The organism is Streptomyces sp. NPDC043870, assembly GCF_056435785.1.
Window position 1 is genome coordinate 111,097 of record NZ_JBWKDT010000002.1, and the last position, 55,910, is coordinate 167,006.

57 protein-coding genes and 4 tRNA genes (1 of these 61 running past the window's edge) are annotated in these 55,910 nt (G+C 69.0%); 46 read left to right on the top strand and 15 right to left on the bottom strand.

The genetic code is table 11. From position 1 onward, the window contains the following. The 3 genes from AC0699_RS02885 to AC0699_RS02895 all read right to left on the bottom strand — a co-directional run. Positions 1-550: the 5' portion of an alpha-ketoglutarate-dependent dioxygenase AlkB family protein gene (locus AC0699_RS02885; RefSeq protein WP_478654875.1), read on the bottom strand. 140 nt of this gene lie to the left of the window's left edge; the window shows 550 of its 690 coding nt (coding positions 1-550); its start codon is at positions 548-550; its stop codon lies beyond the left edge, outside the window. A gap of 29 nt (positions 551-579) precedes the next feature. Next, complete coding sequence (locus tag AC0699_RS02890; protein WP_478654877.1) at positions 580-1,086, bottom strand: methylated-DNA--[protein]-cysteine S-methyltransferase; 507 nt, start codon at positions 1,084-1,086, stop codon at positions 580-582. A 159-nt stretch (positions 1,087-1,245) separates the two neighbouring features. Next, positions 1,246-1,734, bottom strand: coding sequence for a YajQ family cyclic di-GMP-binding protein (locus tag AC0699_RS02895; RefSeq protein WP_453668270.1), 489 nt, complete (start codon positions 1,732-1,734; stop codon positions 1,246-1,248). Positions 1,735-1,927: 193 nt separating this feature from the next. Here AC0699_RS02895 and AC0699_RS02900 point away from each other — a divergent pair. The 5 genes from AC0699_RS02900 (at position 1,928) to AC0699_RS02920 (ending at position 5,363) form a co-directional block, all read left to right on the top strand. Then, a tRNA-Tyr gene (locus AC0699_RS02900) sits at positions 1,928-2,009 on the top strand. A 613-nt stretch (positions 2,010-2,622) separates the two neighbouring features. Further along, entirely contained in the window at positions 2,623-2,877 is a 255-nt protein-coding gene (locus tag AC0699_RS02905) for a hypothetical protein (protein ID WP_478654881.1), read from the top strand. 673 nt (positions 2,878-3,550) lie between these two features. Further along, positions 3,551-3,790, top strand: coding sequence for a hypothetical protein (locus AC0699_RS02910; protein ID WP_478654883.1), 240 nt, complete (start codon positions 3,551-3,553; stop codon positions 3,788-3,790). A 136-nt stretch (positions 3,791-3,926) separates the two neighbouring features. Then, positions 3,927-4,457 carry a hypothetical protein gene (locus AC0699_RS02915; RefSeq protein WP_478654885.1) on the top strand — a complete coding sequence of 177 codons (531 nt, stop codon included), beginning with the start codon at positions 3,927-3,929 and terminating at the stop codon, positions 4,455-4,457. 294 nt (positions 4,458-4,751) lie between these two features. Further along, entirely contained in the window at positions 4,752-5,363 is a 612-nt protein-coding gene (locus AC0699_RS02920; RefSeq protein WP_478654887.1) for a hypothetical protein, read from the top strand. A 169-nt stretch (positions 5,364-5,532) separates the two neighbouring features. On the opposite strand, the gene AC0699_RS02925 is transcribed toward AC0699_RS02920, so the two are convergent. The 6 genes from AC0699_RS02925 to AC0699_RS02950 form a co-directional block, all read right to left on the bottom strand. Further along, a complete protein-coding gene (locus AC0699_RS02925) occupies positions 5,533-5,961 on the bottom strand; it encodes a YybH family protein (protein WP_478654889.1) in 429 nt (142 codons plus the stop codon). Between the two features lie 107 nt (positions 5,962-6,068). Beyond that, a complete protein-coding gene (locus AC0699_RS02930; RefSeq protein WP_478654891.1) occupies positions 6,069-6,605 on the bottom strand; it encodes a hypothetical protein in 537 nt (178 codons plus the stop codon). A gap of 90 nt (positions 6,606-6,695) precedes the next feature. After that, positions 6,696-7,601 carry a transglycosylase SLT domain-containing protein gene (locus AC0699_RS02935; RefSeq protein WP_478654894.1) on the bottom strand — a complete coding sequence of 302 codons (906 nt, stop codon included), beginning with the start codon at positions 7,599-7,601 and terminating at the stop codon, positions 6,696-6,698. A gap of 318 nt (positions 7,602-7,919) precedes the next feature. After that, positions 7,920-8,420: a GyrI-like domain-containing protein gene (locus AC0699_RS02940; protein ID WP_478654897.1), complete on the bottom strand. Its 501-nt coding sequence runs from the start codon at positions 8,418-8,420 to the stop codon at positions 7,920-7,922. 146 nt (positions 8,421-8,566) lie between these two features. Beyond that, positions 8,567-9,223, bottom strand: coding sequence for an SDR family oxidoreductase (locus AC0699_RS02945; RefSeq protein ID WP_478654900.1), 657 nt, complete (start codon positions 9,221-9,223; stop codon positions 8,567-8,569). Between the two features lie 339 nt (positions 9,224-9,562). Next, on the bottom strand, positions 9,563-10,810 hold the full coding sequence (locus tag AC0699_RS02950; RefSeq protein ID WP_478654902.1) for an amidohydrolase family protein: 1,248 nt from the start codon (positions 10,808-10,810) through the stop codon (positions 9,563-9,565). A gap of 323 nt (positions 10,811-11,133) precedes the next feature. Here AC0699_RS02950 and AC0699_RS02955 point away from each other — a divergent pair. The 8 genes from AC0699_RS02955 to AC0699_RS02990 all read left to right on the top strand — a co-directional run bounded on the left by AC0699_RS02955 (position 11,134) and on the right by AC0699_RS02990 (position 16,171). Next, a tRNA-Thr gene (locus tag AC0699_RS02955) sits at positions 11,134-11,206 on the top strand. A gap of 47 nt (positions 11,207-11,253) precedes the next feature. Continuing rightward, positions 11,254-11,326 (top strand) — tRNA-Met (locus AC0699_RS02960). An 86-nt stretch (positions 11,327-11,412) separates the two neighbouring features. After that, positions 11,413-11,577, top strand: a complete 165-nt coding sequence (gene rpmG / locus AC0699_RS02965; RefSeq protein ID WP_003948671.1) for a 50S ribosomal protein L33 — start codon at positions 11,413-11,415, stop codon at positions 11,575-11,577. Between the two features lie 134 nt (positions 11,578-11,711). Then, positions 11,712-12,164 (top strand): FAS1-like dehydratase domain-containing protein, encoded by a 453-nt coding sequence (locus AC0699_RS02970; RefSeq protein WP_453662608.1) that lies wholly within the window; start codon positions 11,712-11,714, stop codon positions 12,162-12,164. A gap of 5 nt (positions 12,165-12,169) precedes the next feature. Further along, positions 12,170-12,598, top strand: coding sequence for a MaoC family dehydratase (locus AC0699_RS02975; RefSeq protein ID WP_478654905.1), 429 nt, complete (start codon positions 12,170-12,172; stop codon positions 12,596-12,598). 188 nt (positions 12,599-12,786) lie between these two features. Then, positions 12,787-13,353, top strand: a complete 567-nt coding sequence (locus AC0699_RS02980; RefSeq protein WP_478654908.1) for a TetR/AcrR family transcriptional regulator — start codon at positions 12,787-12,789, stop codon at positions 13,351-13,353. Positions 13,354-13,435: 82 nt separating this feature from the next. After that, positions 13,436-14,989: an MFS transporter gene (locus AC0699_RS02985; protein WP_478654910.1), complete on the top strand. Its 1,554-nt coding sequence runs from the start codon at positions 13,436-13,438 to the stop codon at positions 14,987-14,989. A 126-nt stretch (positions 14,990-15,115) separates the two neighbouring features. Beyond that, the gene (locus AC0699_RS02990) at positions 15,116-16,171 is read left to right on the top strand and encodes a UDP-N-acetylmuramate dehydrogenase (protein WP_478654912.1); all 1,056 of its coding nucleotides are present in this window, start codon (positions 15,116-15,118) and stop codon (positions 16,169-16,171) included. A 62-nt stretch (positions 16,172-16,233) separates the two neighbouring features. Here the strand turns inward: AC0699_RS02990 and AC0699_RS02995 are convergent, their stop codons facing one another. Then, entirely contained in the window at positions 16,234-16,869 is a 636-nt protein-coding gene (locus AC0699_RS02995; protein WP_478654915.1) for an NAD(P)-dependent oxidoreductase, read from the bottom strand. 184 nt (positions 16,870-17,053) lie between these two features. Here AC0699_RS02995 and AC0699_RS03000 point away from each other — a divergent pair, with 184 nt between their 5' ends. Both AC0699_RS03000 and AC0699_RS03005 read left to right on the top strand, forming a co-directional pair. Further along, complete coding sequence (locus tag AC0699_RS03000) at positions 17,054-17,665, top strand: TetR/AcrR family transcriptional regulator (RefSeq protein WP_478654918.1); 612 nt, start codon at positions 17,054-17,056, stop codon at positions 17,663-17,665. Positions 17,666-17,708: 43 nt separating this feature from the next. Continuing rightward, the gene (locus AC0699_RS03005) at positions 17,709-18,428 is read left to right on the top strand and encodes a hypothetical protein (RefSeq protein WP_478654920.1); all 720 of its coding nucleotides are present in this window, start codon (positions 17,709-17,711) and stop codon (positions 18,426-18,428) included. Here AC0699_RS03005 and AC0699_RS03010 read toward each other — a convergent pair. Both AC0699_RS03010 and AC0699_RS03015 read right to left on the bottom strand, forming a co-directional pair. Next, a complete protein-coding gene (locus AC0699_RS03010) occupies positions 18,373-19,434 on the bottom strand; it encodes an adenosine deaminase (RefSeq protein WP_478654923.1) in 1,062 nt (353 codons plus the stop codon). The two genes, AC0699_RS03005 and AC0699_RS03010, sit on opposite strands and share 56 nt — an antisense overlap. Before the next feature lie 167 nt (positions 19,435-19,601). Further along, positions 19,602-20,828: a pyridoxal phosphate-dependent aminotransferase gene (locus tag AC0699_RS03015; protein WP_478654924.1), complete on the bottom strand. Its 1,227-nt coding sequence runs from the start codon at positions 20,826-20,828 to the stop codon at positions 19,602-19,604. 258 nt (positions 20,829-21,086) lie between these two features. Here AC0699_RS03015 and AC0699_RS03020 point away from each other — a divergent pair. The 14 genes from AC0699_RS03020 (at position 21,087) to tuf (ending at position 39,200) form a co-directional block, all read left to right on the top strand. Then, a tRNA-Trp gene (locus AC0699_RS03020) sits at positions 21,087-21,159 on the top strand. Positions 21,160-21,262: 103 nt separating this feature from the next. Further along, positions 21,263-21,550 (top strand): preprotein translocase subunit SecE, encoded by a 288-nt coding sequence (gene secE, locus AC0699_RS03025; protein ID WP_453662591.1) that lies wholly within the window; start codon positions 21,263-21,265, stop codon positions 21,548-21,550. A gap of 74 nt (positions 21,551-21,624) precedes the next feature. Then, complete coding sequence (nusG, locus tag AC0699_RS03030) at positions 21,625-22,551, top strand: transcription termination/antitermination protein NusG (RefSeq protein ID WP_478654927.1); 927 nt, start codon at positions 21,625-21,627, stop codon at positions 22,549-22,551. A gap of 171 nt (positions 22,552-22,722) precedes the next feature. After that, positions 22,723-23,157, top strand: coding sequence for a 50S ribosomal protein L11 (gene rplK, locus AC0699_RS03035; protein ID WP_003956479.1), 435 nt, complete (start codon positions 22,723-22,725; stop codon positions 23,155-23,157). Positions 23,158-23,237: 80 nt separating this feature from the next. Next, on the top strand, positions 23,238-23,960 hold the full coding sequence (rplA, locus tag AC0699_RS03040) for a 50S ribosomal protein L1 (RefSeq protein ID WP_469769369.1): 723 nt from the start codon (positions 23,238-23,240) through the stop codon (positions 23,958-23,960). A 151-nt stretch (positions 23,961-24,111) separates the two neighbouring features. Beyond that, a complete protein-coding gene (locus tag AC0699_RS03045; RefSeq protein ID WP_478654931.1) occupies positions 24,112-25,056 on the top strand; it encodes an SCO4651 family lipoprotein in 945 nt (314 codons plus the stop codon). A 278-nt stretch (positions 25,057-25,334) separates the two neighbouring features. Continuing rightward, positions 25,335-25,865: a 50S ribosomal protein L10 gene (gene rplJ, locus AC0699_RS03050; protein ID WP_383046051.1), complete on the top strand. Its 531-nt coding sequence runs from the start codon at positions 25,335-25,337 to the stop codon at positions 25,863-25,865. A 116-nt stretch (positions 25,866-25,981) separates the two neighbouring features. Beyond that, positions 25,982-26,365, top strand: a complete 384-nt coding sequence (gene rplL, locus AC0699_RS03055) for a 50S ribosomal protein L7/L12 (RefSeq protein WP_478654934.1) — start codon at positions 25,982-25,984, stop codon at positions 26,363-26,365. A gap of 550 nt (positions 26,366-26,915) precedes the next feature. Next, positions 26,916-30,401 carry a DNA-directed RNA polymerase subunit beta gene (rpoB, locus tag AC0699_RS03060; RefSeq protein WP_478654936.1) on the top strand — a complete coding sequence of 1,162 codons (3,486 nt, stop codon included), beginning with the start codon at positions 26,916-26,918 and terminating at the stop codon, positions 30,399-30,401. A 128-nt stretch (positions 30,402-30,529) separates the two neighbouring features. Further along, a complete protein-coding gene (locus AC0699_RS03065; protein ID WP_478654937.1) occupies positions 30,530-34,435 on the top strand; it encodes a DNA-directed RNA polymerase subunit beta' in 3,906 nt (1,301 codons plus the stop codon). A gap of 407 nt (positions 34,436-34,842) precedes the next feature. Next, a complete protein-coding gene (rpsL, locus tag AC0699_RS03070) occupies positions 34,843-35,214 on the top strand; it encodes a 30S ribosomal protein S12 (RefSeq protein ID WP_003948652.1) in 372 nt (123 codons plus the stop codon). A gap of 2 nt (positions 35,215-35,216) precedes the next feature. Continuing rightward, a complete protein-coding gene (gene rpsG, locus AC0699_RS03075) occupies positions 35,217-35,687 on the top strand; it encodes a 30S ribosomal protein S7 (RefSeq protein WP_006347241.1) in 471 nt (156 codons plus the stop codon). Positions 35,688-35,726: 39 nt separating this feature from the next. Then, the gene (fusA, locus tag AC0699_RS03080) at positions 35,727-37,853 is read left to right on the top strand and encodes an elongation factor G (RefSeq protein WP_469769375.1); all 2,127 of its coding nucleotides are present in this window, start codon (positions 35,727-35,729) and stop codon (positions 37,851-37,853) included. Between the two features lie 153 nt (positions 37,854-38,006). Beyond that, positions 38,007-39,200: an elongation factor Tu gene (gene tuf / locus AC0699_RS03085; RefSeq protein ID WP_469769376.1), complete on the top strand. Its 1,194-nt coding sequence runs from the start codon at positions 38,007-38,009 to the stop codon at positions 39,198-39,200. A 165-nt stretch (positions 39,201-39,365) separates the two neighbouring features. On the opposite strand, the gene AC0699_RS03090 is transcribed toward tuf, so the two are convergent. The 3 genes from AC0699_RS03090 to AC0699_RS03100 all read right to left on the bottom strand — a co-directional run bounded on the left by AC0699_RS03090 (position 39,366) and on the right by AC0699_RS03100 (position 46,254). Next, on the bottom strand, positions 39,366-41,510 hold the full coding sequence (locus AC0699_RS03090) for a PIG-L family deacetylase (RefSeq protein WP_478655484.1): 2,145 nt from the start codon (positions 41,508-41,510) through the stop codon (positions 39,366-39,368). A 271-nt stretch (positions 41,511-41,781) separates the two neighbouring features. Then, positions 41,782-44,589, bottom strand: coding sequence for a poly(A) polymerase (locus AC0699_RS03095; protein ID WP_478654941.1), 2,808 nt, complete (start codon positions 44,587-44,589; stop codon positions 41,782-41,784). Next, positions 44,590-46,254: an RNA ligase family protein gene (locus AC0699_RS03100; RefSeq protein ID WP_478654943.1), complete on the bottom strand. Its 1,665-nt coding sequence runs from the start codon at positions 46,252-46,254 to the stop codon at positions 44,590-44,592. A 318-nt stretch (positions 46,255-46,572) separates the two neighbouring features. Here AC0699_RS03100 and AC0699_RS03105 point away from each other — a divergent pair, with 318 nt between their 5' ends. From AC0699_RS03105 to AC0699_RS03185, 17 genes are all read left to right on the top strand, one after another. Then, positions 46,573-46,983, top strand: coding sequence for a hypothetical protein (locus tag AC0699_RS03105; protein WP_478654946.1), 411 nt, complete (start codon positions 46,573-46,575; stop codon positions 46,981-46,983). Positions 46,984-47,231: 248 nt separating this feature from the next. Further along, positions 47,232-48,401 carry a hypothetical protein gene (locus AC0699_RS03110; RefSeq protein ID WP_478654948.1) on the top strand — a complete coding sequence of 390 codons (1,170 nt, stop codon included), beginning with the start codon at positions 47,232-47,234 and terminating at the stop codon, positions 48,399-48,401. 513 nt (positions 48,402-48,914) lie between these two features. Continuing rightward, positions 48,915-49,223: a 30S ribosomal protein S10 gene (gene rpsJ / locus AC0699_RS03115; RefSeq protein WP_003948644.1), complete on the top strand. Its 309-nt coding sequence runs from the start codon at positions 48,915-48,917 to the stop codon at positions 49,221-49,223. Positions 49,224-49,236: 13 nt separating this feature from the next. Next, the gene (rplC, locus tag AC0699_RS03120) at positions 49,237-49,881 is read left to right on the top strand and encodes a 50S ribosomal protein L3 (RefSeq protein WP_450723883.1); all 645 of its coding nucleotides are present in this window, start codon (positions 49,237-49,239) and stop codon (positions 49,879-49,881) included. An 8-nt stretch (positions 49,882-49,889) separates the two neighbouring features. Next, positions 49,890-50,540 (top strand): 50S ribosomal protein L4, encoded by a 651-nt coding sequence (gene rplD, locus AC0699_RS03125; protein ID WP_478654952.1) that lies wholly within the window; start codon positions 49,890-49,892, stop codon positions 50,538-50,540. Next, entirely contained in the window at positions 50,540-50,854 is a 315-nt protein-coding gene (gene rplW / locus AC0699_RS03130) for a 50S ribosomal protein L23 (protein ID WP_478654954.1), read from the top strand. The genes rplD and rplW overlap by 1 nt, the downstream gene beginning before the upstream one ends. A gap of 38 nt (positions 50,855-50,892) precedes the next feature. Further along, complete coding sequence (rplB, locus tag AC0699_RS03135; RefSeq protein WP_384935305.1) at positions 50,893-51,729, top strand: 50S ribosomal protein L2; 837 nt, start codon at positions 50,893-50,895, stop codon at positions 51,727-51,729. Positions 51,730-51,741: 12 nt separating this feature from the next. Next, a complete protein-coding gene (gene rpsS, locus AC0699_RS03140) occupies positions 51,742-52,023 on the top strand; it encodes a 30S ribosomal protein S19 (RefSeq protein ID WP_166628878.1) in 282 nt (93 codons plus the stop codon). A 42-nt stretch (positions 52,024-52,065) separates the two neighbouring features. After that, positions 52,066-52,413 (top strand): 50S ribosomal protein L22, encoded by a 348-nt coding sequence (gene rplV / locus AC0699_RS03145; RefSeq protein ID WP_009327087.1) that lies wholly within the window; start codon positions 52,066-52,068, stop codon positions 52,411-52,413. Next, on the top strand, positions 52,413-53,246 hold the full coding sequence (rpsC, locus tag AC0699_RS03150) for a 30S ribosomal protein S3 (protein WP_478654960.1): 834 nt from the start codon (positions 52,413-52,415) through the stop codon (positions 53,244-53,246). The genes rplV and rpsC overlap by 1 nt, the downstream gene beginning before the upstream one ends. Before the next feature lie 5 nt (positions 53,247-53,251). Continuing rightward, positions 53,252-53,671 carry a 50S ribosomal protein L16 gene (gene rplP / locus AC0699_RS03155; RefSeq protein ID WP_005313579.1) on the top strand — a complete coding sequence of 140 codons (420 nt, stop codon included), beginning with the start codon at positions 53,252-53,254 and terminating at the stop codon, positions 53,669-53,671. Next, positions 53,671-53,895 (top strand): 50S ribosomal protein L29, encoded by a 225-nt coding sequence (rpmC, locus tag AC0699_RS03160; protein ID WP_017949657.1) that lies wholly within the window; start codon positions 53,671-53,673, stop codon positions 53,893-53,895. The genes rplP and rpmC overlap by 1 nt, the downstream gene beginning before the upstream one ends. Continuing rightward, the gene (rpsQ, locus tag AC0699_RS03165) at positions 53,895-54,179 is read left to right on the top strand and encodes a 30S ribosomal protein S17 (protein ID WP_093656384.1); all 285 of its coding nucleotides are present in this window, start codon (positions 53,895-53,897) and stop codon (positions 54,177-54,179) included. The genes rpmC and rpsQ overlap by 1 nt, the downstream gene beginning before the upstream one ends. Positions 54,180-54,315: 136 nt before the next feature. After that, entirely contained in the window at positions 54,316-54,684 is a 369-nt protein-coding gene (gene rplN / locus AC0699_RS03170) for a 50S ribosomal protein L14 (RefSeq protein WP_003956455.1), read from the top strand. A 2-nt stretch (positions 54,685-54,686) separates the two neighbouring features. Continuing rightward, a complete protein-coding gene (gene rplX, locus AC0699_RS03175) occupies positions 54,687-55,010 on the top strand; it encodes a 50S ribosomal protein L24 (protein ID WP_105868304.1) in 324 nt (107 codons plus the stop codon). Beyond that, on the top strand, positions 55,010-55,567 hold the full coding sequence (gene rplE, locus AC0699_RS03180) for a 50S ribosomal protein L5 (RefSeq protein ID WP_153486744.1): 558 nt from the start codon (positions 55,010-55,012) through the stop codon (positions 55,565-55,567). Before rplX ends, rplE begins: the two co-directional genes overlap by 1 nt. Positions 55,568-55,572: 5 nt before the next feature. Beyond that, a complete protein-coding gene (locus AC0699_RS03185; protein WP_003956452.1) occupies positions 55,573-55,758 on the top strand; it encodes a type Z 30S ribosomal protein S14 in 186 nt (61 codons plus the stop codon). Positions 55,759-55,910 lie beyond the last annotated feature (152 nt).

Below are 55,910 nucleotides of genomic sequence, written 5' to 3' on the forward strand. Positions count from 1 at the left end.
CGGACGCCAGCTCCACATCCGTGTAGGGCTGCCCTCGGTTCTCGGTGTTGCCGAAGCGGAAGACGCAGGTGTCGCCGATGCTCAGCGACACCACGGGGGCACCGGACCGCTCGTCCTTGTCCTGGTGCATGCCCATCTTCGCGTCGCCGTCATAGAAGTTGATCAGCGCGGTGTCCGGCGTGTACGCGTCCAACGTGTACGTGTCGGGTGTGTACGTGTCCGGTGCGCTCGCCTCGCCCGCCTCGACGGCTCCGGGGGCCGCCACGTCCCGGTACGCCTCGACCAGCGCTTCCCGCCCCAACTCCACCAGCCAGTCGGGAAATTCGGCGACCACCGCGCCGTTCACATCGTCCGCCGTGCGCGTGTACCGGTACGGCTGCCAGTGCCAGCCCACGCACACCGTCTGCACGGACATCACGCCGCCGCGCGGCAGCCTGGTGTGCCGGATCGGCACCGGCCCCCGCGCCCAGTCGCGGCACGCCCCGACCAGCTTCCGCTGCCGCGCGGGCGGCAGCCACCCGGGCACGTGCACCGCCCCGGGCGCGATCATGGCCCGCTCCCTGGGGAAGAGCCCGGCGGTCACGACACCAGCGCGCCTTCCAGCCCGAGCAGCCGCTCCTTGCTCTCCAGCCCGCCCGCGTAGCCGCGCAGCGCGCCATCGGCACCGATCACCCGGTGGCACGGCCGTACGACCAGCAGCGGGTTGCGCCCGATCGCGGTCCCCACGGCCCGTACGCCGGCCCCTGCGGAGCCGACCCGCTCGGCGATCTGCCTGTACGTCACCGTCTCTCCGTACGGAATCTCCTCCAGCGCCCGCCAGACGCGCCGCTGGAAGTCCGTGCCGTAGCCCTGCGCGTACTCGATCGCGAAGTGCGTCAGCTCACCGGCGAAGTACGCCCGGAGCTGCCCGGCGATCTCCTCGAACGCCTCCGGGTCGTGCCGCCAGGTGCCCTGGACCTCGGCCGCGCCCTTCTGCCCGGGCAACGACAGCGAGACGAGTGCGGTACCGCCCACGGCGGTCGCCGACTCCTCGCCGACCAGCAGCAGCTCACCCAGCGGACTGTCGACCGTCGCGTACACCGTCATGGCTCCGTCCTCTCCTCGTACGGTCCTGCGGCTACGAGTCTGCGTCGGCAGCCCCGCTCCGGCTGGCGGTATTCGGACATCGCGCCCGGAACGCGAGGCGGGGGCGGAGCGACCAGGCCGCCACCGCCCCCGAGCGCCCGGGAACCGCCGGTGCGGCGATCAGCGGTAGTTAACGAACTGCAGCGCGAAGTCGAAGTCCTTGCCCTTCAGCAGCGCGATCACGGTCTGCAGGTCGTCCCTGCTCTTCGAGCTGACCCGCAGCTCGTCGCCCTGCACCTGTGCCTTGATGCCCTTCGGGCCCTCGTCGCGGATGACCTTGGCGACCTTCTTGGCGTTCTCCTGGGAGATGCCCTCCTCGATCGAGGCGAAGATCTTGTACTCCTTGCCGGAGAGCTGCGGCTCCCCCGCGTCCAGCGACTTCAGCGAGATACCACGCTTGATCAGCTTGGACTGGAAGATGTCGAGGATCGCCTTGACCCGCTCCTCACCGCTCGCCTGCATCAGGATCTTGTCGCCGGACCACTCGATCGTGGCGCCTGTGCCCTTGAAGTCGTAGCGCTGCGAGATCTCCTTGGCGGCCTGGTTGAGGGCGTTGTCGACCTCCTGCCGCTCGACCTTCGAGACGATGTCGAAACTGGAGTCGGCCATGTCCTGTGGCTCCTTGTATCGGGTGCGTAGAGGTACGGCCGGGCTGCCCGGACCGCCACCGCAAAGCCTAGCCACCTGCACCCGCCCCGAGTGCTGATCAATCCGGTGGCGAAGCACCCCTGGGCATCAGGTATCGTTTACGTCGTTGCCACGGAGCACCGCCGAAAAGCGGCCCTCCAGCGCGACATCCCATGGCGGTGTGCCCGAGTGGCCAATGGGAGCGGACTGTAAATCCGTCGGCTTAGCCTACCCAGGTTCGAATCCTGGCGCCGCCACGCGATGTGAGACCCCCGTTGACCTGCGGAAAGCAGGACGGCGGGGGTCTTCTCGTTGTTCCGGCCTCGCTCCTTAAAGCGGGTGTCAGACCCACCTGGCCCGGCTCTAACGGGCTGGCCCCCTCCGCAGCGGGCCGGTGCTGCGGGACTACAGCTGGCCGGCCGACGCAGGAGGACGATCGTAGGGCAGCGTCGATGGGGTGCCGAGGCATCTGCTTCGGCAAGGCGTTGAGCGGTGATTCGCCGCGGCCTCCAGCCAGCGGGGCTCTTGGGCCCTGTCGTGCCTCGTCTCTTGGCCATGCGGTCGATCGTTCCCATGAAGCCTTGTCCATCCAGCTCATGCCCAGGGCGCCCGGATGGAGGACTGGCGGAAAGTGGCTGGTCAGGCAGCGCGGAGACCTGCATGATTGCCGCATGACCAACGTACGAAAGGCCCATGCCGCGTAGGGCTCCATCGCAGGTCAGATTGGACCTGCCACGTGTCCCACGGCCGTGGGACAGCAGCGCGGTGATACCCGGGCTCTCCGCCCGGGCGCGGGCGGAGATTGCCCGGATCGAGCGGCGCCGGTACTGGTCCGGTGATGCGCACCGAGCTTGGGTGCGATGGCGGGCCATGGCGTACAAACCCGGGCCGTGGGTGATGTACGCCGCGCCGGAAGACGACGGCTGCGAGTGCTGTGATCCCTTCACCGGCGCCGACGTCCGCGCGTTCCTGGAAGAGCTGTGTTCCGGCCTCTCCAGGAGTTCGGCACGTGAGCTGCGCATGCTGCTCAAGCCGCCCGATGAGCGCTTCCTCGCCCGCACGCTTAACGACCCGTTCGCCTCGCCTAGGGACCCATGGTGGAGACGCCGGCTCGAAACCCCGTGACCGAGTCGGAAGGGCGGCCGCCAGAGCAAGATCTGGGCCGGCTGCGTGCCGCAGGCGCGCGACGGGCCGTCTTCACAGACGTATCCGCAGGTGAGAGGTCGGATCCGATGGTGCGGCGCTTGGCGGACTGTAAATCCGTAGCTTTGCCTACCCAGGTTCGAATCCTGGCGCTGCCACGCGATGAGAACGGGCCCTGATCTGCGGAAACACGGATCAGGGGCCGTTGTCGTACGGGCCGCTCCAGGGGCCTCTGTCTGGCTCTGTCTCACCCGGTCACGTTCTCTGCCGGCTTCTGTGTACGGGGCGTGGACGGGGTTGTCGGGCTCACTTACGCCGATGGAGCTGGCGCGGTTTACGGCTGGGACGGAGGTGCGCGGCGCTCTCTGAGCCGCGCGGAGATCTTGGCGTTCGCGGCCTCGTCTCCACCCTTCAGGAACTTCGCGTAGACCCGGAAGAGGACAGCGACGCTGTGCCCGGCGCGCTCGGCTACGAGCTGTGGCTCGATGCCCGCCCCTTCAAGACGCGGGACTGCGCTTTATCCGTCGTGTCTCACCTGATTCAGCCTTCGACGGCACACGATCAACGTTGGCCGGCGCAGGGCATCGCCGCTTTCACCCCACCGGGTGACGTGTTCGGCATGCGCAGAAATTCGAACACGTGCTCTAATCGGGCCATGGCTCGAAACGGCTTCCCCGATGACCTGGTACAGATCCAGCGCGACTGGCTCCGCACGTACGAGGCGCTGGCTCGCTGTTCTCCCGCGGCCGGCGCGACGGCGCTGCGGCGCCGGCTGATCGTGGAGTCGTGCCGGATCGCCAGACACCCGTTCTGGACCGAGGCGGGCCGCTCGCCGGCCATGTGGGGGGAGCTGCGGCGCGCTGCCCGTGCGGACGACTGGCGGGATGCCGCATGAAGGAGAGGGTTCGCATCGAGCTCGCAGGGAAAACGGCGGCTGCCGGCAGGCCCGTGCCGTTCACCGCACCACCGACGGGGCGAAGATGAGTACCAGTACTCATGATCCCCCAGCACCTGGCAGGGAGCATCGGATCGTGCCCACCCGGAAACGTACCGTCGCCGCCGTAGCAGCAGCTGCCGTCCTCACCCTGGCCGGCTGCGGGAAGAGCGCGGACGACCTGTTCTCCAACCTCAACGGCACCGACTCATCCAGCTCGCACGACACCAGGTCCCCCGGCCCGGCCTCGCCCCGGCCCGACGCACCGCCGAACTACGCCGACAACAACCGGGTCCGGCAGCCCGGCGAGATGAGCCCGCAGGACGAGAAGCCGGCCAGGCAGATGGCCACCGAGGTCGAGCGGGCCCTCGACGAACTGCGCCGACGCGGCAGGATCGGTCCTGTGGAGGTACGGCCCGTACTCGCACGGCTCGCCGCTCCCGCCCGCCTCTCCGTGAAAGAGCTGCCGGCCGGCAGCGGGACGGACAAGGCCGAAGGCAGCACGTACGGCATCTGGATCGGCGAGACCGCCTGCGTCACTGGAGGCGTCAGCGAGGACCGCGTGTGGTCCCAGGCCAACGGCCACTATCCCGAGACCGGTTGCATGCCCCCGGCGTCCACTCACTGAGGCCTGATGGGTCGGCGGTAGGAAGAAGGCGCGGACGGCCTGGCTCTTGCCGCTGCCGCAGCGGCATTCCTCATGCGCTGGTCAGCGGGCCGGGTGAGGCGGAACGGTGACCTTGAGAACCTTCGTGGTACCAGCGCCACTGATGCGCAGGCCGGCGTTGCGGTGCCGGGACGGTGCGTCTCCGGCACGAGGCCACACGGGCCGCGAGGTCAGGTGCGGGAGCCCCGTGTACTCACCGGCGTCTGAGTAAGGGAGCGGTGCCGGCCGGCGGGATCCGCTTGCTGGGATGGGCCCATGACGACGACGCCCTCTCCCGCCACGCACTCCCCGGACCCCGCGCCACTCCGCCGGCGCCGCACCGGGGCACTCATCGTGGGCGGTGCGGCGATGGTGCTCCTCGTCGCGGCACTCGTTCTGGGCTGCGCGTGGCTGGCCGGCGGCCGGGTGATGTCGGAAGCGGAGTTCCGCGAGCACCTGAGGCTCACGCAGGAGGCCGGCGAGGACGCGGTCCGGCGGCTTGGGATGGACCCCGCGTCGGTCGTGGACCGGCACGAGATGGCCAACGCCTCCTGCAAGGACGACCTTGGTCGCGACTCCGAGGGCGTCACCCGTGACCAGCCGACCGTCGCCTGGGCGCCCGACTTCGCGAGCCGCGCCTCGTACGAGGCAGCGGTCGACACGCTCCGCGAGGAATGGTCCGCGCAGGGCCTGACGGTGGAGGACATCCCCGCCCCCGGACAGGCCGAGCCGGGAGCCGGCCTGCCGGGGGTCCGGGCGTCGGACGACCACGGCATCGAGCTGTCGCTGCGGCCCGACCGGTACTCGGGGGAGCCGACGCTGGTCGCCGACGGGGGATGTGTACGGCACCTGGGGGCCCTGGTCCGGTGGGAGCAGAGCTCCCTGTAGCGGGAAGACGGATCGGACAGCCTCAAGCACAGGTCTCGCTTCGAGAAGGTCCTGCGCCAGGTCGCGCCCTGCACGCCGGTACCGATGCCGGTACCGCTCGGCGCGACCTTGGACAGTGAAGCGTCGCGAGTCCAGCAAGATCCACCGGACAGGCCCTAGGTGTTCTGTCCTAGGCGGTCGTGGTGGCACCGGCGTCACCCGTGGTCGGGTAAGGGAACGAGTGGTGCTCGTGTGCGATGACCCAACGGCCGTGTTCCTTGCGAAGGCCCACGGTGAGCCGAAGGCGGTTCGCAGGGTTGTCGGCGAGCTCCTGGGGCGTTCCGCAGCGCAGCAGGGAGTGGGCGTAGGCGACGCTGTCCCCGGCGATGACGTCGAGGGACACGATCTCGAACGAGGAGCCCTGTGCCTGCCACTCGAAGAAGGGGGGCCACGTTTCGCGGTAGGCGTCGATGCCGCGGACGCCCTCGTAGGGCGGTGGCACGTCGAACATGACGATGTCGTCCGAGTGGTCCGCCAGGACACCGTTCATGTCGCCCTTGTGCACGGCCGCGGCCCACTGCTCGATCAGAGTCCGGATCTGCTCTTCATCGGTGTTCATGGCTCAGCTCGCTCTCGGTCGTTCTCGGTCGGCGACGCCGCTCCCCGGCGGGGCGCGGGCACGCGATCCATGTACCTACTCGAGAAGACTGCGCCACGCGGGGAAACTCATCGCGGTGGAGCCACCTGCCCGTGGTCACCGCATCCACCACACACGGCGTTGTAGCCGGCCGAGCGCATGTTGAAGCCGTTGACGCGGTTCCGATCGACCAGCGCGCCCTTCGCGGTCTGTACGACGATGCCGTCGCCGCCCACGTCGTCGTCCACACCGTCGACGACGTAGCGGTGGCCGACGCCGAAGTCAGTGAGCCTGACGAGCAGGCCCGCGCGGCGGTCGGTGGTCGTCGGCGCGCCGGTGTTGGAGATGTCGGGGTTGCGTCCCCTTGCCGTACGCGTCGACGGAGATCGGCTCCGCGGCCCTGCCGGAGCGGGTGGGGCAGCAGGACGTAGTACGTCGTGCCGGGCCTCTCGTTCGCGGTGGCCGCCGCCGGGAGGAGGCCGGTCAGGGTGGCCGCTGCTGCGAGCGCGGTCGCGGCTGCCCTTGTGCGCGTGGCGCGCATCACGCGAGTCGTGTGCGGCGTGCGTATCGCGCGAGTGGTGTGTGTCGCGCGCGTCGGTGGAAGCCGTGCGCCGGAACGCAGCCATGGCCCCGAAGCGGGGCCATGGGCGTACATACCTGGTGCTGGGACCCGGCGACGCGGATCGCGCCGCCGCAGTCTTGCGGATCCTGCTTGATCAGTAGGGCCCATTCACATTGTCGATGGACCCGTAACGCTTGGCCGCGTAATTGCACGCCGCCACAATATTCGCGATCGGGTCATAAATGTCCCACGAGGTACCGTCCACGTGGTATGTCCGAAATGTCGGGTCGATGACCTGCATGAGTCCCTTGGACGGGATTCCGGCCGCCGCATTCGAGTCCCAGAGGTTGATGGCGAAGGGGTCGCCGCTCGACTCGCGCATCAGGTTCCGGCGGATCCCGTCGTAGCTGCCGGGAATTCCCTTGGCGTCCATCACCAGCAGTGCGTGCTTGATCCAGCCGTCAAGTCGCTGTGCGCTTGCTGGAGTTGCGGAGGCCGGGGTCGGGAGAACCGCGGCGCTCGCTCCGAGCAGAACCGTGGCGGTGGCGAGGCCGCCCGCGAGGTATCTGACGATCTTGGACGTTGCTCGCTTGGGGAGAACGGAAAGCCGCATGGCGCCTCTTTCGCGTGAATCTGCGGATGGTGATTGATCCCATGCAAGGCGGTTCATCGAGGAATGGGGATTTCCGCCGGGGTTTTCAGCATCCGAGCGAAAGGGGTGGACGGCAAGGGGCAATTCTGTGATTGCCGCCACAAGGGTTGAATTGATCGGAAAGCGGGACCAGGCCGGGCTCCATGGCCGAACCCGGCCCGACCCGTCACCTGAGTCCAAAAAGTCAGAAGTTTCTTGATTTGTAGAACTTTCATGGACTGTGCCGTACAGGCCGCAGGCTGCCACCTGCTGCTGAAGCCGCGGCTGACCGCTGACCGCTGTGACCTCGGCTTCGGTCGCTACTACGGTCGGCGCGGCTGACCCGGCGGCGACTGCAGCGGCGACGGTGACGGCGACGACGGCGACGACGGAAAGCGCCACCCCGCCGTGCTCGTGCGACACGAGCATGTCCGAATCCGGCAGTAGTCGTGTACAGAACAGTCGCGTACAGAACAATGGCGCGGGCGCGTTGCCGGATGCCGCCGCCACGGTTGCCGATATTTCTCCCGCAGTCCGACGACGCCAGCAGGCGCGAACGAATCGTCAACGCTGCGACAATGACGGACAGTCAGGATTCTCGGCCTCGCAACCCGAGCTCCAGCGAACTCGGTTATCAGCGGAATTGGCGGCAACGGCGACATCGGAAGCAATGGCGGCAAGCGGCAGAAATGGCGACAGCGGCGCTGCATTGCTATCGGGCGTCGCGCACTTCCCGGTCCGCCGGGATCAGTCGGCCAGGCGGAAAGCCAGTTCCATCTCCCACTTGGCCGGATCCGGCTCGACGCGCGGGTCCGTGAGGTACGACTCGATACGGCAGCCCCAGCGTTCCACGCCGTTCGCCTCTGTGATCAGGTCCCATTCCAGGCCCTCCGCCACTGCCCATTCCCGCAGTCGCGCAATGGCACCGAACAGGCCCTCGGGGTGGCCGACATGCGTCAGGGTGGCGTACCCGCCTGCAGGCAGGGTGCCGACCACCATGTCGCCCTCGGGCTCGGGCGGGGAGATGACCGGGACGCCCGCCTCGACCACCGATTCGCCGTCCATGTCGATGGCGTAGAAGCGGAAGAACGGGGCCCCGGCAGGAGCGGTGCCGTGCGAGGCCAGCCAGCCGACGATCTCGGGGAGGCGGTCCGCGATGACGTCGAACGCGTCCATCCTGACGGACCTCCTGACACCCACGTAGGTCTGCTCGGGACGTTGTACGACGGTGGGTCGGTGCTGCTCCATGGGTTCCCTCATGACATCAAGGGCCGTGCCGGCGGCCGGAATTCATCGAAATTCATCGGTCACAAGCGCCGGTGCGTTCACCGGTGTGCGTGCCGTGCGCGTGCTGGTGTGCGTGTCGACGGGCGCACCGGCCGCACACGCTCACGTCAATTGCCCGCGATGTCCTTCACCGCGACCGAGACCGGCACGGCGCCGCTGATCAGTTCCAGCGTGAGCCCGGCCGTCGCGGGGGTCTCGATGAGCTCCGCGATGACCGCGGCCACGTCGTCCCGGGGCACCGGCCCGCGTCCGGTGTCGGCCTCCAGGCGGACCAGCCCGGTCCCGGCGTCGTTCGTCAGCATCCCCGGGCGCAGGACCGTCCAGTCGAGACCGCTCTTGCCTCGTACGTGTGCGTCGGCCGCGCCCTTGGCCCGCAGGTACGCGTCGAAGACGTCGTCGCCCGGGTGCTCGGGGTCGGCGCCCATCGACGAGATGACGATGTACCGCCGTACGCGCGCCCGTTCGGCCGCGTCCGCGAAGAGCACCGCCGCGCCGCGGTCCACCGTGTCCTTGCGCGCGCTGCCGCTGCCGGGGCCCGCACCCGCGGCGAACACCGCGGCGTCCGCGCCCTGCAGCACCGCCGCGACCTGCTCCACCGAGGCCGACTCCAGGTCGAGCAGCGCCGGCTCCGCGCCCGCCGCCCGCAGGTCGTCACCCTGCTCCGGCTTGCGGATGATGCCCACCGGCTCGTGTCCGCCCGCCGCGAGCAGCCGCTCAAGGCGCAGCGCGATCTGACCATGTCCTCCAGCGATGACAATGCGCATGCTCACGACCGTACGCCGGTCGACCGCGCCCCGCGCGCGGCGCACGCGCCCAGGGCCCGGTATCCAGCCGTCCCGTCGCCCGGGTTACGACGCTCCCGTCCAGGCGCCCGCTCCAGGGCGCCCACCCCCGGGCGGCGCTCACCCACACACGATCCCGAGCCCCGCCCCGTGCACCGGCGCCCAGGAACCGGGGCCCGACCGCCCCGCCCCCGCCCCGGAGCCCCGCATGCCGCTACGTCCCTACCTGCGCACGTGCGCCGCGACGCGTGCAGCCCCGCCCACGCCCGCTCCCGCCCGCTTCCTGACGCCACGGTCGGAAATCCTCACGGCCGGGGATCCTCACGGCCCGGGATCCGGCCGCCCCTGGCGCGGCAGTTCGAGGGCGACGGCCGCCGCCGAGTCGCAGTACTCGCGCACCGCGCTGGTGCGGGCCACCACGCGCCCCCTGTGGACGACGATCCTGCTGTAAGCGAGCGACAGCACGCCCGCGAGCTGATCGCCGCGCACCGCCAGCAACTCGGCCGGGAAGCCCGCCTCCACCCGCACCTCGGGCAGCCCCATCGCCTCCCGCGCCGTCGCGCTCACCGCGTCGTACGCCTCCGGGGCGCGCAGCCCGCCCTGGGAGGCCAGCAGGAAGGCCGCCTCCAGCGGGTCGCCGCGCCCCACCGGGTTCGCCACGTCACGCATCGCCCCACTGCCCGCCGCGACCCGCACCCCGGCCGCACGCAGCAGCCGTACCGGCGCGACGCCGCGCAGCTCGGTGCCCGCGCAGCCGCCCTGCGGCAGGCAGACCACCGTCACGCCGGCCGCCGCCAGCTGGTCCGCCGTCCGGGAGGCGAGCTCGGCCGGCAGCCGGGCCAGGCCCGCGCACGGGCCGACCGACACGCCGGGCCGCAGCCCGCCCGCCATGGCGGCCAGCCGCGCGAGCCGCGCCGGGTCGTCGCCGTCCGTGTGCAGATCGACAGGGCAGCCGTGTTCTGCGGCGACCTCGAGCACCGCCTCCGTGTACCCCGTCGGATCCGGGTCGAGGTCCGGGCTGCCGCCGATCACGCCCGCGCCCATCTTCACCGCGTCCCGCAGCATCGCGAGCCCGTCCGCGCCGGCCACTCCGGTGAGCAGCCGGGGCACCGCGACGGCGGTCAGCTCGGCGAGCCCGCGCAGCGACCGGCGCGCCTGCAGCACCGCCTCCAGCGGACCCAGCCCCTGCACATCACCGATCCGTACGTGCGAGCGCAGCGCGGTCGCCCCGTGCCCGAGCTGCAGCAGGGCGGCTTCGGTGGCGCGCCGCTGGACGTCCTCCGTGGCGTACGACACGGGCTCCTCGGCCGTGAGCGCGGTGAGCGCGGTGTCGCCGTGGGCGTGCGGCTCGGCGGGGGCGGGGAGCAGCAGATAGCCGTTCAGGTCCACGCGCGCGGAGTGCACCTTGGGCGTCGCGCTGAGGCTGCCTGCGGTGCCGACGGCCTCGATACGTCCACCGCTCAGCCGTACGTCGACCGTGCGGCCGTCGGTGAGGCGGGCGCCGCACAGGAGCAGCGCGGCGGTGTCTGCGGTGGTGCCGTCGGCCGGCTGTGCCTGACTGTCGGGCATAGCGCTCCTGGTGGGCGGGGTCCTGCGGAATCGGCGGGAACGAACGGGCGGTGGCGGGCGGCCTGCGGACGATCAAGATCACCCGGCGTGGGTCGAGCCTAGGGGCGGCCCGACCGCGCATCGAGAAGGAGCGCAATAGTCGTACCGGTGTGACCACGAGTGGCGTACGGGACGGGCGTGACAGTGCTCCCCACGGAGCCCCGCACGGAGCCCCGCACGGAGCCCGGCACCGAGCCCCGCACGTACGCCCCTGAAGGTGGCCAGCGTGGCCCGTAAACGGATTTGGGCGATCGGCGGCCGACCGTGTAATGTCTTCATCGCTCGCCCCAATAGCTCAGTCGGCAGAGCGTCTCCATGGTAAGGAGAAGGTCTACGGTTCGATTCCGTATTGGGGCTCTGATGTTGGGTGATCCTCGCCTTCGGGCGAGGGGATCCGGCATCGCAGCGGTGTAGCTCAGTCGGTAGAGCAAGCGGCTCATAATCGCTGTGTCACCGGTTCAAGTCCGGTCACCGCTACACACAGTAGCCGATTGTGGGGTCGGTCCTTCGATCGGCTACTCTTTTCTGCGTTCATCCGTCCCATCCGTCCAAGGAGCACTCACGTGGCTGCCACCGACGTCCGCCCGAAGATCACGCTGGCCTGCGTGGAGTGCAAGGAGCGGAACTACATCACCAAGAAGAACCGGCGCAACAACCCGGACCGTCTTGAGATGAAGAAGCACTGCCCGCGCTGCAACGCGCACACCGCGCACCGCGAGACGCGCTGAATCAGGCTCGAATGCGAGGCCGTCCCCACCAGGGGGCGGCCTCGTGTCGTTTGTTCCGGTGGTCCGGCAAGACATCCGGTTCCGGCAGGAGACCCGGCCGGTTCCCGGCAAGAGATCCAGGAGGTAGCGCGTCCATGGCGCTCGACCAGTCCTTTGTGGGGCGGACCTATCCGCCCACCGCGCCGTACGAGGTCGGCCGGGAAAAGATCCGGGAGTTCGCCGAGGCGGTGGGTGACACGAATCCCGCGTACACCGACCCCGATGCCGCCAAGCAGCTCGGCCACTCCGATGTGATCGCCCCGCCCACTTTTGTGTTCGCGATCACTTTCAAGGCCGCGGGAGAGGTCATCGCGGATCCGCAACTGGGCCTGGACTACAGCCGCGTGGTGCACGGCGACCAGAAGTTCGCGTACAGCCGCCCGGTGCGGGCGGGGGACCGGCTCACGGTCACCTCGACCATCGAGGCGATCAAGTCCCTCGCGGGCAACGACATCCTGGACGTCCGCGGTGAGGTGCACGACGAGGCCGGTGAGCACGTCGTGACCGCGTGGACCAAGCTCGTGGCGCGCGGCGCCGAGGAGGCCTGATCGTGATGGCGGCGAAGATCGCATACGCGGACGTCGAGGTCGGCACCGAACTGCCCGCCCAGAGCTTTCCGGTGACCCGGGCGACGCTGGTGCAGTACGCGGGCGCCTCCGGGGACTTCAACCCGATCCACTGGAACGAGAAGTTCGCCAAGGAGGTCGGGCTGCCGGACGTCATCGCGCACGGCATGTTCACCATGGCCGAGGCGGCCCGGGTGGTCACGGACTGGGTGGGCGACCCGGGAGCGGTCGTCGAGTACGGCGTGCGCTTCACCAGGCCCGTGGTCGTACCCAATGACGACGAGGGCGCGGTCATCGAGGTCAGCGGCAAGGTTGCGGCGAAGCTGGACGACAACAAGGTGCGCGTCGACCTGACGGCGATGTCGGCCGGCCAGAAGGTGCTGGGCATGTCGAGGGCGGTCGTACGGCTCGCCTGACAGGCGGCCCTGCGCCAGGCGTGGCTTACATGTAAGGCGGGGCTCGCATGCAAGGGGACGGGGAACCAAGGGGACGGGTGAGGGGTGCTGCTCCTGGAGCGGCGCCCCTTACGACGGGGGCCTGCTCCAGAAGCAGCGGGCTGGCCTCGCCCTTGCCAAGTTAGTGATTGAGTACTAACTTATCTCCCATGGTTCGAATGAGTGCGGAGGAGCGGCGCGAGAGCGTCATCCGTGCGGCGATCTCCGAGTTCGCGCGCGGCGGCTACAGCGGCACGTCCACCGAGGCGATCGCCAAGCGGGTGGGTGTGTCGCAGCCGTATCTCTTCCGGCTGTTCCCGGGGAAGAAGGCCATCTTCCTGGCCGCCTCGGAGCGCTGCCTGGTGCAGACGCGTCAGGTCCTGCAGGAGGCGAGCGAGGGGCTGGAGGGCGAGGAGGCTCTGCACGCCATGGCCGGCGCGTACACCCGGATCATCGCCGAGCACCCCGAGCGGCTGCTCATGCAGATGCAGACCTACGTCGCCGTGGCCGCCGCCGAGGAGGCCGGTGACCATGAATTCGGTGAAGCGGTTCGCGCCGGCTGGATGCGGTTGTGGGAAGCCGTCCATCTGCCGCTCGGCGCGGACGTCAGCGAGACCACGTCGTTTCTCGCGTACGGGATGCTGATCAACACGCTGGTCGCCATGGGCTTTCCGGCCGATCACCGGGTCTGGGAGGGCTTCTACGTCTCGGCCAGGCGTCCTGGTCCTCAGGGGTAGGCACTCGCGCGATGCGCGGGGTTGCCCCTTTTCATGGCCATGAAAGTTAGTCATCAATAACTAATCATGTAGGGGGAGAGCAATGCATCAGCAAGACGCAGGCCAGCAAGACGCAGGCCAGCGAGACGCCCGCCGTGGCTCCGCCGCCTGGGCTCTCGTCATCACCAGCGTCGCCGGTTTCATGGCGGCCCTCGACAACCTCGTCGTCACCACCGCTCTGCCCTCCATCCGCGCCGATCTCGGCGGTGCGCTGGAGGACCTGGAGTGGACGGTGAACGCCTACACGCTGACGTTCGCCGTGCTGCTCATGTTCGGAGCGGCGCTCGGGGACCGGTTCGGGCGCCGCCGGCTCTTCATCGGCGGGCTGGTGGTCTTCACCGCCGCGTCCGCGGCGGCAGCGCTCTCGCCCGGCATCGAGGAACTGATCGCCGCGCGGGCGGTGCAGGGCGCCGGGGCCGCGGTCATGATGCCGCTGACCCTCACCCTGCTGACGGCGGCCGTGCCCGTCGCCCGTCGCGGTGCCGCACTCGGCATCTTCAGCGCGGTCACCGGCCTGGCCGTGGCCAGCGGCCCGCTCATCGGAGGCAGCCTCACCGAGCATCTGTCCTGGCAGTGGATCTTCTGGCTGAACGTCCCGGTCGGGCTGGCCCTGCTGCCGCTCGCCCGGCTGCGCCTGACGGAGTCGTACGGGCCCGGCGCGCGCCTCGACGTCACCGGAACGGTCCTGGTCAGCGTGGGTCTCTTCGGGATCGTGTACGCCCTCGTCAGCGCGCCGTCGTACGGCTGGACCAGCGCTCGGGTGCTGACCGGACTGATCGCGGGCGGGGTGCTGGTCGCGGCGTTCGTCCGGCACGGCATCAAGGGAAAGCGGCCGATGCTGCCGATGCGGCTCTTCCGGGACCGCGGCTTCTTCGGGATCAACATCGCGAGCATGCTGATGTTCCTGGGGATGTTCGGCTCGATATTCCTGCTCAGCCAGTTCCTGCAGACGGTCGTCGGGTACTCGCCGACCGAGGCGGGCCTGCGGATGCTGCCCTGGACCGGCATGCCGATGCTCGTCGCGCCCATCGCGGGCTACCTCTCCGACCGCATCGGCGGACGGCCCGTCGTCGTCACCGGGCTGGCCCTCCAGGCGCTGGGGCTCGGACTCTTCGCGCTGGTGATCGCGCCGGACGTCTCGTACGCGGCCCAGCTGCCGTCGCTGATCGTGAGCGGCATCGGTATGTCGCTGTACTTCGCGCCCGCCGCCAGTCTCGTCATGTCGAGCGTCCGCCCGGCGGAACAGGGCATCGCCTCCGGCGCGAACCACGCGCTGAGGGAGGTCGGCGGGGCGCTCGGTGTGGCGGTCCTCGCCTCCGTCTTCGCGGCCCAGGGCGGCTACGAGTCACCGGACGCCTTCGTGGACGGCACGGTTCCGGCGCTGTGGATCGGTGCGGGGGCGGTGGGCCTCGGTGCGCTCGTGGCCCTGCTCATTCCCGGGCGGCGGGGGGCGGCCGCCGGGGCCCGCGACAAGGCTCACGAGCCGGCGCACGACGAGGCACACGAGTCGGCCCACGACAAGGCACACGGCAAGGCACACGAGCCGACGCGCGACAAGGTGCCCGCCCCGGCCGGAACGGCCCCGGCGAACACGTGACGGCGTGAGCGCGGGCACACCGTCGGTGAGTCCGGGCGCACCTCGTCCGTGAGTCCGGGCACACCTCCTCCGGGGACACCCCGGCCCCGCCAGGGCCGGGGTGAGCCGGACCGTACCCTTGTCCCCGTGCAGGAACTCCTTGACGCCCCCCTCGCCCCGCTGACCACGTTCCGCCTGGGCGGACCGGCCACGCGCCTCGTCACCGCCACCACGGACGAGGAGGTGATCGCCGTCGTCCGCGAGGCCGATGCCGCGGGGACGCCGCTGCTGGTCATCGGGGGCGGCAGCAACCTGGTGATCGGGGACAAGGGGTTCGACGGCACGGCCCTGTGCATCGCCACCACCGGTTTCGAGCTGGACGGTACGACGCTCGAACTGGCCGCGGGCGAGGTCTGGGACCAGGCCGTCGCCCGGACCGTCGAGGCGGGACTGGCCGGGCTCGAATGCCTCTCGGGGATCCCCGGCTCGGCCGGGGCCACGCCGATCCAGAACGTCGGGGCGTACGGCCAGGAGGTCTCCTCGACGATCACCGAGGTCGTGGCGTTCGACCGCCGCAGCGGTGAGACGGTCACCATCCCGAACACGGAGTGCGGCTTCTCGTACCGCCACAGCCGCTTCAAGGCGCACCCCGAGCGCTATGTCGTGCTGCGCGTGCGGTTCGAGCTGGAGGACGCGGGGGGCCTGTCCGCGCCGATCAAGTACCCGGAGACCGCCCGCAGCCTCGGCGTCGGGGCCGGGGACCGGGTCCCGGCGGCGGCCGCGCGCGAGGCGGTCCTGAAGCTGCGCGCGGGCAAGGGCATGGTTCTGGACCCCGAGGACCACGACACCTGGTCGGCCGGGTCGTTCTTCACGAACCCGATCCTGAGCGCCGCCGAGTACGAGGCCTTCCTCGGCCGGGTAAGCGCCCGGCTCGGCGACGGGGCCACCCCGCCCGCGTACCCCGCGGGCGACGGTCACACCAAGACCTCCGCCGCCTGGCTCATCGACAAGGCCGGCTTCACCAAGGGGTACGGCGACGGCCCGGCCCGTATCTCCACCAAGCACACCCTCGCCCTCACCAACCGGGGCGAGGCCACCACCGAGGACCTCCTCGCGCTCGCCCGCGAGGTCGTCGCCGGGGTCCGCGACGCCTTCGGAGTCACCCTCGTCAATGAGCCGGTGACGGTCGGCGTCAGCCTCTGAGCGCTCAGGAGCCGCCGACGCGCTCGACGGGACCCGAGTCGCTCGGTGCCGCTCGGTGTCGCTCAGTAGGCCACCGCCACCGCCTGCTTCACCGTGGCGGGGTCGTCCGCCATCGCGAGCATCGCGTGGGCCACGTCCGCCCGCGAGATCTTGCCGCCGCCGCGCAGGTTCGTGCCGATCGCCGTGCGGTAGTGCCCGGTCAGCGGTGTGTCGGTCAGGCGCGGCGGGCGCACCGACGTCCAGTCCGTCGCGCTGGCGCGCATATCGGCCTCCATGATCCGCAGGTCGTCGTAGTGCTTGCGCAGCACACGCGACACGAGCGGCGTCCCGATGTACCGCAGGAAGAACGTCTCGTCCTCCGGTGCGGGCCCGAGCGGCGCCGCGCTCACCGCCAGGAAGCGCCGCGTCCCCTCCGCCTCCATGGCCTGGAGGACCAGGCGCGTGAGGCGGGAGGCGACACCCACCTGCTTGGTACTGCGCGGGCCGAGGCCCGAGAAGACCACGTCCCGGCCCGCGACCGCCTGCCGCAGCGCCTCCGGGTCGTCGAAGCGGGGCGTGCGGATCTCCAGCCCCTCGCCCGTGACCGGAAGCCGGGCCGGGTCGCGGACCACCGCTGTGACCTGGTGGCCTGCTGCCAGGGCCTGCCGGACGATCTCCTGGCCGATGCCCCCGCTGGCGCCGAAAACCGTGAGCTGCATGACGAGCCTCCCGAGATGGTGGGTGAGTGTTTACTCACCACTACTAGGGTGAGTAAACACTCACCCGCTCGTCAAGCCCCGCTCGTCAAGCCCCGCACGTCTGGTCAAGCCCCGCAGGTCAAGCCCGGCGCCTTGAGCCCGCTTGTCCAAGCCCCCCGCTCGTCACGCCCCGCAAGGAGCACCAATGGAGAAGCCCACCCGCGAGCGCATCCTCGACGCCGCCCACGAACTGATGCTCAGCGTCGGCCTGGCCCGCGCCACCACCAAGGCCATCGCCGCGTCCGCGGGCTGCTCCGAGGCCGCGCTCTACAAATACTTCGCGAGCAAGGAAGAACTGTTCGTGAGCGTGCTCCGGGAACGGCTGCCGCAGCTCGCCCCGCTGCTGCGCCGGCTCGTCACCGACCCGGGGGAGCGAACCGTCGAGGAGAACCTCACCGAGATCGCCCGCCAGGCCACCCTCTTCTACGCCCAGAGCTTCCCGATCGGAGCGTCCCTCTACGCCGAGACCAAACTGAAGGCCCGCCACGACGACGCCATGCGGGAGATGGGCACCGGACCCCACCTGCCCATCGAGAGTCTCGACGCCTATCTGCGGGCCGAGCGGGACGCGGGCCGTATCGACCCCGGCGCGGACACCTTCGCCGGGGCTTCGCTGCTGCTCGGCGCCTGCGCGCAGCGGGCCTTCGCCTACGACGCGAGCGCCGGCAAGCAGCCCCCGCAGTCCGTCGACGAGTTCGCCGCGGCCCTCGCCCGGACACTGCTGCGCGGAATTTCCGTTGAGGCGGAGCCGCGCTGAGCGTCATCCTGGGGACCATGTCCGCCAACCTGTCCGACCTCGTATGCGGCTGAGGCTCCACGAGTTCAGGCCGCGCACCGGCCCGCACACGTACCGGATCGTGCAGCCCCGCCATCCCCTCCGGCACACGACGCTGAACGACCCCCTGCACGACAGATGGGGGTATCTGCTCGGCGACCACGACGGGCTGTCCCGGCTCGCGGGACTGTTCGCCTTCGCCGCGTTCTCACGCCACACGGTGGTGCACGTGCCGCTGCGCGAGAGCCTGCCGAGGACGTTCTCCCCGGGTGTTCCGGTCGACATCGTCCTCGTCCACCACTCACTCGGCCTGCGGCCCTCCCGCTGGCCCGGGCTCCGCGCCGGACTACGCCACGGCACACCGCTGACGGTCCGGACGGACGAGCGTCGCACCGCGGTCCACGCCGCCGCCTGGCGGAAGGAATGGGAGGACCACAACTGGCGCAGCTCCCAGTGGCTGCGCCCGGCCGTCCACGCACGCACCCTGTTCCTCTTCGGCAGCCGCGACGTCTTCGCCGAGGCCGCCACCTGCTTCGAGGAGGCGGCGGGCAACGCTCCCCTTCCGAAGCATGCGGCGAAGGGCCTCGACGTGCTGGGGTCCTCCCTCAGTCCGCTGTTCGAGCCCGACCACCGCTGGGACCGGCCGGAACTGGACATCGGCTTCCAGGCGTATCCGCCCTACCGCCACTTCAGGCCGCCGGGCCGGCCAGCCAGTCGTCGATCCCGGACAGCAGCTTCCGCCTGATGTCCTCCGGCGCCGCGGAGCCGCGCACGGACTGGCGGGCCAGCTCCGCCAGCTCGGCGTCCGTGAAGCCGTGATGGCGCCGCGCGATCTCGTACTGGGCCGCCAGCCGGGAGCCGAACAGCAGCGGGTCGTCCGCGCCCAGCGCCAGGGGTACGCCGGCGTCCCACAGCGTCCGCAGCGGGACGTCCTCGGGTTTCTCGTACACCCCCAGCGCCACGTTCGACGCCGGGCACACCTCGCACGTCACTCCGCGCTCGGCCAGCTTGCGCAGCAGCCGGGGATCCTCGGCCGCCCGTACGCCGTGGCCGATCCGCGAGGCGTGCAGATCGTCCAGGCAGTCCCTCACGGACGAGGGGCCGGTCAGCTCGCCGCCGTGCGGGGCCGCCAGCAGCCCGCCCTCCCGGGCGATGGCGAACGCCCGGTCGAAGTCGCGTGCCATGCCGCGCCGCTCGTCGTTCGAGAGCCCGAAGCCGACCACGCCCCGGTCCGCGTGGCGCACCGCGAGCCGGGCCAGGGTGCGGGCGTCCAGGGGGTGCTTCATCCGGTTGGCGGCGACCACGACCCGCATCCCGAGGCCGGTCTCGCGCGCCGCGCCGTCCACGGCGTCGAGGATGACCTCGAGCGCGGGGATCAGCCCACCCAGCATCGGCGCGTACGACGTCGGGTCGACCTGGATCTCCAGCCAGCCGGAACCGTCCTTGACGTCTTCCTGGGCCGCCTCCCGGACCAGCCGCTGGATGTCCTCGGGCGCCCGCAGGCAGGAGCGCGCGATGTCGTAGAGCCGCTGGAAGCGGAACCAGCCGCGCTCGTCCGTCGCCCGGAGCTTCGGCGGTTCGCCGCCGGTCAGCGCGTCGGGGAGGTGCACGCCGTACTTGTCGGCGAGTTCGAGGAGGGTGGCGGGCCGCATCGACCCGGTGAAGTGCAGGTGCAGATGGGCCTTGGGCAGCAGCGTGAGATCTCGGGCGTCTGGGGGGTTCGGGGGGTGTCCCCCTGAAAGGTGGGGCATTGCAGGATCTTGCCGCACGCCCCGCCCGCACGGCACCCCCTTTCCCCGATCGGGTCCTTGCCCGAACGAAGAAACGGGCTCCCGGCCGAAGCCGGAAGCCCGTCAGTGAGCGGAACTGGCGGCACTGGCGGAACCAGCGGCCAGCGGAACCAGCGGAAACCGGAACCTCAGTCCCGGGCCTCCGAGAGCAGCTTCTGGATCCGCGAGACACCCTCGACCAGGTCCTCGTCGCCCAGCGCGTACGACAGCCGCAGATAGCCCGGCGTACCGAACGCCTCGCCCGGCACGACCGCGACCTCGGCCTCGTCCAGGATCAGCGCCGCCAGCTCGACCGAGGTCTGCGGGCGCTTGCCGCGGATCTCCTTGCCGAGCACGCCCTTCACCGAGGGGTACGCGTAGAACGCGCCCTCGGGTGTCGGGCAGACCACACCGTCGATCTCGCTCAGCATGCGCACGATCGTCTGCCGGCGGCGGTCGAAGGCCTCACGCATCTTCGCGACCGCGTCCAGGTTCCCGGAGACGGCGGCCAGCGCCGCGACCTGCGCCACGTTCGACACGTTCGACGTGGCGTGCGACTGCAGGTTGGTCGCGGCCTTCACGACGTCCTTCGGGCCGACGATCCAGCCCACCCGCCAGCCGGTCATCGCGTACGTCTTCGCCACACCGTTCACCACGATGCACTTGTCGCGCAGCTCGGGCACGAGGGCCGGCAGCGAGGTGAACTTCGCGTCGCCGTAGACGAGGTGCTCGTAGATCTCGTCCGTCAGCACCCACAGGCCGTGCTCGAGTGCCCAGCGGCCGATCGCCTCGGCGTCCGCCTCGCTGTAGACCGCGCCGGTGGGGTTGGACGGGGAGACGAAGAGGACCACCTTGGTCTTCTCGGTGCGCGCCGCCTCCAGCTGCTCCACCGACACCCGGTAGCCGGTGGTCTCGTCGGCGACGACCTCCACCGGGACGCCGCCGGCGAGGCGGATCGACTCGGGGTACGTCGTCCAGTACGGGGCCGGGACGATGACCTCGTCACCCGGGTCCAGGATCGCCGCGAAGGCCTCGTAGATCGCCTGCTTGCCGCCGTTGGTCACCAGGACCTCGGCCGGGTCGACCTCGTAGCCGGAGTCGCGCAGCGTCTTCTCGGCGATGGCCTTCTTCAGCTCGGGGAGGCCGCCGGCCGGCGTGTAGCGGTGGTACTTGGGGTTCTTGCAGGCCTCGATCGCGGCCTCGACGATGTAGTCCGGAGTCGGGAAGTCGGGCTCGCCGGCGCCGAAACCGATCACCGGACGCCCGGCGGCCTTGAGGGCCTTGGCCTTGGCGTCGACGGCGAGGGTCGCGGACTCGGAGATCGCGCCGATTCGGGCGGAGACCCGGCGCTCGGTGGGTGGAATAGCAGCGCTCATGCGGCCATCGTCCCAGACCCCGCACGGCCCGGGCACACAGGTTTCGAAGAGCGGACGGGGTGCTCACGGGACGTTGACCCGGCGCGTACGCGACGCCCGGCACGAACGCGAAAGAGCGCGAACGAACGCGAAAGAACGCGGACAGGAACCGCCTCGGAGCTATCTGTTCGACGCACGGCCTCTGACCACGTACACTCACTCGTCGTTGGCCCTCACCGACCACCTCTACTGATGCGGTAGGTTTGGGGGGAACCACAAAGGGTCGTAGCTCAATTGGTAGAGCACTGGTCTCCAAAACCAGCGGTTGGGGGTTCAAGTCCCTCCGGCCCTGCTACACACACCGCCAGGATGTGTGCGCATGTACGTACATCAATGCACAGCCGTGCGGCTCGACCGGGCGCGGCACGGCCACGACCCGGAATCAGGTGAGAGACGTGACGGACGCCGTGGGCTCCATCGACATGCCTGATGCCGAGGACGAAGCGCCGGAGAACCGGAAGAAGACCCGGAAGGGTGGCAAGCGCGGAAAGAAGGGCCCCCTGGGTCGTCTCGCGCTGTTCTACCGCCAGATCGTCGCCGAGCTGCGCAAGGTCGTCTGGCCCACTCGCAGCCAGCTGACGACGTACACCACCGTGGTGATTGTCTTCGTTGTCATCATGATCGGCCTCGTGACCGTGATTGACTATGGCTTCCAGGAAGCAGTCAAGTACGTCTTCGGCTGATCCCGCGGAGGGCGCCTCATCGGCGCCCCTTTCGCATGTTCCACCCCATCTGTATCCAGGAAGAAGCAGCCACCGTGTCTGACCCGAACCTGAACGACGCCGTTGAGCCGCGCGTAGATGCAGCGGAGTCCACCGAGGACCAGCTCGACATCGTTGAGGCGGCGGACGCTGTGGACCCAGACCAGGCGGAAGCTGAGGACGCCGAGGCGGGCGTGCCGGCCGAGGAAGCCGCGATCCACGTCGAGGACGAGAGCGTCGTCGAGGACGAGGACGCCGTCCAGGACGAGGACGTGACCGCCGAGGACGAGTCCGAGGCGGCCGCTGAGTTCACCGAGGAGAGCGAAGAGGCCGAGGAGGCTCCGGCCGCGGAGCCCGAGGCCCCTGCCGACCCGATCGCCGCGCTCCGCGACGAGCTGCGCGGTCTGCCCGGCGAGTGGTACGTGATCCACACCTACGCGGGCTACGAGAAGCGCGTGAAGGCCAACCTGGAGCAGCGCGCCGTCTCGCTGAACGTCGAGGACTTCATCTACCAGGCCGAGGTGCCCGAGGAAGAGATCGTCCAGATCAAGAACGGTGAGCGCAAGAACGTCCGGCAGAACAAGCTGCCCGGCTATGTGCTCGTCCGGATGGATCTGACGAACGAGTCCTGGGGCGTCGTCCGCAACACCCCGGGTGTCACCGGCTTCGTCGGCAACGCCTACGACCCGTACCCGCTGACCCTGGACGAGATCGTCAAGATGCTCGCCCCGGAGGCGGAGGAGAAGGCCGCCCGCGAGGCCGCCGAGGCCGAGGGCAAGCCGGCTCCGGCCCGCAAGGTCGAGGTCCAGGTGCTGGACTTCGAGGTCGGCGACTCGGTCACCGTCACCGACGGTCCGTTCGCCACCCTGCAGGCCACGATCAACGAGATCAACGCCGACTCGAAGAAGGTCAAGGGCCTCGTCGAGATCTTCGGCCGCGAGACCCCGGTCGAGCTGAGCTTCGACCAGATCCAGAAGAACTAACCGGCAGACAGGTTTCCGATCAGGTCAGAACGGCCCTCATGGCCGTTCTGACCTGCTCGGTTTTTGGCCGCGCAGCCATACCCGTTATCGTTGTGCGGTATGCCTCCATCCGGATGATCGGGTGGAAGCCACGCAGTTTCAGCAAACTCTCACTAGGACCCGGAGAGAGCAATGCCTCCCAAGAAGAAGAAGGTCACGGGGCTTATCAAGCTCCAGATCCAGGCCGGCGCCGCCAACCCGGCTCCGCCGGTCGGCCCCGCGCTGGGCCAGCACGGCGTCAACATCATGGAGTTCTGCAAGGCCTACAACGCCGCGACCGAGTCGCAGCGTGGCATGGTCGTGCCGGTGGAGATCACGGTCTACGAGGACCGTTCCTTCACCTTCGTCACCAAGACTCCGCCGGCCGCCAAGCTGATCCTCAAGGCCGCGGGTGTGGACAAGGGCTCCGGCGAGCCGCACAAGACCAAGGTCGCCAAGCTGACGCGCGACCAGGTCCGTGACATCGCCACCACCAAGATGCCCGACCTGAACGCCAACGACCTGGACGCCGCCGAGAAGATCATCGCCGGCACCGCCCGTTCCATGGGCATCACGGTCGAGGGCTGACAGTCCCCGTCTGACCTCTCAGTGGCAGGGCCAGCGCCGGCCCGGACCACGACTCCACACCTGAACCAACAGGAGAAGAAGTGAAGCGCAGCAAGGCTCTCCGCGGCGCGGACGCCAAGATCGACCGGGAGCGCACCTACGCCCCGCTTGAGGCCGTCCGTCTCGCCAAGGACACCGCCACCACCAAGTTCGACGGCACCGTCGAGGTCGCCTTCCGCCTGGGCGTTGACCCGCGCAAGGCCGACCAGATGGTCCGTGGCACCGTGAACCTTCCGCACGGCACCGGCAAGACCGCCCGGGTCCTGGTCTTCGCGACCGGTGACCGTGCTGCGGCCGCGGAAGCCGCGGGCGCCGACATCGTCGGCTCCGACGAACTGATCGACGAGGTTTCGAAGGGCCGTCTGGACTTCGACGCCGTCGTCGCCACCCCGGACCTCATGGGCAAGGTCGGCCGCCTCGGCCGCGTGCTCGGTCCCCGTGGTCTGATGCCGAACCCCAAGACCGGCACCGTGACCATGGACGTCGCCAAGGCTGTCAACGACATCAAGGGCGGCAAGATCGAGTTCCGCGTCGACAAGCACTCGAACCTGCACTTCATCATCGGCAAGGTCTCCTTCGACGAGACGAAGCTGGTCGAGAACTACGCCGCGGCGCTGGAGGAGATCCTCCGTCTCAAGCCGTCCGCCGCGAAGGGCCGCTACATCAAGAAGGCGACCCTGACCACCACCATGGGCCCCGGCATCCCGCTGGACTCCAACCGCACCCGCAACCTCCTCGTCGAGGAGGACCCGGCCGCTGTCTGACCGGGTTGAGCTGTCTGACGGCTCGCGTCCTGTGAACCGGCCCCCGCACCTCTCCTGAGGCGCGGGGGCCGGTTTTTTCGTACGACAGTGTCAGAGACCTGGGTTACCGTTCAGTTGACGTCGCAGACGAAAGACCAAGGGGTGGGGATTCATGAGCATGTCCGCATGGAAGCGCGCGGGCGTCTCTCTGACGGCGGTCGCCGTCATCACGGGGGTCGCGGGGTGCCAGGACGGTGACGGGGGGAAGAAGGCCGCGGCGCCGGGGAAGACCGCGCCTCAGTCCCAGGGCTCGGTGACCGAGGTCCTCCAGGCCGCGTACAAGAAGACGGCGGCGGCGAAGTCCGCGAAGGTCCGTATGACCATGTCCATGCCCGCGGGGATGGACGGCGGCGGCACCATGGAGATGACCGGTGTCCAGGGGTGGAACCCCACGGTGATGGACTTCACCATGAAGGGCTCCATGCTCAAGGCCGGCGACCCCGACGCCCCCGAGCAGATGCGCATGGTGTGGCTGGACAACGTCATGTACATGGACATGGGTGCGAAGAACGCCGCCCAGATGGACGGCAAGCGCTGGATGAAGATGGACCTCAAGGCAGCCGCGGAGGCCAGCGGCGACAAGGCCCTGCAGCAGCAGATGACCGGCAGCCTGGAGAACATGAACCAGGACCCGGCCCAGCAGCTCGCCCTGCTGCTCGGCTCGCCGAGCGTGAAGCACGTGGGTGCCGAGAAGGTCGACGGTGTCCTGACGCAGCACTACAAGGGCACGCTGACCTTCGAGGAGATGGTCAAGGCCAACAAGTCCCTCGATGTGCTCTCCGAGAAGGAGCGCAAGGACCTCGTCGCCAACGTCAAGAAGGCGGGCATCAAGGGGTACGACACCGAGGTCTGGGTCAACGAGGACAACTACCCGGTGAAGATGGTCGTCGGCATGAAGATGCCCCAGGGCACCGTGCACATGACCGCCAACTACTCGGACTACGGCGCCAAGGCCGCCGTCCAGGCGCCGCCGGCCAAGGACACCCTGGACCTCTTCAAGATGCTGAAGGACCTGGAGAACGCCGGGACGGACGGCGGCACCGGCTCCGGCGCCTGATCGCCCCGACGGACCGATTTGCTTGACGCGGGCCCGTTCCCGTAACCTTCCACAGAAGCCAAAGACCGCTGGTCGTTGCTGTGCCCGCAAGGGTGCGGTGGCCGAAGGATCCGCTAGCTGCGGACGACCCGCGCAGGTGACTGTGGATGAGCTCCCGGATGCCGCTCTTCAAAGAGCACAGCCGGTCGAGCTACGCCCCGTGCGCCTGCGCCGGGGCGTTTCGTTTTGTTCAGCCCCTTCTGAGCGGTCCTCATCACCCGGAAGGAGGCCGACGCTCTATGGCAAGGCCCGACAAGGCTGCCGCGGTAGCCGAGCTCGCGGACCAGTTCCGCAGCTCGAACGCCGCTGTGCTGACCGAGTACCGGGGTCTCACCGTGGCGCAGCTCAAGACGCTGCGTCGTTCGCTCGGTGAGAACGCCCAGTACGCCGTGGTGAAGAACACGCTGACCAAGATTGCGGCCAACGAGGCCGGGATCACTTCGCTCGACGACCAGTTCACTGGTCCGACGGCGGTTGCCTTCATCACCGGTGACCCGGTGGAGTCGGCGAAGGGTCTTCGTGACTTCGCCAAGGACAACCCCAACCTGATCATCAAGGGCGGTGTCCTTGATGGCAAGGCGCTGTCCGCCGATGAGATCAAGAAGCTTGCGGACCTCGAGTCCCGCGAGGTTCTGCTCGCCAAGCTGGCGGGCGCCATGAAGGGCAAGCAGTCCCAGACTGCCGCGCTCTTCCAGGCGCTTCCCTCGAAGTTCGTCCGCACCGCGGAGGCGCTTCGTGCCAAGCAGGCCGAGCAGGGCGGTGCCGAGTAATTCGGCTCGCGCATTGACCGTCGCCGCATAAGCGCGCGCCGGTCGCAGCGGGCCAAACGTACGCCCGCCGACATGTACATCCGGCACCAGCCGAATTAGTGGAAGGATCGCCCATCATGGCGAAGCTCAGCCAGGAAGACCTGCTCGCGCAGTTCGAGGAGATGACCCTCATCGAGCTCTCCGAGTTCGTGAAGGCCTTCGAGGAGAAGTTCGACGTCACCGCTGCCGCCCCGGTCGCCGTTGCCGGCGCTGCTGTTCCGGGTGCCCCGGCCGAGGCCGTCGAGGAGAAGGACGAGTTCGACGTCATCCTCACCGGCGCCGGCGAGAAGAAGATCCAGGTCATCAAGGTCGTGCGTGAGCTGACCTCCCTGGGTCTGAAGGAGGCCAAGGACCTCGTCGACGGCACCCCGAAGCCGGTCCTCGAGAAGGTCGCCAAGGACGCTGCGGAGAAGGCCGCCGAGGCCCTCAAGGGCGCCGGCGCCTCCGTCGAGGTCAAGTGACCTCACGGAGTCTCCTGACTCCCGCGCTGTAACGCGCACGCACTGAAGGACGATCACCCATGCGGGTGGTCGTCCTTCGGCGTTCCCGGGGCACCCCGGTGGCTGTCTTGCACTGACCGCTGCGGAGAGTAAGGTGATCTTCGCCGTGCGCCAGGTGACGATCTCCACCGAGTGGGGGGCCTTGACGAACCGCACGCAGCGCGCAATTCTCAGGACGCGTCGTCACAACGGTCCAAACTCGAGGCATGGATCGACGACCGAACGGGCAGTATCGGTGTGCGCCTCCAGCGCACGGCATACCGCGGAGTTGAGAACAACGAGGGTCTCGGAAAACCCGCCCTGGACATCAGTGGGCCAAGTGGCTACACTGACCCTTTGCGCTGCCTGTTAGCTGCCCCCTGCCCGTCACCAGGGGCATACCCTCGCACGAGCATCGTTGACCGAATAGCCCTGACCTGGCCATTTGACCAAATCAGGAGCCGTCTGTCTCCGTGCCCGGCTGGGGACCGGTACGCGCGTAGTGAGTCCGAGCCCTCGGAAGGACCCCCTCTTGGCCGCCTCGCGCAACGCCTCGACCGCGAATACGAACAACGGCGCAAGCACCGCCCCGCTGCGCATCTCCTTTGCAAAGATCAAGGAGCCCCTCGAGGTTCCGAACCTCCTCGCGCTGCAGACCGAGAGCTTTGACTGGCTGCTCGGCAATGCCGCCTGGAAGGCTCGTGTCGAGGCGGCTCTGGAGTCCGGACAGGACGTCCCCACCAAGTCCGGTCTGGAGGAGATCTTCGAGGAGATCTCTCCGATCGAGGACTTCTCCGGGTCGATGTCGCTGACCTTCCGCGACCACCGCTTCGAGCCCCCGAAGAACTCGATCGACGAGTGCAAGGAGCGCGACTTCACGTACGCCGCGCCGCTCTTCGTCACGGCCGAGTTCACCAACAACGAGACCGGTGAGATCAAGTCCCAGACGGTCTTCATGGGCGACTTCCCGCTCATGACGAACAAGGGCACCTTCGTCATCAACGGCACCGAGCGTGTCGTGGTGTCGCAGCTGGTCCGCTCGCCGGGTGTCTACTTCGACTCCTCCATCGACAAGACGTCCGACAAGGACATCTTCTCCGCCAAGATCATCCCGTCCCGGGGTGCCTGGCTGGAGATGGAGATCGACAAGCGCGACATGGTCGGTGTCCGCATCGACCGCAAGCGCAAGCAGTCCGTCACCGTCCTCCTGAAGGCGCTCGGCTGGACCACCGAGCAGATCCTCGAGGAGTTCGGCGAGTACGAGTCGATGCGCGCCACCCTGGAGAAGGACCACACCCAGGGCCAGGACGACGCGCTGCTCGACATCTACCGCAAGCTGCGCCCGGGCGAGCCCCCGACGCGCGAGGCCGCGCAGACCCTTCTTGAGAACCTGTACTTCAACCCGAAGCGCTACGACCTCGCCAAGGTCGGCCGCTACAAGGTCAACAAGAAGCTCGGCGCGGACGAGCCGCTGGACGCCGGCGTGCTCACCACCGACGACGTCATCGCGACCATCAAGTACCTGGTCAAGCTGCACGCCGGTGAGGTCGAGACGGTCGGCGAGAACGGCACGCAGATCGTCGTCGAGACCGACGACATCGACCACTTCGGCAACCGTCGTCTGCGCAACGTCGGCGAGCTCATCCAGAACCAGGTCCGCACGGGTCTGGCTCGTATGGAGCGCGTCGTGCGCGAGCGCATGACCACCCAGGACGTCGAGGCGATCACGCCGCAGACCCTGATCAACATCCGGCCGGTCGTCGCCTCCATCAAGGAGTTCTTCGGCACCAGCCAGCTGTCCCAGTTCATGGACCAGAACAACCCGCTGTCGGGCCTGACCCACAAGCGCCGTCTGTCGGCGCTGGGCCCCGGCGGTCTGTCCCGTGAGCGGGCGGGCTTCGAGGTCCGAGACGTGCACCCGTCCCACTACGGACGCATGTGCCCGATCGAGACCCCCGAAGGCCCGAACATCGGTCTGATCGGTTCGCTCGCCTCGTACGGCCGCGTCAACGCGTTCGGCTTCGTCGAGACGCCGTACCGCAAGGTCGTCGACGGCCAGGTCACCGACGAGGTGGACTACCTGACCGCCGACGAGGAGGACCGCTTCGTCATCGCGCAGGCCAACGCCGCGCTGGGCGAGGACCTGCGCTTCTCCGAGCCCCGCGTGCTCGTTCGCCGTCGTGGCGGCGAGGTCGACTACGTGCCGCCGTCGGACGTGGACTACATGGACGTCTCGCCGCGCCAGATGGTGTCGGTCGCGACCGCCATGATCCCGTTCCTCGAGCACGACGACGCCAACCGTGCCCTCATGGGCGCGAACATGATGCGCCAGGCCGTTCCGCTCATCAAGGCGGAGGCCCCGCTCGTCGGCACCGGCATGGAGTACCGCTGTGCCACCGACGCCGGCGACGTCATCAAGGCGGAGAAGGACGGTGTGATCCAGGAGGTCTCGGCCGACTACGTCACCGTCGCCAACGACGACGGCACGTACACCACGTACCGCGTCGCCAAGTTCTCCCGCTCGAACCAGGGCACCTCGGTCAACCAGAAGGTCGTCGTGGCCGAGGGCGACCGGGTCGTCGAGGGCCAGGTCCTCGCCGACGGCCCGGCCACCGAGAACGGTGAGATGGCGCTCGGCAAGAACCTGCTGGTCGCGTTCATGCCGTGGGAGGGTCACAACTACGAGGACGCGATCATCCTGTCGCAGCGCCTCGTCCAGGACGACGTCCTCTCCTCGATCCACATCGAGGAGCACGAGGTCGACGCCCGTGACACCAAGCTCGGCCCCGAGGAGATCACCCGGGACATCCCGAACGTCTCCGAGGAGGTCCTCGCCGACCTCGACGAGCGCGGCATCATCCGTATCGGTGCCGAGGTCGTCGCCGGCGACATCCTGGTCGGCAAGGTCACCCCGAAGGGTGAGACCGAGCTGACCCCGGAGGAGCGCCTGCTCCGCGCGATCTTCGGTGAGAAGGCCCGTGAGGTCCGTGACACCTCGCTGAAGGTGCCGCACGGCGAGACCGGCAAGGTCATCGGCGTCCGCGTCTTCGACCGCGAGGAGGGCGACGAGCTTCCCCCCGGTGTGAACCAGCTGGTGCGCGTGTACGTCGCGCAGAAGCGCAAGATCACCGATGGTGACAAGCTCGCCGGCCGTCACGGCAACAAGGGCGTCATCTCCAAGATCCTGCCGATCGAGGACATGCCGTTCCTGGAGGACGGCACCCCGGTCGACATCATCCTCAACCCGCTGGGTGTCCCGTCCCGAATGAACCCGGGACAGGTCCTGGAGATCCACCTCGGCTGGCTCGCCAGCCGCGGCTGGGACGTCTCCGGCCTCGCCGACGAGTGGGCCCAGCGCCTGCAGTCCATCGGCGCGGACCAGGTCGCGCCGGGCACCAACGTCGCGACCCCGGTCTTCGACGGTGCGCGCGAGGACGAGCTCGCGGGTCTGCTCCAGCACACCATCCCGAACCGGGACGGCGAGCGCATGGTGCTCCCGACCGGTAAGGCGAGGCTGTTCGACGGCCGCTCCGGCGAGCCGTTCCCGGACCCGATCTCGGTCGGGTACATGTACATCCTCAAGCTCCACCACCTGGTCGACGACAAGCTGCACGCCCGGTCGACCGGTCCGTACTCGATGATCACCCAGCAGCCGCTGGGTGGTAAGGCTCAGTTCGGTGGCCAGCGGTTCGGTGAGATGGAGGTGTGGGCGCTGGAGGCTTACGGCGCCGCGTACGCCCTCCAGGAGCTGCTGACCATCAAGTCCGACGACGTCACCGGCCGCGTGAAGGTCTACGAGGCCATCGTCAAGGGCGAGAACATCCCCGAGCCCGGCATCCCCGAGTCCTTCAAGGTGCTCATCAAGGAGATGCAGTCCCTGTGCCTCAACGTGGAGGTGCTGTCCTCGGACGGCATGTCCATCGAGATGCGCGACACCGACGAGGACGTCTTCCGCGCCGCGGAGGAGCTCGGTATCGACCTGTCCAGGCGAGAGCCGAGCAGCGTCGAAGAGGTCTGACGGGCTTGGCCGGGGCTTCCACGAGGAGCCCCGGCTGTCCCCGGACCCTCCCCCTACGCCCTGCGGGCGTGGAGGGGCCCCCATCAGACCATTGATTGAGACACGACCCTGAGAGGGATTGACGCATAGTGCTCGACGTCAACTTCTTCGACGAGCTCCGGATCGGCCTGGCCACCGCTGACGACATCCGTCAGTGGTCCCACGGCGAGGTCAAGAAGCCCGAGACCATCAACTACCGCACCCTGAAGCCCGAGAAGGACGGACTCTTCTGCGAGAAGATCTTCGGTCCTACCCGGGACTGGGAGTGCTACTGCGGCAAGTACAAGCGCGTCCGCTTCAAGGGCATCATCTGTGAGCGGTGTGGCGTCGAGGTCACCCGCGCCAAGGTGCGCCGTGAGCGGATGGGCCACATCGAGCTGGCCGCTCCCGTCACCCATATCTGGTACTTCAAGGGCGTTCCGTCGCGGCTGGGCTACCTGCTCGACCTCGCCCCGAAGGACCTGGAGAAGGTCATCTACTTCGCGGCGTACATGATCACGTACGTCGACGAGGAGCGCCGCACCCGCGACCTGCCCTCGCTGGAGGCCCACGTCTCCGTCGAGCGCCAGCAGATCGAGAACCGCCGCGACGCCGACCTGGAGGCCCGCGCCAAGAAGCTCGAGGCCGACCTGGCCGAGCTCGAGGCCGAGGGTGCCAAGGCCGATGTGCGCCGCAAGGTGCGCGAGGGTGCCGAGCGTGAGATGAAGCAGCTGCGCGACCGCGCCCAGCGCGAGATCGACCGCCTCGACGAGGTGTGGAGCCGCTTCAAGAACCTCAAGGTCCAGGACCTGGAGGGCGACGAGCTGCTCTACCGCGAGCTGCGTGACCGCTTCGGCACGTACTTCGACGGTTCGATGGGTGCCGCGGCGCTGCAGAAGCGCCTGGAGTCCTTCGACCTGGAGGAGGAGGCCGAGCGCCTCCGCGAGATCATCCGTACCGGCAAGGGCCAGAAGAAGACCCGTGCGCTCAAGCGCCTCAAGGTCGTCTCCGCCTTCCTGCAGACCAGCAACAGCCCCAAGGGCATGGTGCTGGACTGCGTCCCGGTGATCCCGCCGGACCTGCGTCCGATGGTGCAGCTGGACGGTGGCCGCTTCGCGACCTCCGACCTGAACGACCTGTACCGCCGGGTCATCAACCGGAACAACCGTCTGAAGCGTCTGCTCGACCTCGGTGCCCCCGAGATCATCGTGAACAACGAGAAGCGGATGCTCCAGGAGGCCGTCGACGCGCTGTTCGACAACGGCCGCCGCGGCCGTCCGGTCACCGGTCCCGGTAACCGCCCGCTGAAGTCCCTCAGCGACATGCTGAAGGGCAAGCAGGGTCGCTTCCGTCAGAACCTGCTCGGTAAGCGAGTCGACTACTCGGCGCGTTCCGTCATCGTCGTCGGCCCGCAGCTGAAGCTGCACCAGTGCGGTCTGCCCAAGGCCATGGCGCTGGAGCTCTTCAAGCCGTTCGTGATGAAGCGCCTGGTCGACCTGAACCACGCGCAGAACATCAAGAGCGCCAAGCGCATGGTCGAGCGCGGCCGCACCGTCGTGTACGACGTCCTCGAAGAGGTCATCGCCGAGCACCCGGTGCTGCTGAACCGTGCGCCCACGCTGCACCGCCTCGGCATCCAGGCCTTCGAGCCGCAGCTGGTCGAGGGCAAGGCCATCCAGATCCACCCGCTCGTCTGCACCGCGTTCAACGCGGACTTCGACGGTGACCAGATGGCCGTGCACCTGCCGCTGTCCGCGGAGGCGCAGGCCGAGGCCCGCATCCTGATGCTGTCCTCGAACAACATCCTCAAGCCGGCCGACGGCCGACCGGTCACCATGCCGACCCAGGACATGGTGCTGGGCCTCTTCTTCCTCACCACGGACGAGGAGGAGCGCGAGGTGCGCGGCGAGGGCCGTGCGTTCAACTCCACCGCCGAGGCGATCATGGCCTTCGACGCCCGGGAGCTCTCGCTCCAGGCGAAGGTCGACATCCGCTTCCCGATCGGCACCGTCCCGCCGCGTGGCTGGACCCCGCCGGTCGCGGAGGAGGGCGACGACTCGACGCCGTGGCAGCAGGGTGACAGCTTCCGGCTGAAGACCACCCTGGGCCGCGCGCTCTTCAACGAGCTGCTGCCCGAGGACTACCCGTTCGTCGACTACTCGGTCGGCAAGAAGCAGCTCTCCGAGATCGTCAACGACCTCGCCGAGCGCTACCCGAAGGTCATCGTGGCGGCGACGCTCGACAACCTGAAGGCGGCCGGCTTCTACTGGGCGACCCGTTCCGGTGTCACCGTGGCCATCTCCGACGTCGTCGTTCCCGAGGCGAAGAAGGAGATCGTCGCGGGCTACGAGGCCCAGGACGAGAAGGTCCAGAAGCAGTACGAGCGCGGTCTGATCACCAAGGACGAGCGCACGCAGGAGCTCATCGCGATCTGGACCAAGGCGACCAACGAGGTTGCCGAGGCCATGAACGAGAACTTCCCGAAGACCAACCCCATCTTCATGATGGTCAACTCGGGTGCTCGTGGAAACATGATGCAGATGCGTCAGATCGCCGGTATGCGTGGTCTGGTGTCGAACGCCAAGAACGAGACGATCCCGCGTCCCATCAAGGCGTCGTTCCGTGAGGGCCTGTCCGTGCTGGAGTACTTCATCTCCACCCACGGTGCCCGTAAGGGTCTCGCCGACACCGCTCTGCGTACCGCCGACTCGGGTTACCTGACGCGTCGTCTGGTCGACGTCTCGCAGGACGTCATCATCCGCGAGGAGGACTGTGGCACCGACCGCGGTCTGAAGCTGCGGATCGCCGAGCGCGGCGCCGACGGTGTCCTGCGCAAGGCGGAGGACGTCGAGACGTCCGTGTACGCGCGGATGCTCGCCGAGGACGTCGTCGTGGACGGCAAGGTCATCGCGCCGGCCAACGTCGACCTCGGTGACGTGCTCATCGACGCGCTCGTGGGCGCGGGTGTCGAGGAGGTCAAGACCCGCTCGGTCCTGACCTGTGAGTCCGCGGTCGGTACGTGTGCGTACTGCTACGGCCGTTCGCTCGCCACCGGCAAGCTGGTCGACATCGGTGAGGCGGTCGGCATCATCGCCGCCCAGTCCATCGGTGAGCCCGGTACCCAGCTGACGATGCGTACCTTCCACACCGGTGGTGTGGCCGGTGACGACATCACCCAGGGTCTGCCGCGTGTCGTCGAGCTCTTCGAGGCCCGTACCCCGAAGGGTGTCGCCCCGATCTCCGAGGCCGCCGGCCGCGTGCGGATCGAGGAGACCGAGAAGACCAAGAAGATCATCGTCACCCCGGACGACGGCAGCGACGAGACGGCGTTCCCGATCTCGAAGCGCGCCAAGGTCCTGGTGCGCGAGGGCGACCACGTCGAGGTGGGCCAGAAGCTCACCTTCGGTGCGACCAACCCGCACGACGTGCTGCGCATCCTCGGCCAGCGGGCCGTCCAGGTCCACCTGGTCGGCGAGGTCCAGAAGGTCTACAACTCGCAGGGTGTGTCGATCCACGACAAGCACATCGAGATCATCATCCGGCAGATGCTGCGCCGTGTGACGATCATCGAGTCCGGCGATGCGGAGCTGCTGCCGGGCGAGCTCGTGGAGCGCTCGAAGTTCGAGACCGAGAACCGTCGTGTGGTCACCGAGGGCGGTCACCCCGCCTCCGGCCGTCCGCAGCTGATGGGTATCACCAAGGCCTCGCTCGCCACCGAGTCGTGGCTGTCGGCGGCGTCCTTCCAGGAGACGACCCGGGTTCTGACCGACGCGGCGATCAACGCCAAGTCGGACTCCCTGATCGGCCTCAAGGAGAACGTCATCATCGGTAAGCTCATCCCGGCCGGTACGGGCCTGTCCCGCTACCGCAACATCCGGGTCGAGCCGACCGAGGAGGCCAAGGCCGCGATGTACTCGGCCGTCGGCTACGACGACATCGACTACTCGCCGTTCGGCACGGGCTCCGGCCAGGCCGTTCCGCTGGAGGACTACGACTACGGTCCGTACAACCAGTAAGGCGTACGACGTCTGACGAAGGGCGGCCACTCCGTTTCGTACGGGGTGGCCGCCCTTCGGCGTTGTTCCGGCCTTCCGGCCTTGTGCGGGCCCGAGAGAGGGGGCTTGTGGCGCTCGTACGGCGGTCCGGGGCGCTTGGGGGCATCCTGGTGGCGTACCTGCGTGTCGGGCCCGCTTGCATTTGTTTTGACCGAACTCGGTGAGGTAGGTACGCTCAGACCTTGTGCCTGGGGTGTGCCTGGGCTCATGTGCGTGTCCTCAACCGCACAGCGAGCCAAGACCGGCCACCGTAATTCTGCGCTTTTCCGCCTTGCGGCGGGAGTCTGCAGCATTCGACACACCCGACCGCGTGGGTCGGCGACGTTCCAGGTTAGCTTTACTAACGGCACACAGAAACCGGAGAAGTAGTGCCTACGATCCAGCAGCTGGTCCGTAAGGGCCGGCAGGACAAGGTCGAGAAGAACAAGACGCCCGCACTGGAGGGTTCCCCCCAGCGTCGCGGCGTCTGCACGCGTGTGTTCACGACCACCCCGAAGAAGCCGAACTCGGCCCTCCGTAAGGTCGCGCGTGTGCGTCTGACCTCCGGCATCGAGGTCACGGCCTACATTCCGGGTGAGGGACACAACCTGCAGGAGCACTCCATCGTGCTCGTGCGTGGTGGCCGTGTGAAGGACCTGCCGGGTGTTCGCTACAAGATCATCCGCGGTTCCCTCGACACCCAGGGTGTCAAGAACCGCAAGCAGGCCCGCAGCCGCTACGGCGCCAAGAAGGAGAAGTAAGAATGCCTCGTAAGGGCCCCGCCCCGAAGCGCCCGGTCATCATCGACCCGGTTTACGGTTCTCCTCTGGTGACCTCGCTGATCAACAAGATCCTGCTCAACGGCAAGCGTTCCACCGCTGAGCGCATCGTCTACGGCGCCATGGAAGGCCTCCGCGAGAAGACCGGCGCTGACCCGGTCATCACGCTGAAGCGCGCCCTCGAGAACGTCAAGCCGTCTCTCGAGGTCAAGTCCCGCCGTGTCGGTGGCGCCACCTACCAGGTGCCGATCGAGGTCAAGCCCGGTCGCGCCTCCACCCTCGCGCTGCGCTGGGTCGTGGGTTACTCCCGCGCCCGCCGTGAGAAGACCATGACCGAGCGCCTCATGAACGAGCTGCTGGACGCCTCGAACGGCCTCGGCGCTTCGGTCAAGAAGCGTGAGGACACGCACAAGATGGCCGAGTCCAACAAGGCCTTCGCGCACTACCGCTGGTAGTCGCTACCCACATCGAGAACCGAGAGAAGACTGAGCCTTATGGCCACCACTTCGCTTGACCTGGCCAAGGTCCGCAACATCGGGATCATGGCCCACATCGACGCGGGCAAGACGACGACCACCGAGCGCATCCTGTTCTACACCGGTGTGTCTTACAAGATCGGTGAGGTCCACGACGGCGCTGCCACGATGGACTGGATGGAGCAGGAGCAGGAGCGCGGCATCACGATCACGTCCGCCGCGACGACCTGTCACTGGCCGCTCGAGGACGTCGACCACACCATCAACATCATCGACACCCCGGGTCACGTCGACTTCACCGTCGAGGTGGAGCGTTCCCTGCGTGTGCTCGACGGTGCCGTGACGGTGTTCGACGGCGTCGCCGGCGTCGAGCCGCAGTCCGAGACCGTCTGGCGTCAGGCGGACCGCTACGGCGTTCCGCGTATCTGCTTCGTCAACAAGCTCGACCGCACCGGTGCCGAGTTCCACCGCTGCGTGGACATGATCAGCGACCGCCTTGGTGCGCAGCCGATCGTCATGCAGCTCCCGATCGGTGCCGAGGCCGACTTCAAGGGCGTCATCGACCTGGTCCGCATGAAGGCCCTGGTCTGGTCCGCCGAGGCTGCCAAGGGCGAGATGTACGACGTCGTCGACATCCCGGCCACCCACACCGAGGCTGCCGAGGAGTACCGCGGCAAGCTCGTCGAGGCCGTCGCCGAGAACGACGAAGAGATCATGGAGCTGTACCTGGAGGGCCAGGAGCCTTCCGAGGAGCAGCTGTACGCCGCGATCCGTCGTATCACCATCGCCTCCGGCAAGGGCAAGGGCACCACGGTCACCCCGGTGTTCTGTGGCACCGCGTTCAAGAACAAGGGCGTTCAGCCCCTGCTCGACGCGGTCGTGCGCTACCTCCCGTCGCCCGTCGACATCGAGGCCATCGAGGGCCACGACGTCAAGGACGCGGACCTGGTCGTCAAGCGCAAGCCGTCCGACGACGAGCCGCTGTCGGCGCTGGCGTTCAAGATCATGAGCGACCCGCACCTCGGCAAGCTCACCTTCGTGCGCATCTACTCCGGCCGTCTGGAGTCCGGCACCGCCGTGCTGAACTCCGTGAAGGGCCGCAAGGAGCGCATCGGCAAGATCTACCGCATGCACGCGAACAAGCGTGAGGAGATCGAGTCGGTGGGCGCCGGTGACATCGTCGCCGTCATGGGCCTGAAGCAGACCACCACCGGTGAGACGCTCGCGGACGAGAAGAACCCGGTGATCCTGGAGTCCATGGACTTCCCGGCGCCGGTCATCGAGGTCGCGATCGAGCCCAAGTCCAAGGGCGACCAGGAGAAGCTGGGTGTCGCCATCCAGCGTCTCGCGGAGGAGGACCCCTCCTTCCAGGTGCACACCAACGAGGAGACCGGCCAGACCGTCATCGGCGGTATGGGCGAGCTTCACCTCGAGGTGCTGGTCGACCGGATGAAGCGCGAGTTCAAGGTCGAGGCCAACGTCGGCAAGCCTCAGGTCGCGTACCGCGAGACGATCCGCAAGGCCGTCGAGCGCGTGGACTACACCCACAAGAAGCAGACCGGTGGTACCGGTCAGTTCGCCAAGGTGCAGATCGCGATCGAGCCGATCGAGGGCGGCGACGCCGCGTACGAGTTCGTGAACAAGGTGACCGGTGGTCGTATCCCGAAGGAGTACATCCCTTCGGTCGACGCCGGTGCGCAGGAGGCCATGCAGTTCGGCATCCTGGCCGGCTACGAGATGACGGGCGTCCGCGTCACGCTTCTCGACGGTGCCTACCACGAGGTCGACTCCTCCGAGCTCGCCTTCAAGATCGCCGGTTCGCAGGCCTTCAAGGAGGCCGCGCGCAAGGCGTCCCCCGTGCTCCTCGAGCCGATGATGGCCGTTGAGGTCACCACGCCCGAGGACTACATGGGTGATGTCATCGGTGACATCAACTCCCGCCGTGGCCAGATCCAGGCCATGGAGGAGCGTGCCGGTGCCCGTGTCGTCAAGGGCCTGGTGCCGCTGTCGGAGATGTTCGGCTACGTCGGCGACCTCCGCAGCAAGACCTCGGGTCGCGCAAGCTACTCGATGCAGTTCGACTCCTACGCCGAGGTTCCGCGGAACGTCGCCGAGGAGATCATCGCGAAGGCCAAGGGCGAGTAACTCACCCGAGTACACGCTTTAGGCTTGACGCCGTATCCGTCGGGGCGTTTCCCCGCGAACCCGTGAGGCTCGCCCCGGCGGACGGCAATCCAGCAAAGATCACCCTGGCGCCGATGAGTAAGGCGTACAGAACCACTCCACAGGAGGACCCCAGTGGCGAAGGCGAAGTTCGAGCGGACTAAGCCGCACGTCAACATCGGCACCATCGGTCACATTGACCACGGTAAGACGACCCTCACGGCCGCCATTACCAAGGTGCTGCACGACGCGTACCCGGACCTGAACGAGGCCTCGGCCTTCGACCAGATCGACAAGGCTCCTGAGGAGCGCCAGCGCGGTATCACCATCTCCATCGCGCACGTCGAGTACCAGACCGAGTCGCGTCACTACGCCCACGTCGACTGCCCCGGTCACGCGGACTACATCAAGAACATGATCACCGGTGCCGCCCAGATGGACGGCGCCATCCTCGTGGTCGCCGCCACCGACGGCCCGATGCCGCAGACCAAGGAGCACGTGCTCCTGGCCCGCCAGGTCGGCGTTCCGTACATCGTCGTCGCCCTGAACAAGGCCGACATGGTGGACGACGAGGAGATCCTGGAGCTCGTCGAGCTCGAGGTGCGTGAGCTCCTCTCCGAGTACGAGTTCCCGGGCGACGACCTGCCGGTCGTCAAGGTCTCGGCGCTCAAGGCGCTCGAGGGCGACAAGGAGTGGGGCCAGTCGGTCCTGAACCTGATGGCCGCCGTCGACGAGGCGATCCCGCAGCCCGAGCGTGACGTCGACAAGCCGTTCCTGATGCCGATCGAGGACGTCTTCACGATCACTGGTCGTGGCACCGTCGTCACCGGCCGTATCGAGCGTGGTGTCCTCAAGGTCAACGAGACCGTCGACATCGTCGGTATCAAGCAGGAGAAGACCACCACCACGGTCACCGGCATCGAGATGTTCCGCAAGCTGCTCGACGAGGGCCAGGCCGGTGAGAACGTCGGTCTGCTCCTCCGTGGCATCAAGCGCGAGGACGTCGAGCGCGGCCAGGTCATCATCAAGCCCGGTTCGGTCACGCCGCACACCGAGTTCGAGGCCCAGGCCTACATCCTGTCGAAGGATGAGGGTGGCCGTCACACCCCGTTCTTCAACAACTACCGCCCGCAGTTCTACTTCCGTACCACGGACGTGACCGGCGTGGTGACCCTCCCCGAGGGCACCGAGATGGTCATGCCGGGCGACAACACCTCCATGACCGTCCAGCTGATCCAGCCGGTCGCCATGGAGGAGGGCCTCAAGTTCGCCATCCGTGAGGGTGGCCGGACCGTCGGCGCCGGCCAGGTCACCAAGATCAACAAGTAAGTCTTGTTGGTTTGACCTGGTAGCTCCTCACGAGCACCAAGCAGGAGGCCCCGCACCGTAAGGTGCGGGGCCTCTTCGCGTTTTCCGTACGTCCTGCCCGGCTGGTCCCTGCCGGGCCGGTGCGCCCTGGGCCCTGTCAGGGCGAACCTGCCGGGCCGGTGCGTCCTAGCCGGCCGTACCGGCCTCCGGTTGCCAGATCCAGGGGTGCGCGTCCGCGCCCATGCCGACCGCCGTGGCGCCGGAGCGGCCCACCAGGAGGGCGGGGGAGTCCAGTGACTCCGTGCCCTGGCTGCGTGTCAGCACCCTTGTACCCGAACGGAGTTGGACCCGGCCGCGAAGGTCCTTGCCGAGCAGGACCGGGCCGCTCCGGGCCACGGCCGCGCTCACCGGGCCGTGTCCGTGGAAGCGCTCCTTGCGGGGCCGGGCGGGGGCGCCGCCGGCCCGTACCGCGATCACTGCCGCGGCCGTCGGCTTGCGGTAGTAGAGCTCGACGCCGCCGTCGTCCGTCGGGAGCGCGGCGAGCGGACCTCCGGGCACCGGCAGCGCGCTGCCGCTGCCCGGCTTGAAGGTGATCTCCTCACCGAGGACGTCCTGCGCCCAGTGGTGCACGGTCTCCCGCCCCGCGCCGAAGACATGGACCCGGCCCGCGCCGTCCACGACCGCCGAAAGACCGTCCTGGATCTCGCCTCCGCCGAGGTCTTGCCAGCGGTCCCAGCGCCCGTCGGTGTCCCGTACGCGCGTGCTGATCCCCTTGTCGGCGTTGCGCACGAACAGGTGGACCCGCCCGTCCGGGGCGGTCACCGCGACCGGGACACCGATACGGCGGCCCCGGTCGTCGTCCCGCTCCGGATTGCCGAGCCCGTTCCAGGCGAGGAACTCCCCGCCCGGCGTGCGCTGTTCCAGCAGCACCACCTCGCGGCGGTTGGGTCCGCCGTGGCCGCCGATCGCGGCGAAGCGCAGCGCGAAGACGAGTTGCCTCCCGTCCTTCAGGGCCGCCGAGCCGAGCGCCGGCGCGAGCGGCCCGCCGCCCAGGTCGTCCGGGTTGCCCCACTGTCCGCTGCCCCGCTCGGTCTCCCGCCACCGTACGGCACGCAGCCCGAGGACCCCGTAAGCGGCAAGCCGTCCGTCGGGCTCGGTGGTGACGACGGGGCGCGCGCCCGGATAGCGGTGGTGGGTCGAGCGGACCCAGCCCTTCTTGTTCGTCAGCGGGCGGACGCCGCCCACGTTGTAGTCGCCGCAGCCGGAGGGGTTTCCGCACTCCCACTCGGGGTCGCCGCCGTACGGCACGAGATGCGCGGCCTTCTCCTGAAGCACCTCCGACGGGAGATTCTTGGGCCAGTGGCGGTTGTAGTAGCCGCGGAAGGCCGTGGCGGCGAAACCGGGCACCCGCCCGCCGTCCTGGGTCGCCTCCGCCACCCAGCGCACCATCGCCGCCCAGCTGAACGACGCGACGGCGGTGTGGTCGGCGTGGTCCGAGTAGCCGCGCTGCTCGCTGTCCTTCTTACGGGTCGCCTCGTCGCTGTGCTGGATGTCCGGGTCGGGGTCCAGGGTCTGGATCACGGTCGGCCGGTACTGCTCCATCAGCCCGACGAGTACGTCGACGAGTTCGTCGTAGTCGTACGACACGGCCCTGCGCTGGGGGGAGTCCTTGGCGACGACGGTGCTCAGGCCCAGCGCCCGGTCCTGCCAGAGGCTGGGGATCGCCATGTAGCGGCGGGTGGTGTGCATGGGGAGGTTGAGGAAGATCAGCTCGACCCGGCGGTGGCCGTTGGTGAGCGTGTTGATCTCGGCCTCGTGGTCCCGGCGGAGGGCGGCGACGCCCTTGGTCCAGTCGGTGAACGTGTCGAGCCCGAGGAGCGTCGCGTAGGCCTGCCGAAGGCCCTGGTGGCGGGCGGAGGAATAGGCGTCCCTGTCCGCCGGGACGTCCCAGTTCCCCGGTATGTGGTTCTTCCCGTCGTGCTCCCCGGCGGTGACGTAGACGCAGACGAGCGGCACCCCGGCGTCCAGCATCCGCTGCGTGTCCGGGTTCATGAAGTACAGGTCGTCGTCCGGGTGGGCGAGGATCTGCATCAGCTGCGCGCGGCGCGAGCTGGCAATCGGCATTCCGGGCGCGGGGTCCGCGGTGGGCGTGGGCCGCCGGGGCGTGGGCACGGAGCAGGCGCTGAGGGCGGTGGCTCCGGCCGCGGCTGCGATGGCGGCGATGACGCTGCGGCGACGAGGGCGCGTGCGTCCCGGCCGGGCGGCGGTGACGGGGTCGGCCGTGCCGGCGGCCGTGGAGGCGGACCCGCCCGGGCGGGCGGACGCGGGCATGCCTCGCGCAGCGCTGTCGTTCACGTGTCGTGCTCCGTCCGCTTCCCCCCGCAGCGGTCGGGCGTGGCCCCCGGCTGCGTACTGTGATCTCCCCAGATGGCGGACGGCAGGGCCGGTCGCAGCCGCCATCCGCGATCAGCTAGACGGAATTTCGATGCTCAGGGTTGCGCGGGACGCCGCGTGCGGTCGGCGGTCGGCGGTCCGGCGCGCCTGAGCGACCCGGGCCAGGTCCTGTCCGGTCGAACGCGCGTGCCGACGGCCGGGGCCGGCGTCACCGCAGCGTCGGAACCTCGCCGCAGTCCGCCCAGGCGAGCGTGACACCCGGCAGCCCCCTCAGCCAGCGTTCGGCCATCTCCGCGAGAAGGGCCTTGTCCGGGGGAGTGGCGCCGAGGCCGATGGCGTACCGGGCCCCGGACCGGTCGGTCCCGAACGGGCGCGGCCAGGCATGGACGTCCGGTGCACCCGCCTCCTCCAACGCCGTCAGCAGGGCGCGCATACGGCCACGGACGCGGCCCTCGTCAGGTCCGTCCGGGACGGTCAGGACCGCCCAGGCCGCGTGGCGGCGGTGCAGCGGCGGCGGGGAGAGGAGCTCCGGCCAGGGGTCCGCGCCGGACTCCGCGGCCGCGTCCAGGATCTCCCAGGCGCGGAACAGCTCCTGGGCCAGCAGGTCGCGGCCGCCTGCGCTCACCTGGTCGGTGCAGGACCTGACCGGTGCGGTCGGGGTCAGGACCAGGGGCTCGCGCCAGTCCCACACGGCCCAGGTGGCGAAGAACTGCCGGAGCCGCCCGGCGGCCGGGAGCCCTCCGGTCTCGCGGGCGGTACGGGCAGCGAGGACGGACCAGGCCAGGCCCGGCAGCCCACCGAGCGGGGCCGAGTCCAGGCCGCGGGCCCTCGCCCAGGCCTTGACCTCCGTGGCGAGCCGGGCGAAGGCGTCCCGGTGGGCGCCCGCCGCATCGAGCACCGCGTCCGCGTCGCTGACCGCGCTGAGTGCGATCGCCGCGGCGTCGCCCAGCTCGGTCCGGCGCGCGACCGCCTCGGCGGGGTCGAGGTCCCCGGTCGCCACGACGACGAGATCGACGGCCAGGTCGCCGACCCGCAGCCGCAGCCCGGGCACCCGCGCCCCGACGACCTCGCGTACGTCGGTGGCCTCCGGCAGTGCCGCGGCGACCCGGGCCCGTACCTCCTCGATCCGGGTCCCGCCCGGCAGTGCGGCTCCGGTCCCGCCCGGAAGTGCGGCCACCAGATCCAGGTCCGCACCGGCCAGGGCGCACCCCATGCGCCGTGAGCCGACGACGTGGACGACGCCGTCGGCCAGTGCGTCGGAGATGCGCCGCGCGGTGCGCCGGGCGTGTGCTTCGCGTTCGGGGTCCGCGGGGGCCGGTGCGACGGCGCCCTCCTCGGGCACCCACCGCACCTCGCCCGTCCCCAGCGCGACCGTCGCCCGCACCCGCATCGGCTCGTCGCCCCGCCGGGACAGCAGGACCACGTCACCGACGCGTGCCGTCATGCCGTCGAGCAGGGCCTCGCAGTGGGCGGCCAGCTGCTGCGGATCGCGGGTCCTGCCCAGCGAGAGATGCGGGGTGAAGCCCGTGGCGCGGCCCCCACAGCGGGGGAAGCGCTCTTCCAGCGCGCGGCGCAGTTCCGCCCAGGGCGTCGCGTCGGCTGCCGCGGGGTCGAGCCAGACGGTGGCGTCCTCCCGGTGCCCGAAGCTGTGCACCCCTTCGAGCCGTGCGGTGAACGGCGGTGTCCCCGCAGCCGCCGCGGAGAGCAGCGGGGCCGCCCGCTCGAAGTCGCACTCCGGTACGAAACCGAAGAGCACATTGACATGCGGCGGCCAGCGGTGGATCTGCCGGTCGTGCTCGCGCCGGATGTGCTGGATCGGCGGCCACAGGTCCCGCGGGGGGATCCAGGCGACGGCCGTCCGGGCCGTCGCCCGGACGGCGAGCACCTCGGCCGGAGCATCGCCGCCGAAGCTCAGGTCCGCCGCCACGGCGTAGTGGTCCGAGGCGTACAGCCCGTCGGACGCCGGGGTGTCGCCCAGCAGGGCCGCCCCGTCCACCCTGAGTCCCTCCGTCCCCAGTCCCTCGGCCCGCAGCAGCACGCGGTCCAGCCGGGACGCCCGCCCGGACAGCGACGACACCAGGGCAAGCGGATTGACGCCCGGGTCGAAGGTGGGCGTCCGGTCGCCGTGCCCGTGCGCCTCGCTCCAGGCGTCCCGCATCCCGAGCGTCGTCTCCGGCAGGTCCCCGCCGTCGTTGAAGTCGCCCAGCAGGACCAGGTCACCCTCGACACCTGCCAGCCCCTCGGCGAGCCGCACCAGCTCGGCCTCCCGCCGTGCCGCCCCGCCCTCGGAGTGATCGCTGCTCAGATGGGTCGCGGCGACGACGGCCCGACCGGCCGCCGTGTCCACGACCACCGCCGTGACGGCCTTGTGCGGGCCGAGGACATGGACCCCTGCCTCCCGCACCGGCAGCCGGCTGAGCAGCAGCACTCCGCAGTCGTCGACGTCCTTCCCGGCCGGGTCGGTGCCGAGCGTGTACGCCTCCCGCACCCAGGGCGCGTCCAGCAGCATCGCGAGCAGCTCCGCCTCGACTTCCTGGAGGGCGATGACGTCCGCGTCGGCCTCGCGAAGAGCCGCCAGCAGCATCGGCCGGCGCCGGACGGTGTCGATGCGGTCGCTGTCGTACCGGTCCCACAGCGTGTTCCAGGTCAGTACGCGCAGCCCGGCGGCCGCCGGGACGCCCCGAGGCGCGTCCGCGGCCACCCAGCCGCGCGCCGCGTCCCACACGTACGGCGTCCGGGCCGAGAAGAACGGCGACCGCAGCCGTCGCGGGTCCCGTATCCGCCCGGCGTCCGTCGCGTCGATGCGGTCCACGCCCGCGGACCGGTCCCAGACCACTTCGCCGTCGGCCTCGAAGAACAGCACCCGGTGCCACGGGATCTCGCCGGCAGGGTCGAAGTCGTCCAGCGGCATCCGCTTCGGCGCGGCGCCGCGCTGGTTGATCCCCATCACGAAGCGGGCCGGGTCGAACCGCGGATCCCACTGGACCCGGTGGTAGATCTCCTCGCTGGTACGCACCTACGCCTCCTCCTCGACGGTCCCGCCCGCGCCGATGTACCAGGTGCGGTGCGCCTGTCCGGGGTACGGCGGGACGAACCGGTGCAGCTGCGCGGTGAGCACCTCGGGCGGCACCGGGTGCGCCCGCTCCGCATTGCGCCGGACCAGCTCGTCCTCGCCGACCAGCACCACCGCGTGCGTGACGAAGGCGTCGCGGCGGTGTGCGACCGCGTGCACCAGGGAACGCTGGTGCGGGTTGAGGGATGTGGCGTCCCACACCACGGTCCCACCTTCGGCCAGTGCCGTGCCGAGCCGGTCGAGGCCCGCGCGCAGGACCTCCCCGTTCGCACGCTGGTCGGCGCGTGAGCCGCGGGTCTCGCGCAGTTCGTCGAGAGAGACGTACGCATCGACTCCGCCGAGGCTCCGCGCGAAGGTGCTCTTGCCGCTGCCCGACGGGCCGACCATGTGGATCAGCCGGGGGAAGTCCCCGGACCGCCACCGCCAGGTCGCCGCGACGGCCTCCTCGACGGTCCGGATCCGCCCGTGCGCGTAGGCGTCCCGCGCCTCGGCCCAGCAGCGGCCGGCCGGGTCCGCCTCCAGATCGGCGAACGCCTCCTTCAGCGCGTCCAGCGGCCCGGCGTCCTCCGCGTGCAGCGCGGACCACTCCACCTGGCCGCGCGCTTCGGTGTCGGGTGCGACCGCCCCGGCGACGGCGTGCAGCACGTCCAGGTCGACGGCGTACGACATCCGTACGAGCCCGGACCTGCGCTCCTCGTCGGGATACGGGCGGTGCAGCCCGGTGTGCAGCCCGACCAGGTCCGCTACGCGCCGTGCGAGCGGCAGGCCGAGCGGCCGCGCGAGGCGCCCCGCGAGCGACCCGCGCCGACTCTTGTGCAGCAGCGCGGCCAGCACGCCGGCGAGCCGCGCGTCCCCGGTCCTGTCGAGGCGGGCGCCCACGTCGGCGGCCGCAGCCTCGTCCCCGTCCGGTACCCCCACGGCGGCCGCCAGCGCCTCGGTGTCCGGCGCCGCCCCGGACCTGACCGCCCACAGCGCGGCGGCCGGCCCCAGCCCGTTCGCCACGACAGCGGCATGCATCCAGTGCGTACCGGTCTGTACGTGCCCGGGCCGCACCCACTTGGCGACCCGCCGGCCGAACTCCTCCAGGCCGAAGCCGTCGACCGTCCGTACGACGTACCCCTCCTGGCGCCCGGTCTCCAGCCTGATCCCGCGCAGAGCACGCTCGGCCGCCTTGTCGAAAGTGCCGCGCCACAGCACGGGCGGTACGGGGACCCCCAGCTCCCGCAGGAATCCCACGGTCCGGTCCCAGTCGAGACAGCGACCGTCCGCGTCCCAGACGGAGAATCCGTAGAACCAGCTCTCCAGTTCCTCGTACGCGATCGAGTGCCGCGCGTACATGTTCTCCCCGCACACCCGCCACCCCGCGGGGATCCGATCCGCGATCCGCCCCTGAAGCCCCTTCACCCAGGCCCGCGACGGGTGATGCGCCGAATCCAGCGACCGCGCGTGCAGCCCGTCGGCGTACAGCGTCGTGTTCTCGCCGTCGAGCTTCTCGGTGACGACGACCTCCCGCCCGGCGAACCCCGTCAGATCGGCGACCCGTACGTCGTCGGAGGCCGCGCCGGGCGACCACGGCAGATGCGGCGTCCGCGGATAGTGCGTCCGCATGATGATCGGCCCCCGGTTGTCGGCATGTGGTGCCCGGCCACTCTAGGAGCGCGGGGGAGCGGTGCTCGATCGAATATCCGCCGGGCTCCACGCCGAGTTCGGGGGCGGTCCGGGAAGAGCCGCATCCATCGCCGCCAGTGATCCCGGTTGTGCAAGCCCGTCACTTCGGCTTCAGTAACGGGTAGTTGACCAACAGCGGGTCCGAGGACCACTCCACCTACCGGAAGTCGGTGGCGAGCATTGTGGCGTCCAATCCGAGGGCGACGTACGACGCCTTCCGCACCTGACGGCACCGGGCGGCGCCTCGCCGCGCCGCTCATGGCCGCGCTCTGCGCGATCCTGCTCTCCGCGTGCGGGGGCGGAGGGGACGATTCCCATTCCCCCGACCTGGCCGGCCAGGACCGCTTCGTGCGCGAGTACGTGGAGTTCCTCAACGAGTCGGACGAGGCCGGGTTGGCGCGGTTGCTCGGTGCTCACCCCAAGGGCTCGGAGGACGCCCGCGCCAGGATCAACGCGTACGGCGGGCAGGACTGGGACGTGCGGTGGACGCGCACCTCCGAGTTCGCCGGGGTGTGGAAGGTCGAGATGACCGGTAGGGCCCGTGCCGAGAAGCGGTCGGTCCAGGTCACCGAGACGGTGGTCTGGGAGGACGAGCACTGGGTGATGAACCCGCTGCCGGGCGTCGTCCCGAAGCCGACGGAGGCGGCGGAGACCACACCGCCCGCATGAGGCGGCACAGCATGTGACAGGAGGTCCGCACGTTCCCGGACGGGAACGTGCGGACCTCTGTGTGTCACGGCGCGCCCTCGGCTCGCCGCGCGCCGGCCGCGCCGGTCGCACGGGCCGCATTCGTCGCGTACGTCCCTGCCCCTGACCGACGGCAGGAGCGCGCACGCACCGTGATCGGCCGGCTTGTATTCTGCGCCCACTTGTTCGTGGAATGTCCACGACAGTGTGCGGAACTCAGGGTGGGGACAGTGGGGCAGAACGCACCGGAGGGGCGGCCCGAGGACGGGTCGTCGGTGTCGGACGAGGAGTGGGCGGAGTTCATCAGCCGAGCCGAGATGGACGGCGGTGCCGGCGCACCGAAAGAGCCGTCCGCCAGGGCGCGCATGGTGACCGCGCGGCTGCGCGCGGAGGACGAGCGCCGCCGTAGGGAAGGGAAGCCGGCCGGGCCGGAGGGCTGGCGGACCGGGCCCGCACGGCAGGAGACGAACGGGGGCGCGAGGAAGCGCCGCCGCGTCGCGCTGGCGCTCGGGATGCTGGCCACCGTCGCGCTCGCCGTCCTCGCCGTACGGCCGGAACTGGTCACCGACCGGCTGCCCGGCGACGCGGACAAGGGCGCCGCGCCGCTCTCCGCCGAGACGGTCCGGCCCACCGTCGCGCCGTCCGAGGAGCTGTTCCCGGACGTGCCGACCCTGAAGGAGCCGTTCCGGGGCTCGCCCGCGGCCCGCTGGGCGGACGGGGCTGCCGGTATCCAGGTGCCCGAGGCCAAGGCGGTCGGAGGGATGAGCAAGGACCAGGTCGCCCACGCGCTGCGCAGTACCAAGGAACTGCTGGTCGCCTCGAACCTCGATCCGGCCACCCTCCGCGGTGACCGCCCGGCTGCCGCGCTGGCGCTGCTCGATCCTCGCCAGAAGGACGTCCACGGCATGCTCGAGCGGGCACTGCGCGAGCCCGGCAAGGACCAGGACCCGCTGTCGGCGTTCAGCCGTTTCGACCCGGCCGAGGTGCGTCTGGTGGGTGGCGTGGTCAAGACGCGGGGGCGGATGACCTTCGGCAAGGGGGAGCGCAGCGGCGAGGTGCAGGTGCACGCCGACTACACCTTCGTCTATCCGGTGGTGAAGGCGAGGCCCGGAGCGGACGAGGTGACGCGGACCGTCGTCCGCCGCCAGATGACGTTCGCCCTGTACGACCCGGCCAAGGTGGTGACCACCCGCGGCAGACTGCACGTACTCCGCTGGGAGATGACCAGCGGAAACTCCGACTGCGCCAAGGACGGTGACGGATTCCTGCGGCCGCAGTTCGCGGAGGACCTTGCGGGCAGTGCGGCGCCCGGGGCGTCGGGCCCGACCGTGGACCCGTACGACCGCAGCCAGGACCTCGCCGACCTCCCGCAGGAATGCGGCACGGTCACCCGGACCTAGGGCCTGTCGTTCCGATCTTGCCGGGCTCGCGGGGCGGCCGCCTGCGTACCTGAGGCGTGCCTGAGCAGAACCTGTCAAGCCGCGGGGCTTCGCGCGCCGCGGTTTGACACCCAACCCCGTCGGGGTAATGTCTTCCGCTCGATTGGCGGCCCGAGCGCCCCGTATGGCAGACTATCGGGGTTGCTCGGTTGAGTGCCGATGCTGCGCGCCTCCCGCCGGGAGGACCGGAAGCGAGTCCCACAGTACTCGTCGTCCCAACTGCCTCATGGCAGCGCTGGGGCGGACGTACGGGAATCTTCCGGGAAGTGTCAGCGGGGCCCCGGCCAGGCACCCGGTGGGTCTTCGCCCCCGTCCAGCGGTCTCTTCTGCGGATCGCAATCCCCTCCAGCAGGGATCCGTCACCGGATATCTGCGTAGCGGGAGTGCGACACGCCCGACCGCGTGGGTCGGAGGAGAGGGCTGGTAACACCGGGTTCCAGAGCGTTACGAGACAGACAGGACTACGAAGTAGCCATGGCGGGACAGAAGATCCGCATCCGGCTCAAGGCCTACGACCACGAGGTCATCGACTCCTCGGCGAAGAAGATCGTCGAGACGGTGACCCGCACTGGTGCGTCGGTCGCGGGCCCGGTGCCGCTGCCCACTGAGAAGAACGTGTACTGCGTCATCAAGTCGCCGCACAAGTACAAGGACTCGCGCGAGCACTTCGAGATGCGCACGCACAAGCGCCTCATCGACATCCTCGACCCCACGCCGAAGACGGTTGACTCGCTGATGCGTCTCGACCTGCCGGCCGGCGTCGACATCGAGATCAAGCTCTGAGGTGACGCGCGAGATGGCTAAGCAGATCAAGGGCATCCTGGGCGAGAAGCTCGGCATGACTCAGGTCTGGGACGAGAACAACCGTGTCGTCCCGGTCACCGTCGTCAAGGCCGGCCCCAACGTCGTCACCCAGGTCCGCACGAACGACACCGACGGCTACGAGTCGGTCCAGATCGCCTTCGGCGAGATCGACCCGCGCAAGGTGAACAAGCCCCTCAAGGGCCACTTCGCCAAGGCCGACGTCACCCCCCGCCGTCACCTCGTCGAGATCCGTACCGCCGACGCCGGCGAGTACACCCTCGGCCAGGAGATCACCGCCGAGGTCTTCGAGGCGGGCGTGAAGGTCGACGTCACCGGCAAGAGCAAGGGCAAGGGCTTCGCCGGTGTCATGAAGCGTCACAACTTCAAGGGCCTCGGCGCCGGTCACGGCACCCAGCGCAAGCACCGCTCTCCCGGCTCCATCGGTGGCTGCGCCACCCCGGGCCGTGTGTTCAAGGGCCTCCGCATGGCGGGCCGTATGGGCAACGAGCGGGTCACCACCCAGAACCTGACCGTCCACGCCGTTGACGCGGAGAAGGGCCTGCTGCTCATCAAGGGCGCGGTTCCTGGTCCGAACGGCGGCCTCGTCCTGGTCCGTACCGCGGCCAAGGGGGCCTGAGGTAACCGATGAGCACCATTGACATCCTTTCGCCCGCTGGCGACAAGGCCGGTAGCGTCGAGCTCCCCGCGGAGATCTTCGACGCCAAGGTCAGCGTTCCGCTGATCCACCAGGTCGTCGTCGCGCAGCTGGCCGCTGCCCGTCAGGGCACGCACAAGACCAAGACCCGCGGCGAAGTCCGTGGTGGTGGCAAGAAGCCTTACCGCCAGAAGGGCACCGGCCGCGCCCGTCAGGGTTCGACCCGTGCGCCGCAGTTCGCCGGCGGTGGCGTCGTCCACGGCCCCGTGCCGCGTGACTACTCGCAGCGGACCCCGAAGAAGATGAAGGCCGCCGCCCTGCGCGGTGCCCTCACCGACCGGGCCCGTCACTCCCGTATCCACGTCGTCTCCGGCGTGGTCGAGGGTGAGGCCTCCACCAAGGCCGCCAAGACGCTGTTCGGCAAGATCTCGGAGCGCAAGAACCTGCTCCTGGTCGTCGAGCGTGCCGAAGAGGCCTCGTGGCTGTCCGCCCGCAACCTGCCCCAGGTGCACATCCTGGAGCCGGGCCAGCTGAACACGTACGACGTGCTCGTCTCCGACGACGTGGTCTTCACCAAGGCCGCCTTCGAGTCCTTCGTGTCTGGCCCCAAGGCCGCTGACAACGAGGGGAGCGAGGCCTGATGGCCGAGATCACCAGCAAGACCTTCACGGACCCGCGCGACATCCTCGTCAAGCCGGTCGTTTCCGAGAAGAGCTACGCGCTGCTGGACGAGAACAAGTACACGTTCATCGTCGACCCGCGCGCCAACAAGACCCAGATCAAGCAGGCCGTCGAGGCGGTCTTCAAGGTCAAGGTCACCGGGGTCAACACGATCAACCGCCAGGGCAAGCGCAAGCGCACCCGCACCGGTTTCGGCAAGCGTGCCAACACCAAGCGCGCCATCGTGACCCTTGCCGAGGGCAGCCGAATCGACATCTTCGGCCAGGCCTCCTAACGGAGGCCCTGGTCCGAATATCGGACGAGGACTGAGAAATGGGTATCCGCAAGTACAAGCCGACGACTCCGGGCCGTCGTGGCTCCAGCGTCGCCGACTTCGTCGAGATCACGCGGTCCACGCCGGAGAAGTCGCTGGTCCGCCCCCTGCACAGCAAGGGCGGCCGTAACAACGCCGGTCGTGTGACCGTTCGCCACCAGGGCGGTGGCCACAAGCGCGCCTACCGAGTGATCGACTTCCGTCGTCACGACAAGGACGGCGTGCCGGCCAAGGTCGCGCACATCGAGTACGACCCCAACCGCACCGCGCGCATCGCTCTTCTGCACTACGCGGACGGCGAGAAGCGTTACATCATCGCGCCGCGTGGCCTGAACCAGGGCGACCGTGTCGAGAACGGCCCGGCCGCCGACATCAAGCCCGGCAACAACCTGGCGCTGCGCAACATCCCGGTCGGTACGACCATCCACGCCATCGAGCTGCGGCCCGGCGGCGGCGCGAAGTTCGCCCGCTCCGCGGGTGCCTCCGTGCAGCTGCTGGCGAAGGAGGGCTCCATGGCCCACCTTCGTATGCCGTCCGGCGAGATCCGCCTGGTCGACGTCCGCTGCCGCGCCACCATCGGCGAGGTCGGCAACGCCGAGCAGTCGAACATCAACTGGGGCAAGGCCGGCCGTATGCGCTGGAAGGGCGTTCGCCCGACCGTCCGCGGTGTCGCCATGAACCCGGTTGACCACCCGCACGGTGGTGGTGAGGGCAAGACCTCCGGTGGTCGCCACCCGGTCTCCCCGTGGGGTCAGAAGGAGGGTCGTACTCGTTCTCCCAAGAAGGCGAGCAACAAGTACATCGTCCGCCGCCGCAAGACGAACAAGAAGCGCTAGGAGCGGGTTTAGATGCCGCGCAGTCTCAAGAAGGGGCCCTTCGTCGACGACCACCTGATCAAGAAGGTGGACGCCCAGAACGAAGCCGGCACCAAGAACGTCATCAAGACCTGGTCCCGTCGCTCGATGATCATCCCGGCCATGCTGGGTCACACGATCGCGGTGCACAACGGCAAGACCCACGTCCCGGTGTTCGTCACCGAGTCGATGGTCGGCCACAAGCTCGGCGAGTTCTCGCCGACTCGCACCTTCCGCGGCCACGTCAAGGACGACCGGAAGTCGAAGCGCCGCTAATCGCGGGGTGGAACGACTATGACTTACACCGAAGGGACAACCATGGAAGCCAGGGCCCAGGCGCGGTACATCCGCGTCACGCCCATGAAGGCCCGCCGCGTGGTGGACCTCATCCGTGGCATGGATGCCACGGAGGCTCAGGCGGTCCTGCGTTTCGCCCCGCAGGCCGCGAGCGTGCCGGTCGGCAAGGTGCTGGACAGCGCCATCGCCAACGCCGCGCACAACTACGACCACACGGACGCCTCTTCGCTGTTCATCAGCGAGGCGTACGTGGACGAGGGCCCGACCCTGAAGCGGTTCCGTCCGCGTGCTCAGGGCCGTGCCTACCGGATCCGTAAGCGGACCAGCCACATCACCGTGGTCGTCAGCAGCAAGGAAGGAACCCGGTAATGGGCCAGAAGGTAAACCCGCACGGGTTCCGGCTCGGCATCACCACGGACTTCAAGTCCCGGTGGTACGCCGACAAGCTGTACAAGGACTACGTCAAGGAAGACGTCGCCATCCGTCGGATGATGACGTCCGGCATGGAGCGCGCCGGTATCTCGAAGGTTGAGATCGAGCGCACCCGTGACCGCGTGCGGGTGGACATCCACACCGCGCGTCCCGGCATCGTCATCGGCCGCCGTGGCGCCGAGGCCGACCGCATCCGCGGCGACCTCGAGAAGCTCACGGGCAAGCAGGTCCAGCTGAACATCCTCGAGGTCAAGAACCCCGAGGTCGACGCTCAGCTTGTGGCCCAGGCCGTTGCCGAGCAGCTGTCCTCCCGCGTCTCCTTCCGCCGCGCCATGCGCAAGAGCATGCAGTCGGCCATGAAGGCGGGTGCCAAGGGCATCAAGATCCAGTGTGGTGGCCGTCTCGGCGGCGCCGAGATGTCCCGCTCGGAGTTCTACCGCGAGGGCCGTGTGCCGCTGCACACGCTCCGCGCGAACGTCGAGTACGGCTTCTTCGAGGCCAAGACCACCTTCGGCCGCATCGGCGTGAAGGTCTGGATCTACAAGGGCGACGTCAAGAACATCGCCGAGGTCCGCGCCGAGAACGCCGCTGCCCGCGCCGGCAACCGCCCGGCCCGTGGTGGCGCTGACCGCCCGGCCCGTGGTGGCCGTGGTGGCGAGCGTGGCGGTCGCGGTCGCAAGCCGCAGCAGCAGTCCGCGCCGGCTGCCGAGGCCCCCAAGGCCGACGCCCCCGCCGCTCCGGCTGCTGAGAGCACCGGAACGGAGGCCTGACCGACATGCTGATCCCCCGCAGGGTCAAGCACCGCAAGCAGCACCACCCCAAGCGCCGCGGTATGGCCAAGGGTGGTACGACGGTTGCGTTCGGCGAGTACGGCATTCAGGCCATGACTCCGGCGTACGTGACCAACCGCCAGATCGAGGCGGCTCGTATCGCGATGACCCGCCACATCAAGCGTGGCGGCAAGGTCTGGATCAACATCTACCCGGACCGTCCGCTGACGAAGAAGCCTGCCGAGACCCGCATGGGTTCCGGTAAGGGTTCCCCGGAGTGGTGGGTCGCGAACGTGCACCCGGGCCGGGTCATGTTCGAGCTGTCCTACCCGAACGAGAAGATTGCACGTGAGGCTCTGACTCGCGCGGCTCACAAGCTGCCGATGAAGTGCCGGATCGTCAAGCGCGAGGCAGGTGAAGCGTGATGTCGGCCGGTACCAAGGCGTCCGAGCTGCGCGAGCTGGGCAACGAGGAGCTTGTTGCCAAGCTCCGCGAGGCCAAGGAAGAGCTGTTCAACCTCCGCTTCCAGGCGGCGACCGGTCAGCTCGAGAACCACGGCCGGCTGAAGGCCGTCCGCAAGGACATCGCGCGGATCTACACCCTGATGCGTGAGCGCGAGCTGGGCATCGAGACGGTGGAGAGCGCCTGATGAGCGAGAGCAACGTGACTGAGAACAAGACCGAGCGCGGTTTCCGCAAGACCCGTGAGGGTCTGGTCGTCAGCGACAAGATGGACAAGACCGTCGTCGTCGCTGTCGAGGACCGTGTCAAGCACGCGCTGTACGGCAAGGTCATCCGCCGTACGAACAAGCTCAAGGCCCACGACGAGCAGAACGCCGCGGGTGTCGGCGACCGCGTCCTCCTCATGGAGACCCGGCCGCTGTCCGCGACGAAGCGCTGGCGCGTCGTCGAGATCCTCGAGAAGGCCAAGTAATTTTGCGGGGGTCCTCCCGGAAGGGAGTACCCCGCATGCCCCCCGCTGGGGCCTCGGCCCCAGCACTAGTTCCGCCAGGCTCCGGGGACCGCTCACGCGGTCCCCGGGGAACCGGCAGACGATCAGGAGATAAGACGTGATCCAGCAGGAGTCGCGGCTTCGCGTCGCCGACAACACTGGTGCCAAGGAGATCCTTTGCATCCGTGTTCTCGGTGGCTCGGGCCGCCGCTACGCGGGCATCGGTGACGTCATCGTCGCCACCGTCAAGGACGCGATCCCCGGTGGCAACGTGAAGAAGGGTGACGTCGTCAAGGCGGTCATCGTTCGCACCGTCAAGGAGCGCCGCCGCCAGGACGGCTCGTACATCCGCTTCGACGAGAACGCCGCCGTCATTCTGAAGAACGACGGCGACCCTCGCGGCACCCGTATCTTCGGCCCGGTGGGCCGTGAGCTGCGCGAGAAGAAGTTCATGAAGATCATCTCGCTCGCGCCGGAGGTGCTGTAAGCATGAAGATCAAGAAGGGCGACCTGGTTCAGGTCATCACCGGTAAGGACAAGGGCAAGCAGGGCAAGGTCATCGCGGCCTTCCCCCGCGAGGACCGTGTCCTGGTCGAGGGTGTCAACCGGGTCAAGAAGCACACGAAGGCCAACCAGCCGGGCCGTGCGTCGCAGGCCGGCGGCATCGTCACCACCGAGGCCCCCATTCACGTGAGCAACGTTCAGCTCGTCGTGGAGAAGGACGGCAACAAGGTCGTGACCCGCGTCGGTTACCGCTTCGACGACGAGGGCAACAAGATCCGCGTTGCCAAGCGGACGGGTGAGGACATCTGATGGCTACCACCACCACTCCGCGTCTCAAGACGAAGTACCGCGAGGAGATCGCGGGCAAGCTGCGTGAGGAGTTCTCCTACGAGAACGTCATGCAGGTTCCCGGCCTCGTGAAGATCGTGGTCAACATGGGTGTGGGCGACGCCGCCCGCGACTCCAAGCTGATCGAGGGTGCCATCAAGGACCTCACCACGATCACCGGTCAGAAGCCGGCCGTCACCAAGGCCCGCAAGTCCATCGCGCAGTTCAAGCTGCGTGAGGGCCAGCCGATCGGTGCCCACGTCACGCTTCGTGGCGACCGCATGTGGGAGTTCCTGGACCGCACCCTGTCGCTCGCGCTCCCGCGCATCCGCGACTTCCGTGGCCTGTCCCCCAAGCAGTTCGACGGCCGTGGCAACTACACCTTCGGTCTCACGGAGCAGGTCATGTTCCACGAGATCGACCAGGACAAGATCGACCGCGTCCGGGGTATGGACATCACCGTGGTGACCACGGCGACCAACGACGCTGAGGGCCGTGCCCTTCTCCGTCACCTCGGCTTCCCGTTCAAGGAGGCGTAAGCGAGATGGCGAAGAAGGCTCTGATTGCCAAGGCTGCTCGTAAGCCCAAGTTCGGTGTGCGTGCGTACACCCGCTGCCAGCGCTGCGGCCGTCCGCACTCCGTGTACCGCAAGTTCGGCCTGTGCCGCGTGTGCCTTCGTGAGATGGCTCACCGTGGCGAGCTGCCGGGCGTGACCAAGAGCTCCTGGTAATTCCGGATTTCCGGAATCACTGGAGGCTCTCGGTAAGCAACGGGACGGCGGGGCCCTCCTCCACATGCCGTAGGCTTGTGGGGTTGGGCGCCCGCCGCCCTGATCGACTTACTACGCCGTAGGTCCCCGCGCCGCACCCGTCCCGCCCATGT

Bases quoted from the DNA above. Each gene is read 5' to 3' on its own strand.
- rpsS (WP_166628878.1), top strand. From the start codon at position 51,742: ATGCCGCGCAGTCTCAAGAAGGGGCCCTTCGTCGACGACCACCTGATC.
- rplL (WP_478654934.1), top strand. From the start codon at position 25,982: ATGGCGAAGCTCAGCCAGGAAGACCTGCTCGCGCAGTTCGAGGAGATG.
- rpmC (WP_017949657.1), top strand. From the start codon at position 53,671: ATGTCGGCCGGTACCAAGGCGTCCGAGCTGCGCGAGCTGGGCAACGAG.
- AC0699_RS03005 (WP_478654920.1), top strand. From the start codon at position 17,709: ATGCGGCTGAGGCTCCACGAGTTCAGGCCGCGCACCGGCCCGCACACG.
- rplP (WP_005313579.1), top strand. From the start codon at position 53,252: ATGCTGATCCCCCGCAGGGTCAAGCACCGCAAGCAGCACCACCCCAAG.
- rpsQ (WP_093656384.1), top strand. From the start codon at position 53,895: ATGAGCGAGAGCAACGTGACTGAGAACAAGACCGAGCGCGGTTTCCGC.
- rpsC (WP_478654960.1), top strand. From the start codon at position 52,413: ATGGGCCAGAAGGTAAACCCGCACGGGTTCCGGCTCGGCATCACCACG.
- rplV (WP_009327087.1), top strand. From the start codon at position 52,066: ATGGAAGCCAGGGCCCAGGCGCGGTACATCCGCGTCACGCCCATGAAG.
- rplK (WP_003956479.1), top strand. From the start codon at position 22,723: ATGCCTCCCAAGAAGAAGAAGGTCACGGGGCTTATCAAGCTCCAGATC.
- AC0699_RS02995 (WP_478654915.1), bottom strand. From the start codon at position 16,869: ATGCAGCTCACGGTTTTCGGCGCCAGCGGGGGCATCGGCCAGGAGATC.
- AC0699_RS03090 (WP_478655484.1), bottom strand. From the start codon at position 41,510: ATGCCCGCGTCCGCCCGCCCGGGCGGGTCCGCCTCCACGGCCGCCGGC.
- AC0699_RS02985 (WP_478654910.1), top strand. From the start codon at position 13,436: ATGCATCAGCAAGACGCAGGCCAGCAAGACGCAGGCCAGCGAGACGCC.
- AC0699_RS02980 (WP_478654908.1), top strand. From the start codon at position 12,787: ATGGTTCGAATGAGTGCGGAGGAGCGGCGCGAGAGCGTCATCCGTGCG.
- AC0699_RS02950 (WP_478654902.1), bottom strand. From the start codon at position 10,810: ATGCCCGACAGTCAGGCACAGCCGGCCGACGGCACCACCGCAGACACC.
- AC0699_RS02895 (WP_453668270.1), bottom strand. From the start codon at position 1,734: ATGGCCGACTCCAGTTTCGACATCGTCTCGAAGGTCGAGCGGCAGGAG.
- rplJ (WP_383046051.1), top strand. From the start codon at position 25,335: ATGGCAAGGCCCGACAAGGCTGCCGCGGTAGCCGAGCTCGCGGACCAG.
- AC0699_RS02910 (WP_478654883.1), top strand. From the start codon at position 3,551: ATGGCTCGAAACGGCTTCCCCGATGACCTGGTACAGATCCAGCGCGAC.
- rplX (WP_105868304.1), top strand. From the start codon at position 54,687: ATGAAGATCAAGAAGGGCGACCTGGTTCAGGTCATCACCGGTAAGGAC.
- AC0699_RS03105 (WP_478654946.1), top strand. From the start codon at position 46,573: ATGGCCGCGCTCTGCGCGATCCTGCTCTCCGCGTGCGGGGGCGGAGGG.
- AC0699_RS02905 (WP_478654881.1), top strand. From the start codon at position 2,623: ATGGCGTACAAACCCGGGCCGTGGGTGATGTACGCCGCGCCGGAAGAC.
- AC0699_RS03185 (WP_003956452.1), top strand. From the start codon at position 55,573: ATGGCGAAGAAGGCTCTGATTGCCAAGGCTGCTCGTAAGCCCAAGTTC.
- rplD (WP_478654952.1), top strand. From the start codon at position 49,890: ATGAGCACCATTGACATCCTTTCGCCCGCTGGCGACAAGGCCGGTAGC.
- AC0699_RS03045 (WP_478654931.1), top strand. From the start codon at position 24,112: ATGAGCATGTCCGCATGGAAGCGCGCGGGCGTCTCTCTGACGGCGGTC.
- AC0699_RS02975 (WP_478654905.1), top strand. From the start codon at position 12,170: ATGGCGGCGAAGATCGCATACGCGGACGTCGAGGTCGGCACCGAACTG.
- fusA (WP_469769375.1), top strand. From the start codon at position 35,727: ATGGCCACCACTTCGCTTGACCTGGCCAAGGTCCGCAACATCGGGATC.
- AC0699_RS03015 (WP_478654924.1), bottom strand. From the start codon at position 20,828: ATGAGCGCTGCTATTCCACCCACCGAGCGCCGGGTCTCCGCCCGAATC.
- AC0699_RS02930 (WP_478654891.1), bottom strand. From the start codon at position 6,605: ATGGCTGCGTTCCGGCGCACGGCTTCCACCGACGCGCGCGACACACAC.
- rpsG (WP_006347241.1), top strand. From the start codon at position 35,217: ATGCCTCGTAAGGGCCCCGCCCCGAAGCGCCCGGTCATCATCGACCCG.
- rplE (WP_153486744.1), top strand. From the start codon at position 55,010: ATGGCTACCACCACCACTCCGCGTCTCAAGACGAAGTACCGCGAGGAG.
- AC0699_RS02945 (WP_478654900.1), bottom strand. From the start codon at position 9,223: ATGCGCATTGTCATCGCTGGAGGACATGGTCAGATCGCGCTGCGCCTT.
- rplB (WP_384935305.1), top strand. From the start codon at position 50,893: ATGGGTATCCGCAAGTACAAGCCGACGACTCCGGGCCGTCGTGGCTCC.
- AC0699_RS02890 (WP_478654877.1), bottom strand. From the start codon at position 1,086: ATGACGGTGTACGCGACGGTCGACAGTCCGCTGGGTGAGCTGCTGCTG.
- AC0699_RS02920 (WP_478654887.1), top strand. From the start codon at position 4,752: ATGACGACGACGCCCTCTCCCGCCACGCACTCCCCGGACCCCGCGCCA.
- rpsJ (WP_003948644.1), top strand. From the start codon at position 48,915: ATGGCGGGACAGAAGATCCGCATCCGGCTCAAGGCCTACGACCACGAG.
- AC0699_RS03000 (WP_478654918.1), top strand. From the start codon at position 17,054: ATGGAGAAGCCCACCCGCGAGCGCATCCTCGACGCCGCCCACGAACTG.
- AC0699_RS02935 (WP_478654894.1), bottom strand. From the start codon at position 7,601: ATGCTCGTGTCGCACGAGCACGGCGGGGTGGCGCTTTCCGTCGTCGCC.
- AC0699_RS03010 (WP_478654923.1), bottom strand. From the start codon at position 19,434: ATGCCCCACCTTTCAGGGGGACACCCCCCGAACCCCCCAGACGCCCGA.
- AC0699_RS03100 (WP_478654943.1), bottom strand. From the start codon at position 46,254: ATGCGGACGCACTATCCGCGGACGCCGCATCTGCCGTGGTCGCCCGGC.
- rplW (WP_478654954.1), top strand. From the start codon at position 50,540: ATGGCCGAGATCACCAGCAAGACCTTCACGGACCCGCGCGACATCCTC.
- AC0699_RS02925 (WP_478654889.1), bottom strand. From the start codon at position 5,961: ATGAACACCGATGAAGAGCAGATCCGGACTCTGATCGAGCAGTGGGCC.
- rplC (WP_450723883.1), top strand. From the start codon at position 49,237: ATGGCTAAGCAGATCAAGGGCATCCTGGGCGAGAAGCTCGGCATGACT.
- AC0699_RS02970 (WP_453662608.1), top strand. From the start codon at position 11,712: ATGGCGCTCGACCAGTCCTTTGTGGGGCGGACCTATCCGCCCACCGCG.
- AC0699_RS02940 (WP_478654897.1), bottom strand. From the start codon at position 8,420: ATGGAGCAGCACCGACCCACCGTCGTACAACGTCCCGAGCAGACCTAC.